Consider the following 56169-nt stretch of genomic DNA (forward strand, 5'->3'; position numbering starts at 1 on the left):
CGCCTCGTCGGCCAGGTTGGCGGCCATGATCTGGCTGACGATCTGCGCCTTCACCGTCTCGTTGTGACATTCCACCAGCGTCTCGACCCGCCGCGTCATGTTGCGGCCCATCCAGTCGGCCGAGGAAAAGAACACCCGCGCCTTACCCGACGGCAGGCCGTGGCCGTTGCCGAAACACACGATCCGCGAATGTTCCAGATAGCGCCCGATGATCGACTTGACGCGAATATTGTCCGACAGCCCCTTGATCCCGGGTCTGATTCCGCAGATCCCGCGAATCACCAGGCTGATCTTCACGCCCGCCGCGCTGGCCGCATACAGCGCCTCGATCACGTCCTTTTCGATCAGGGAATTCATCTTGGCCCAGATCGCGGCCGGCCGTCCCTGACGGGCATATTCCGCCTCGCGCGCGATCAGCGACAGCAGCCGGTCCTTCAGGTCGATGGGCGAGATCGCCAGGTTCTCCAGACCCTCGGGCTGAACATATCCCGACAGATAGTTGAAAACCTTGGTCGCGTCGCGCCCCAGTGCCGGATCGCAGGTGAACAGCGACAGATCGGTATAGATGCGGGCGGTGATCGGATGATAATTGCCGGTGCCGTAATGGGTATAGGTGACCAGGTTGTCGCCCTCGCGCCGGACGACGGTGCTGATCTTGGCGTGGGTCTTGTAGTTCACGAACCCATAGACGACATGCGCGCCGGCGCGTTCCAGCCGCCGCGACTGGCGGATATTGGCGGCCTCGTCGAACCGCGCCTTCAGTTCGACCAGCGCGGTCACCGATTTGCCGGATTCGGCGGCCTCGCACAGCGCCTCGACGATGGGGCTGTCGCGGCTGGTGCGATACAGCGTCTGCTTGATCGCCAGAACGTCGGGATCGCGCGCGGCCTGCGCCAGAAACCGCACCACCATGTCGAACGTCTCATAGGGGTGATGCAGCAGCATGTCCTTTTGCCGGATCGCCGCGAACATGTCGCCGTCGTGATCCTGCACCCGTTCGGGGACGCGCGGGGTGAAGACCGGCCACAGCAGGTCGCGGCGGCTGTCCAGCACCAGTTCGCGCAGATCGGCCATGCCCAGCAACCCCTCGACCTCGATCACCTCGTCGGGGATGACGCCCAGCTCCTCCATGATCAGCCGGCGCAGATTGTCGGGCGCGCCGGCCGTGATCTTCAGCCGGATCACGCTGCCGCGGCGGCGACGCTTCAACGCGGTCTCGAATTCGCGGACCAGATCCTCGGCCTCTTCCTCGACCTCCAGATCGCTGTCGCGCAGCACCCGGAACGCGCAATGCCCGATATCGCGATAGCCGGGGAACAGGCTGGACAGATGCATCAGCAACAGATCCTCAAGCCGCAGGAAACGCTGGCCGCCGGGCAGCGGCACGAAACGCTGCAACTGCGCCGGGATCGGCAGCAGCGCCTGCATCCGCCGCCCCTTGCCCTCGGGCGCCAGTTCCAGCGCCAGCGAAAAGCCGGTATTGGGGATGAAGGGGAACGGATGCGCCGGGTCGATGGCCAGGGGCGACAGCACCGGCAGGACCTTGTTCTCGAAATGGCGGTGCAGGAAATCCTCTTCCGCGCGGGTCAGGCGCGAGCGGGACAGGATCACGATGCCCTGCTGTTCCATCTCGCGGCGCAGGCGGGTCCAGACGCCCTGCTGCGCGGCCATCAGCCGGCGCGCATCGGCGTTGATCAGGCCAAGCTGTTCGGCCGCCGTCAGCCCGTCATCCGAGATGCTGTTATGCCCCTCGCGCACCAGTTCGCGCAGGCCGGCCACGCGGACGGTATAGAACTCGTCCAGATTGGCGGCGCTGATCGACACGAAGCGCAGCCGTTCCAGCAGCGGCACACGGGCGTTGCGCGCCTCGTCCAGCACCCGCCAGTTGAAGGACAGCCAGCTGAGTTCGCGGTTGAAGAACCGCGCCGGCCCCGTCGGCGGACCGTCCGGCAATTCGCGCGGGGGCGGAAACGGGGTGCGAAGGAAATCGGCCTGTGTCATGCAAGTCCGGCTGCTGCGGAACCAGGCCGGATCATGCGTCGGGACGCGGCAGCTTGTCCAGCAGATCGGCGGCGATGCGGCGGGTGACGGGGCCTTGCCGTGCCATCGCCGCGCGGTCGATCGCGGCCACCAGCCGGCGCGCCTGACCCAGATCGCGGTCCATCCGGATCACCAGCCAGTCGATCAGCCCGGCGGGCACGATCAGCTGGCGATCCGCGAACAGCTTGACCAGCACCGCGGCCATCAGCGCCTCGTCGGGCGGTCCCAGCCGGACCTGCGGCATCGCATCCATGCGCGAGCGCAGATCGGGCAGCACCAGCCCCCAGTCGCGCGGCGCGGTGCGCGCGGTCAGCAGCAGCAGGCAATCGCGCGCCCCGCACAGATTCCACAGATGGAACAGCGCCTGTTCGGCCAGCGCCGCGCGGCCGGCGCGGTCGGCATCCTCGACCACCAGCGCGCCGCTCTCGGCGGCCAGCAGATCGGCGGCCTCGGGGCGCAGCGCGGCGGCCGTGATGCGGCGCGCGCCATTCTCGGCCGCCCAGAAGGCGGCCATGTGGGTCTTGCCCGACCCCTCGGGGCCGATCAGCAGCATCCGCCCCTGCGGCCAGTCCTGCGGCGCGTCCAGCACGGCCAGCGCGTCGGCATTGGCGGGGGCGGGCAGGAAATCGACCCGCGCATGGGCCGGCGGCGTGGTCAGGTCCAGGGTCAGCTGGCGCGACAACCGGCCCTAATCCTTCCGGCGTTGCAGGTCTTCCTGCATCGTCTGGATCTCGGCCCGGCCGCGGCTTTCATCGGCCTGCAACCGCGCCTGCAGCAATTCGCGCGCGACGGTTCCGCGCGGCGCCAGTTCGACCAGGATCGGCGGTCCCGCCTCGGCCGGCGGCGTGCGCCCGGTATACAGCGCGCTTTGGCGATAGCGTTCGATGGCGAACCGCGCCAGCACCCCCAGCGCCGCCGCCATCGGCACCGCCGCGACCAGCCCGACAAAGCCGAACAGCGCCCCGAACACCGACAGCGCCAGCAACAGCCAGACCGGATGCAGCCCGACATGACCGCCGACGATCTTGGGTTGCAAGTAATTTCCCTCGACCACCTGGCCCAGGGCGAAGATGGCCACCACCGCGCCGATCCACAGCGGCTCGCCCCAGAAACTGAACAGCGCGACGCCGATGGCCGTGATGCCGCCGATCAGAACCCCGACATAGGGGATGAACGACAGCGCCGCCGCGCTGATGCCGATGAAAAAGCCAAAGGGCAGCCCGACCAGCATCAGCGCGATCGAATACCACGTCCCCAGGATCAGGATCACCAGCCCCTGCCCGCGCACGAAACCCGACAGCGCCGCGTCGATCTCGGCCGCCAGCCGGCGCAGCACCGGCGCGTGTTCGCGCGGCAGCAGCCGGTCGATCTCGGCCACCATCCGGTCCCAGTCCAGCAGCAGGTAGAACGCCACCACCGGCACGATCACCAGAATGGCCACCGCGCTGATGACGCCGCCCAGCGAACTCATGATCGTCTGAGCCACGTTGCTCCACTGATCGCCCATGGCCTTGCCCAGATCGGTCATGGCGGTGCTGAACGTGCCGCCTTCGGGCAGCAGGTCGGGAAAACGCGCGACGACAAAGCTGCGGGCCTGTTCGAACATCTCGGGCGCGGTGGCGATCAGCGCCGTGGCCTGCCGAATCAGCAAGGGCACGATCAGCAGGATCACCGCGGCAAGGATCAGAACGCAGCCGAAGGTGATGACCACCACCGCCATGGTCCGCGACAGTCCCGCCCGTTCAAGCCGGTCGGCAACCGGGTCCAGCAGATAGGCGACGCCCGCGCCCAGGATGAAGGGCAGGATCGCCTGCCCCAGCAGCCACATCGTGACCAGCAGCAGCGCCGAGGCGGCGCCCCACCAGATCACTTGCTTGCGCACCGACATGTGCATCCTGTTGGCCCCGCCCGAATTGTCGTGCCTATGTGGCCGGTCGGGGGCTGCGATGCAAGTCCGCAGCACCCGCAGGCCGCAACCGGTCAACGCGCAAGCCCGGCGCGCACGGCCCCAGATCTTGCCCCCTTCGCGCCGCTGCCCTACAGGTGGCGCGACCCGAACCGAAGGACCACGCCCCATGCGTCTGTCGCGCTATTTCCTGCCTGTCCTGAAAGAGGACCCCAAAGAAGCCCAGATCGTCAGCCACCGGCTGATGCTGCGGGCGGGGATGATCAAGCAGCAAACCGCCGGCATCTATTCCTGGCTGCCGCTGGGCTACCGGGTGCTGCGCCGGATCGAACGGATCGTGCACGAGGAACAGCAGCGCGCCGGCCACATCCCCCTGCTGATGCCGACGCTGCAACCGGCCGATCTGTGGCGCGAGTCGGGCCGTTACGACGATTACGGAGAGGAGATGCTGCGCATCACCGACCGGCACAAGCGCGACCTGCTGTTCGGCCCCACCAACGAAGAGATGATCACCGACATCTTCCGCGCGCATGTGAACAGCTACAAGGATCTGCCGCTGACGCTGTATCACATCCAGTGGAAGTTCCGCGACGAGATCCGGCCCCGTTTCGGCGTCATGCGCGGGCGCGAGTTCCTGATGAAGGACGGCTATACGTTCGATCTGACGCGCGAGGATGCGCTGCACGCCTATAACCGCCATCTGGTCAGCTATCTGCGGACCTATGAACGGATGGGGTTGCAGGCCGTCCCGATGCGTGCCGACAGCGGGCCCATCGGCGGCGACGACACGCATGAATTCCTGGTGCTGGCCGAGACCGGCGAATCCGAGGTGTTCTATGACAGCCAGATCACCGACCTGACCTTCGGCGACCGGCAGATCGACTATGACAGCCACGAGGAATGTCAGGCGGTGATGGACGAATTCACCAGCCGCTATGCCCGCACCGACGAGACGCACGATCCGGCGCTGTTCGACCAGATCCCGCAGGATCGGCGCCGCATCGCGCGCGGGATCGAGGTCGGGCAGATCTTCTATTTCGGCACCAAATATTCCGAACCGATGGGCGCGACCGTGGTCGGCCCCGACGGGGCGCGCGTGCCGGTGCATATGGGCAGCCACGGCATCGGCGTCTCGCGCCTGGTGGGTGCCATCATCGAGGCCAGCCACGACGATCGCGGCATCATCTGGCCCGAAGGCGTGACCCCGTTCCACGTCGCGATCGTCAATCTCAAGCAGGGCGACGGCTCGACCGACAGCGCCTGCGAAGCGATCTATGACCAGCTGCGCGCATCCGGGCTGGACCCGCTTTACGACGACCGCGACGAACGCGCCGGGGCCAAATTCGCCACCGCCGACCTGATCGGCCTTCCGTGGCGGATCACCGTGGGCCCGCGCGGTCTGGCCAACAACCGGGTCGAACTGACCAGCCGCCGCACCGGCGAAAGCGAGGAACTGTCGCCCCGGGACGCCGTGGCGCGGATCGCCGAGATCTATCGGCCGGTGCTGGCGGCGGGGCTGCCGACGCCATGATCGGGGCGCTGCGACTGGTCACGGCGCTGGCCTGCGCCGCGGTTCTGTCGCAGTTTCCCGCATTTTCCGATCAGTATGTGCAGCGTCTGGGCGGACAGGTCGATGCGCTGGCCCGCGTCGCCGCCGATTTCGACGCCAGCGCGCGGCGCGCGGGGCTGACACGGTCGCAGGCGCTGGCCGACCTGACCGGCAGCGATTTCCGCGACGCCCATCAGGCCGACATGCGCCGCAGCCTTGCCCGGCTGGATCACGCCCGCGCCGATCTTGCCATGCTGCGGATCGCCGGTCCGCTGGAACGGCTGCTGCTGCCGCACCGGATGCGCGACCCCGACACGATTGCCGCGACCTGGGGCGATTTCCGCCCGGCGCTGCCGCTGGGCGTGGCCGGGCTGGGGGCGGCGGCCATCGGTTTCGCGCTGGGCTGGCTGCTGACCGGGGTTGCCGGCGCGTTGTTGCGCCGCCGCCGTCGCGACACGCTGGGCTGGCGCTGAGACCCGATTTCGGGCCAAGCTGCCTCAAAAGCCGTGCAAAACGGTTCGTGATGAGACTTTTCTTTTTGGATCAGCCCTTCTAACCTCGCGCCCAGGACTCTGTTCCAACTGGGAGACAAACAATGAAAAAGCTTCTTCTGGCCACCGCGGCCGGAGCACTGATCGCCGGCGCCGCCGGGGCCGAGGACATCAAGATGGGCATGTCGCTGGGCTTCACCGGGCCGCTGGAATCCATGGCGCCCGCAATGCGCGACGGCGCGCAGCTGGCAATGAAGGAAGTCAGCGATTCGGGCCTGCTGCTGGACGGCTCGACCGTCACCCCGGTCGAAGGCGATTCGACCTGCGCCGACGCGGCGGCGGCCACCGCCACCGTCGAACGCCTGATCACCGCCGAAGGCGTGAAGGGCATCGTCGGCGGGATGTGTTCGGGCGAAACCATCGCGACGCTGGAAAACGTCGCCAAGCCGAACGGCGTGGTGATGATCTCGCCCTCGGCGACGTCGCCGGCGCTGTCCACCATCGACGATAACGGCCTGTTCTTCCGCACCTCGCCGTCCGATGCGCGGCAGGGCGAGGTGATGGCCAACATCATCATGGAAAAGGGCATCGACACCGTCGCCGTCACCTATACCAACAACGATTACGGCAAGGGGCTGGCCGACAGCTTCCAGGCCGCGTTCGAGGAAAAGGGCGGCACCGTCACGGTCAGCAGCGCCCATGACGACGGCAAGGCCGACTACTCGGCCGAGGTTGCGGCGCTGGCATCAGCCGGCGGCGACGCGCTGGTGGTCGCGGGCTATGTCGATCAGGGCGGTTCGGGCGTGGTGCGCGCCGCGCTGGACACGGGCGCGTTTGACACGTTCGTCTTCCCCGACGGCATGATCGGCAACGCGCTGGTCGAGAATTTCGGCAGCGAGATCGACGGCAGCTTCGGCCAGAACCCCGCCGCCGAGGGCGAGGGGCGCGACAAGTATATCGAGATGGCCAAGGAAGCCGGCTTCGACGGATCGAACGTGTTCTCGGCCGAATCCTACGACGCCGCCGCGCTGATGCTGCTGGCGATGGCCGCCGCAGGCAGCAGCGATCCGGGCGTCTACAAGGACAAGATCATGGATATCGCCAACGAACCCGGCGAAAAGATCATGCCCGGCGAACTGGCCAAGGCGATCGAGATCCTCAATGACGGCGGCGAGGTCGATTATGTCGGCGCCACGTCCGTCGAATTCATCGAACCCGGCGAATCCGCCGGCGTCTATCGCGAGGTCTCGTTCAACAACGGCGAAATGGAGATTGTCGGCTATCGCTGACCTTCCCTGATCGGACAGGCCCGGTCCCGCGTGCGCGCGACCGGGCCTTTTCGCAATGACAAGAGCCGCGCGGGCGGCCACACTTTACCACGCCAAACTTCACCGCAATCGTGAAGACAGGGAAACAAGAATGATCAGGGTCGAGGACCTTCACCGCCATTTCGGCGGGTTCCGGGCCGTAGATGGTGCCAGCCTCACCATCGGCGAAGGCTCGATTACCGGGCTGATCGGGCCGAACGGCGCCGGCAAATCCACATTGTTCAACGTCATCGCGGGCGTGCTGCCACCGACATCGGGCAAGGTCTATATGGACGGCGAGGACATCACCGGCCTGCCGCCGCACCAGCTGTTTCGTCGCGGGCTGCTGCGCACCTTCCAGCTGGCGCATGAATTCGCCTCGATGACGGTGCGCGAGAACCTGATGATGGTCCCGGGTGGCCAGACCGGCGAGACGATCTGGAAGACCTGGTTCCAGCGCGGCCAGATCCGGCGCGAAGAGGATCAGCTGGGCAAGCGCGCCGACGAGGTGCTGGAGTTTCTGACCATCCGCCATCTGGCGCATGAAAAGGCCGGCAATTTGTCGGGCGGCCAGAAAAAGCTGCTGGAACTGGGCCGGACGATGATGGTCGACGCCAAGGTGGTGTTCCTGGACGAGGTCGGTGCGGGCGTGAACCGCACCCTGCTGGGCACGATCGGCGACGCCATCGTGCGGCTGAACAAGGAACGCGGCTATACGTTCTGCGTGATCGAACACGACATGGATTTCATCGGCAAGCTGTGCGACCCGGTGATCGTCATGGCCGAGGGCCGGGTGCTGGCCGAGGGCAGCGCCGCCGACATCATGCAGAACGAAGAGGTGATCGAGGCCTATCTGGGCACCGGCCTGAAGAACAAGGACATGGTGGGCGCATGAGCGATGCGGACAAGGCTTTGGGCACCCGGGGCAATCGCGACGCATCGGTCGTCAACCCCCGGCCCGCCGGCACGTTCGACGGCAGCCGCAGATCCGGCGCAGTCGGCCCCGGCCGGCCCGACGATCCGTTCCTGATCGGGGAAAACATGTCCGGCGGCTATGGTCGCGGCCCTGACATCCTGCACAACTGCACCATCGCCGTCGAAAAGGGCGAGATCGCGGTGATCGTCGGCCCCAACGGCGCCGGCAAATCGACCGCCATGAAGGCGATCTTCGGGATGCTGGAGCTGCGCGAAGGCTCGGTCCGGCTGGACGGGCGCGACATCACCGCGCTGAACCCCCAGGACCGCGTCAAGGCCGGGATGGGTTTCGTGCCGCAGGTCAACAACATATTTCCGTCAATGAGTTGCGAAGAAAACCTTGAGATGGGCGCGTTCATCCGCGACGACGATTTCACGGACACCATGACGCAGGTCTTCGACCTGTTTCCCATCCTCAAGGAAAAGCGCCGGCAGGCGGCGGGCGAATTTTCGGGCGGTCAGCGCCAGCAGCTTGCCGTGGGCCGGGCGCTGATGACGCGGCCCAGCCTGCTGATGCTGGACGAGCCGACCGCGGGCGTCAGCCCCATCGTCATGGATGAGCTGTTCGACCGCATCATCGCCATCGCCCGCGGCGGGCTGCCGATCCTGATGGTCGAACAGAACGCCAAACAGGCCATGGCCATCGCCGACAAGGCCTATGTGCTGGTCCAGGGGGCCAACGCGCATACCGGATCGGGAAAGGAGCTGATGGAAAACGACGAGGTGCGCCGCACCTTCCTGGGGGGCTGAGCCATGGACATCCTGAACGCCCTCGTGGCCTTTCTGAACTTCGTCTTCATCCCGGCCGCCGCCTATGGCGCGCAGCTGGCGCTGGGCGCGCTGGGGGTGACGCTGATCTACGGCATCCTGCGCTTTTCCAACTTCGCCCATGGCGACACGATGGCCTTCGGCACCGCCGTCACCATCCTGACGACATGGGGCCTGCAATCCATGGGCGTCACGCTGGGGCCGCTGCCCACCGCGCTGCTGGCCCTGCCGATCGGGATCGCCGGCACCGCGATCATCGTGCTGCTGACCGATCGCGCCGTCTATCGCTTCTATCGGATCAAGAAGGCGCCGCCGATCATCCTGGTGATGGCCTCGGTCGGCGTCATGTTCCTGATGAACGGGCTGACGCGGCTGCTGATCGGCGTCGATGAACAGCGTTTCGCCGATGGCGCGCGCTTCGTCATCGACGTGCGCAGCTTTCGCGAGATGACCGGGCTTCAGGAGGGGCTGGCGCTGAAGACGACGCAGGTGCTGACCATCGTGGTCGCGGTGCTGGTCGTGTGGGCGCTGTTCTGGTTCCTGAACCGGACCAAGTCCGGCAAGGCGATGCGCGCCTATTCCGACAACGAGGATCTGGCCCTGCTGTCGGGCATCGACCCCGAAAAGGTCGTGCGCCTGACCTGGATCATCGCCGCGGGTCTGGCGACCATCGCGGGCGTGCTTTACGGGCTGGACAAGGCGTTCAAGCCCTTCAACTATTTCCAGATCCTGCTGCCGATCTTCGCCGCCGCCATCGTCGGCGGTCTGGGCAATCCGCTGGGGGCCATCGCCGGCGGCTTCGTCGTCGCCTTCTCCGAGGTCGCGGTGACCTATCCGTGGCTGAAGGTGGCGGGCTATCTGTTCCCCGCATGGCAGCCCGACGGGCTGCTGCAATTGCTGGGGACGGAATACAAGTTCGCCGTCAGCTTCGTCATTCTGATCGTCGTGCTGCTGTTCAAGCCAACCGGCCTGTTCGGCGGCAGGTCCGTGTAAGGGAGGTCCGGTCATGTCAACCAACCGTCAGGCCGCATCCACCAGCAAATGGCGCGCGCCGCTGATTTTCGCGGTGCTTGCCGTGCTGTTCATCCTTGAGGGCACGGTGCGCAATGCCATGTTCTCGGGCAGCTGGAACACCTCGCTGGGCATCCTGAACATGGGCCTGATTTCGGCCATCACGGCGCTGGGCGTCAACATGCAATGGGGCTATGCCGGGCTGTTCAACGTCGGCGTGGTCGGCTTTCTGGCGCTGGGCGGTCTTGCGCCGGTGCTGGTCTCGACCCAGCCGGTCGCGGGGGCGTGGCAGGCGGGCGGGGCGCGGGTGCTGTTCGCGCTGGCCGTCGGGCTGGGCACGCTGGCGCTGGCCATCCAGGCGTGGAAGCGTTTGCGCAGCGGGCGCGGCCTTGCGGTGCTGGCGATCCTGATCGCGGGGTTCGTCATCTATCGCTGGCTGTTCGATCCCGCGGTGCAGGCGATCGAATCGAACAGTCCCGCGCGTCACGGCAATATCGGCGGTCTGGGCCTGCCCGTCCTGCTGTCCTGGGTCGTGGGCGGGGTCTTTGCCGCTGCCGCCGCCTGGGGCGTGGGCAAGGTCGCGCTGGGGCTGCGGTCCGACTATCTGGCCATCGCGACGCTGGGCATCGGCGAAATCATCGTCGCCGTCCTGAAGAACGAGGACTGGCTGGCGCGCGGGGTCAAGAACGTCACCGCCATTCCCCGCCCCGTCCCCTACGAGATCGAGCTGCAGCAGAACCCCGACTTTCAAAGCTTTGCCAACAGCCTGTCGATGAGCACGGCCGAAGCCTCGGGCGTGTGGGTCAAGATCTGTTACATGTCGCTGTTTCTGGTCGTGCTGCTGGCGATCATCCTGCTGGCGGAACTTGCGCTGAAATCGCCCTGGGGCCGGATGATGCGCGCGATCCGCGACAACGAGGTCGCGGCCGAGGCGATGGGCAAGGACGTCACCGCGCGGCATTTGCAGGTGTTCATCCTCGGATCGGCGGTGATCGGCGTCGCGGGCGCGATGATGATCACGCAGGACGGGCTGATGGCGCCGGTGGGCTATCAGCCGCTGCGCTATACCTTCCTGATCTGGGTGATGGTCGTCGTCGGCGGTTCGGGCAACAACTGGGGCGCGGTGCTGGGCGCGGTGCTGATCTGGTTCTTGTGGATCAAGGCCGAGGTCTGGGGTCCGGCGCTGATCGCGCTGCTGACATCGCCGCTGCCCGATGGCGGGCTGAAGGCGCATCTGATGGACAGCGCCGCGCATATGCGCTTCATCGCGATGGGCCTGGTGCTGCTGCTGGTGCTGCGCTTCGCGCCGCGCGGTCTGGTGCCCGAGGAATAGGCGCGGACCCCGCCCGCAACTGAAAACGGCGCGGCTGGCCCGCGCCGTTTTCATTTCCCCTGCCCGCGCCTCGCAGGCGCAGTTGCCTCAGGCGCAGTCGTCGCCCAGAACCACGCTCCACCACAACCGGCCATCGGCGCCGCGCACGACGCCGGTGCCCAGTTCGGTGCTGGACTGGCCCATCAATTCGACCCGGTGCGGCTCGGACCGCAGCCAGGCAGCGACGACGCCTTCGGGTGTGCCGCCCGCCGCAACTAGCTGCGCCACGCCGCAGGTCGGATAGCCGACTGCCCGCGCCCGGTCCACCACGTTCGACCCGTTCGATCCGGCCACCGTCGCGCGACCCATCGCGGCCACGTCGCAGGCATGGGATTGCGCGATCCGGATCAGGTCGTCATTTGCCGCCAGCAGCACCTTGCCATTGGCTGCGCGCGCCGCATTGACCGCCTCGCCCATGCGTTCCTGCAATGCGGCATCGCCGGTGCAGATGGCGGCCAGCGCCTCTTCGGCGGGATCGGCGGGGGCGTCCACGCCGGTCAGCGGAATGACCGGCGCGTCGAACCCGGCCCCCTGCTGACAGGCCGCCAGCAGGGCTGCGGACAGGAACGCGACGGACAGGGTTTTGACGGTCATGGCAACCTCGGCTCAGCTTCTTGTAAAGACGGACGTTTTCCAACGCGCCGCGCCGCCCTGCGGTTCCGCCACACGGCAGCCCTCTTGCGCCGCTGCACAAGCGACCTTAAAGCGCATCCATGACCCAGCACCAGCGCCTTCTGATCATCGATTTCGGCTCTCAGGTGACGCAGCTGATCGCGCGCCGCCTGCGCGAACTGAACGTCTATTGCGAGATCCGGCCGTTCAACGCCATCACCGATGACGATCTGCGCGCCGACCCGCCGCAGGCGATCATCCTGTCGGGCGGCCCGGCCAGCGTCACCGACAAGGACGGCCCGCGCGCCCCGCAGGCGGTGTTCGAACTGGGCGTTCCCGTCTTCGGCATCTGCTATGGCCAGCAGGTGATGATGGACCAGCTTGGCGGCTCGGTCGAGGCCGGGCACCACGCCGAATACGGCCGCGCCTTCATCGCGCCTGCCCCCGGCCACAGGCGGGACGGCATCTTCGCCGGCCTGTTCCAGGACGGGCGCGAGGAAGTCTGGATGAGCCATGGCGACCGCGTCACCGAAATGGCCTCGGGATTCGAGGTGATCGGCACCTCGCCCCACGCGCCGATGGCGATGATCGCGGACGAATCGCGCCATTTCTATGGCGTACAGTTCCACCCCGAGGTGCATCACACCCCCAACGGCCGCAAGATGCTGGAAAACTTCGTCCAGCTGGCGGGGTTCACCGGCGACTGGACGATGGCCAGCTACAAGGACGAGGCGATCCGCAAGATCCGCGAACAGGTCGGCGACCGGCGGGTGATCTGCGGCCTGTCGGGCGGGGTCGATTCCTCGGTCGCGGCGGTGCTGATCCACGAGGCGATCGGCGACCAGTTGACCTGCGTCTTCGTCGATCACGGCCTTTTGCGGCTGGATGAGGCCGATCAGGTCGTGACGATGTTCCGCGACCACTACAACATCCCGCTGATCCACGCCGACGAGGCCGATCTGTTCCTCGACGCGCTGGACGGCGTCAGCGACCCCGAGGTCAAGCGCAAGACCATCGGCCGCCTGTTCATCGACATCTTTCAGCGCGAGGCCGGCAAGATCGACGGGGCCGAATTCCTGGCCCAGGGCACGCTGTATCCCGACGTCATCGAAAGCGTCAGCTTTTCCGGCGGCCCCTCGGTCACGATCAAGTCGCACCACAACGTCGGCGGCCTGCCCGAAAAGATGGGCCTGAAACTGGTCGAACCCCTGCGCGAGCTGTTCAAGGACGAGGTGCGCGCCCTTGGCCGCGAACTGGGCCTGCCCGAAAGCTTCATCGGCCGCCACCCCTTTCCCGGCCCCGGCCTTGCGATCCGCTGCCCCGGCACGATCACCCGCGACAAGCTGAAGATCCTGCGCAAGGCCGATGCGGTCTTCATCGACCAGATCCGCAAGCACGATTTGTATGACGACATCTGGCAGGCTTTCGTGGCGATCCTGCCCGTCCGCACGGTGGGCGTGATGGGCGACGGGCGCACCTATGACTATGCCTGCGCGCTGCGCGCCGTCACCAGCGTCGATGGCATGACCGCGGATTTTTATCCGTTCAGCCACGATTTCCTGGGCGAAACCGCGACCCGCATCATCAACGAGGTCAAGGGCATCAACCGCGTCACCTATGACATCACCTCCAAACCGCCGGGCACGATCGAATGGGAATGACAGGCTGACCGGATCGCGCAACGCCCGCTGCGCCGGACGCAGATGACCCGGCTGATCCTTGTGCTGGGCGATCAGCTGTCGCGCGACATCGCCGCCCTGCGCGCGGCCCGCGACGGCGACGTGATCGTCATGGCCGAGGCGATGGACGAGGCCAGCTATGTCCGCCACCACCCCAAGAAGATCGCCTTCCTCTTTGCCGCGATGCGCAAATTCGCGGCCGGCCTGCAAGATGACGGGTTCCGCGTCGCCTATACCCGGCTGGACGATCCCGACAACACGCAAAGCATCGGCGGCGAATTGCTGCGCCGCACCGCCGAATTCGACGCGGATTCGGTGATCGCGACCGAGCCGGGCGAATGGCGGCTGATCGACATCCTCGCCTCGCTGCCCATTCGGGTGCATCAGCTTGCCGACGACCGCTTTTTCGCCAGCCATGCCGACTTCGACGCCTGGGCGAAGGGCCGCAAGGAATTGCGGATGGAATGGTTCTATCGCCACATGCGCCGCAAGACCGGGTTGCTGATGGACGGCGACCGGCCCGCGGGCGGGCGGTGGAACTTTGACCGCGACAACCGCAAGCCGGCCGAACCCGATCTGTTCCGCACGCCCCCGCCGCGATTCCAGCCTGACGACATCACGGCCGAGGTTCTGGATCTGGTCGCGGCGCGCTTTGCCGACAATTTCGGCGATCTGCGCCCCTTCGACTATGCCACCGACCGCGACGGCGCGCTGCATGCGCTGCGCCATTTCATCGACCACGCGCTGGATGAATTCGGGCCCACGCAGGATGCGATGCTGCTGGACGATCCGTATCTGAACCACTCGGTCCTGTCGCCTTATATCAACGCCGGGCTGCTGTCCCCGCACGAGGTCTGCGCGGCGGCGGCGGCGGCCCATGCCGAAGGTAAGGTGCGGCTGAACTCGGCCGAGGGTTTCATCCGCCAGATCCTTGGCTGGCGCGAATTCATGCGCGGCATCTATTTCCGCGAAGGCCCCGACTATACGCGCCGCAACGCGCTGGACCACCGGCGCGACCTGCCGTGGATGTATTGGGGCGGCAAGACGCGGATGAACTGCATGACGGCCGCCATCGGCCAGACGCAGCGGCTGGCCTATGCCCACCACATCCAGCGGCTGATGATCACCGGCAATTTCGCGCTGCTGGCCGGGATCGACCCGGCGCAGGTGCATGACTGGTATCTGTCGGTCTATCTGGACGCCTATGAATGGGTCGAGGCGCCCAACACCATCGGGATGAGCCAGTTTGCCGATGGCGGCATCGTCGGCAGCAAACCCTATGTCAGTTCCGGCAACTATATCAACCGGATGTCCGATTACTGCGCGGGCTGCGCCTATTCCGTCAGCGCAAGAACCGGCAAGACCGCCTGCCCGTTCAACCTGCTTTACTGGGATTTCATGGCCCGCCACCGCGCCCGGTTCGAGGGAAATCCCCGCATCGGCCGCATCTATGGCAACTGGGACCGGATGGACGACGCCCAACGCCGCGCCATCCGCGCCGATGCCGCGGATTTCCTGGACCGGATGGCGGACGGCCAGATCGTCTGACTTGACGCGCCCCCGCGCCCCGCGGGATAGAGGTGCCTGCAAAGGGGGGGGCGCACATGATCCGCATCGGCATCGGCGGCTGGAATTTCGCGCCGTGGCGCGGCGTCTTCTATCCCGACGACCTGCCCCAGCGCCGCGAACTGGAATATGCCAGCCGGGCGCTGACCTCGATCGAGATCAACGCCACCTATTACGGCAGCCAGAAGCCCGCCAGCTTCCGCAAATGGCACGACCAGACGCCGGACGATTTCATCTTCGCGCTGAAAGGCCCGCGCTATGCCACCAATCGCCGCGTCCTGGCCGAGGCGGGCGACAGCGTGCAGCGTTTCCTGACCTCGGGGATCACCGAACTCGGCACCAGGCTGGGACCGCTGAACTGGCAACTGCCCGAGACCAAAAGATTCGATGCCGAGGATTTCGGCGCGTTCCTGTCGCTGCTGCCCGACAGCCATGACGGGATTCCCCTGCGCCACGCCATCGAGGCCCGCCATGACAGCTTTGCCGACGACAAGGCCGCCGCGCTGTGCCGCGACCGCAACATCGCGCTGGTCCGCGCCGGCGACAGCAAGTTTCCCGACATCGACGCGAGAACCGCCGATTTCGCCTATCTGCGGCTGATGGGCACGACCGACATTCCCTCCGGCTATTCCGACGCCGATCTGGACCGATGGGCGGCCACGGCGCGCGCGATCGCGCAGGATCGCGACCTGTATCTCTATGTCATCTCGGGCGAGAAACGCCGCAACCCCGCCGCCGCAATGGCGCTGATCGACCGGCTGAAAGACGCGGGCTAAGCCGCGCCTGCGTGCACACCTGCGACCGGCCCCGCCGCGCCCGGATTTCTTCTTTGCCCAAATACCCCCGGCGCCACGCTCGCCCCGCCGCCCAACGTCGCCTGCCCCGCGCCCCCGCCCGCGCGATACCCTCTTTTCGCGCGCATCGCGCCCCTGTATAGCCGCGCCATGACCAAGCTGTCCCTGATCCGCAATTTCTCGATCGTGGCCCATATCGACCACGGCAAATCCACGCTGGCCGACCGGCTGATCCAGCTGACCGGCACCGTCGCCGAACGCGACATGAAGGCGCAGATGCTGGACGCCATGGATATCGAGCGTGAGCGCGGCATCACCATCAAGGCCAACACCGTCCGCATCTCCTATCCGGCGCAGGACGGGCAGACCTATGTGCTGAACCTGATCGACACGCCGGGCCATGTCGATTTCGCCTATGAGGTCAGCCGGTCGATGCGCGCGGTCGAAGGATCGCTGCTGGTCGTGGACGCCACGCAAGGGGTCGAGGCGCAGACGCTGGCCAATGTCTATCAGGCCATCGACGCGGATCACGAGATCGTGCCGGTCCTGAACAAGATCGACCTGCCCGCCGCCGAACCCGACCGCGTCAAGGAACAGATCGAGGACGTGATCGGCATCGACGCCAGCCAGGCCATCCCGATCAGCGCCAAGACCGGCCTCGGCATCCCCGACGTGCTGGAAGCCATCGTCACCCGCCTGCCCGCCCCCAAGGGCGACGCCGATGCGCCGCTCAAGGCGATGCTGGTCGACAGCTGGTATGACCCCTATCTGGGCGTGGTCGTCATGATCCGGGTCATGGACGGCGTGATCCGGCGCGGCGATCAGGTCAAGATGATGCAGACCGACGCCAGCTACCGCCTCGACAAGCTGGCCGTGCTGACCCCGCAGATGGTGGACATCGCCGAGTTGGGCCCGGGCGAGATCGGCGTCTTCACCGCCTCGATCAAGCAGGTCCGCGACACCCGCGTGGGCGACACCATCACCCACGAAAGAAAACCCGCCGACCGCGCGCTTCCGGGCTTCAAGCCCGCGCAGCCGGTGGTCTTCTGCGGCCTCTTCCCGGTCGACGCCAACGATTTCGAGGCGCTGCGCGACGCGATCGAGAAACTGGCCCTGAACGACGCCTCCTTCAGCTACGAGATGGAGACCTCGGCCGCCCTCGGCTTCGGTTTCCGCTGCGGCTTTCTGGGGCTCTTGCATCTCGAGGTCATCCGCGACCGGCTGGAACGCGAATACGATCTGGACCTGATCACCACCGCGCCAAGCGTCGTCTTCCGCCTGCACATGCGCGACGGCGAGGTGCGCGAGTTGCACAACCCCGCCGACATGCCCGACCTGACCCTTGTCGATCACATCGAGGAGCCGCGCATCAAGGCCACGATCATGGTCCCCGACGAATATCTGGGCGACGTGCTGAAACTGTGCCAGGATCGCCGCGGCATCCAGCTGGACCTGACCTATGCCGGCAGCCGCGCGATGGTCGTCTATGACCTGCCGCTGGCCGAGGTGGTCTTCGATTTCTACGACCGGCTGAAATCCGTGACCAAGGGCTATGCCAGCTTCGATTACCAGATCAGCGAATACCGAGAGGATTTTCTGGTCAAGATGTCGATCCTGGTCAATGACGAACCCGTGGACGCGCTGTCGATCATGGTCCACCGCGACCGCGCCGAATCCCGCGGCCGCGTCATGGTCGAAAAGCTCAAGGAACTGATCCCGCGCCACATGTTCAAGATCCCGATCCAGGCCGCCATCGGCAGCCGCGTGATCGCGCGCGAGACCCTGTCGGCGATGCGCAAGGACGTGACCGCCAAATGCTACGGCGGCGACGCGACGCGCAAAAAGAAGCTGCTGGAAAAGCAGAAAGCCGGCAAGAAGAAGATGCGCCAGTTCGGCAAGGTGGAAATCCCCCAGACGGCGTTCATTCAGGCGTTGAAGATGGATGGGTGAGCGTCAATCCGTTCTAGATATCTCTGCGAGAATTTCATGAACAGATTTTGGCTGCAGCGCCCAACGATATGCTGGGTGAACCTCCCATTTGTATCCGAAGTCAACGAACTGGCTCTGCAGGAGCCGATTTTAATCGAACTGCGTCCAACGAATTTTTCCATCTGGCCCTTCATCGCGCGCGATTATAAAATCTATCTTGTAAAGAAACTCAGCGAGAGCTTTAGGTGTAACAGACTTCCTAGAAGTAAAGTGAAAGTTATGATTCTGACAAACATTAGAAAGCTTTTTAATAAGCTCGTCGTTAGTGTAAAGGGCTCTGTTGCACAAATCGCGTGAGGGATTCATCTCGTGAATCCAGCGTGGTAGCTTGACTGCATGAGCAGACCGACACCCCCGATCTACAAGACCAGGAACTGGCCCGCCTATAACCAAGCGCTCAAGCGCCGCGGCTCTCTGACGATCTGGTTCGACCCCGCCATGACGTGGAAGGCCGCGCCGACTGGCAAGCGCGGGCGACAAGCGGACTACAGCGACGCAGCCATCCAGACCTGCCTCACGATGAAAGTGCTGTTCGGGATGGCGCTCAGGCAGACGACGGGCTTCGTCGAGAGCCTGCTGCGGTTGATCGGCCTGGACTGGGCGGTGCCCGACTTCAGCACGCTGTCGCGGCGCCAGAAGACCCTGAAGGTCAACATCCCCTACCGCGGATCGGCCGGTCCGCTGCACCTGCTGGTCGACAGCACCGGGATCAAGGTCGAGGGTGAAGGCGAGTGGAACGCCCGCAAACATGGCGGCACGAAGCGCAGGGTCTGGCGCAAGATCCACATCGGGATCGACGAGAAATCACTGGAAATCCGGGCGGCCGAGTTCACCACCAGCGACGTCGGTGACGCGCCCATGCTGCCCGAACTTCTGGACCAGATACCACCCGACCAGGAGATCGCCAGCGTCACGGCAGATGGTGCTTTCGACACCCGCAAGTGCCACGACGCCATCGCCGCGCGCGGTGCCGCGGCGATCATCCCGCCTCGCAAGAACGCCAAGCCCTGGAAGCCCGACACAGCCGGGGCTGTCGCCCGCAACGAGATCCTGCGCACATCGAAGCGCGTCGGGCGGACAATCTGGCGACGATGGAGCGGCTATCACCGCCGAAGCCGCGCAGAAACCAAGATGCACTGCGTCAAGCTGCTGGGTCAGCGCCTATCCGCACGCGAGTTCGACCGTCAGGTCGCGGAGTTCCAGGTGCGCGTCGCCGTGCTCAACGGCTTCACCGCGCTCGGCACGCCCATCACAGAGGTCGCAGGATAAATCTGTCCGGGGAAAGGGGAAGTCCGATCAGCAGCCGATTTGTGCAACAGAGCCTATCATCGTCGTCATGAGCGTCTTAGCTGACGAGGAGAACGCGTCGTTAATTTTTGGGGATTCTCCCGCTTCAAGAACCTCATATGACTTTCCAGCAATCAATTTTAAAATTAATTTTCTGTACCCATCAATCTTTTCGATAAAACTAACGCTGCTTGGGTCTTTAATGACTAAATCGTTCGGCTTGATTTCAATCGATAAAATACCCTCATCTTTATCTTCTAGGTGAGACATTCGCAGCAGCGCGCTCTTTCCAATACCTTTATGGCCAACTAGAATTCTAAGAGGAAGATCGGCGCGGATATTGTCGTAAGTCTCGTTCTTAAAGAAGTACGCTTTCAGTCGTCGGGGGTCATCGTCTTCAGCAGTGTCCGTACCGAAAAGCTGGCGGATCTGTGCATCGTCGAAGTTCATGGGGCGCCTCGTTTTTCTTTGATTGGTGACATTCCGTCGAAGGTTGTCAAGACTTTGACGAATAGATAGGAAAGGCGCGCTATGTGCTCGCACGCGTTGCTCCCGAACACTAGGAACCGGGTTTGCTTGTGCGAATGCACCCTACTCCTTCCCAGCGACCCGCTCGACCAAGCATGCCTGACTGGGTCGTGCCAGCGCTACCGGATGTGTACCGTTCGTTCGGTTTAATGCCGAAGGCTGTCGACTTCGGCACCGGTACTTCGCGTGTTTGACTCTGAAGACGGTCCACCGGACCGTTCTAGGGCCGCGGCTCGCACCGGAACCGCCGCCGGCGCTTCGCGCGGTCAGCGTCGACCGGGCGGCACCTGCGCGCGCCGAACCCTGCTCAGCGCCAACTCTTGCCCTTGGACGCAGCCGGCATCCACATCGCCAGCCACGCCTCGATCCACGCGCGCTGCCATTCCTGCATCATCTGCGTCTGCGCCTTGCTGATCTCGGCCATCATCTGGCCTCGGGCCGCGCCGGTGATGCTGTTGGCGGCCGACAGCCACGCGCTCATCCAGAGGTTCTTCATTGCCGCCTCCTTGCGTCGTGAACCTCGTCACGGATCAATGCGGCCGCGCGCCATCGGTTCCGCATCGCCTGCCGTTCTCAATCCGGCCAGAACGGCACGATCAGCCGGCAATAACTGCCCACCGCCATGCCGACCGAGATCGAGCCGTCGCGCGGGCCGGCGCCGAAATGCGACAGGCCGGCACCGTCGGCCTTGCGCGTCTCGTCCAGCGTGAAGACGATGCCCTGCCCCGCCCCGCGCGGCTTGGGCGAGGCGCGCCACAGGCGGGTGTCGCCTGCCAGCCCCAGAACGCGGCGCGCGTAATCGCCCGCCGCGCACCAGTAATCGGTATCCAGCCTTCCGGCGCGGTAATCGACCACGATATCGGCAGGCCCCGACCCGTGCGCCGTCATCCCGTTCCGCGCCAGAAACGCCGACGCCTGCGCCGGGAGCAGCATCAGAACCACCAGGATCATCGCGCGCATCGGAACCTCCTTCGTTCGGACTGATGTGGGGACAGGCCGGCCACGCTCAAGCCCGGCGCGTCGAAAAACGTAAACGCTGCCGCGCAACGGCCGCAAGCGGTGTACGCGCTGTGCACAGGCTGTGCAGCCAAGGTGCATGTCCGGTGCAGCGAAGAACCCGGCAAATGCTGGCGTTTGCCGATGCGGCGTGTCCCTGCGTTGCGCCCTGCCGCGATGCAACGGCCGCCGTCGTTGCGGGCATCTTGACCTGGATCAATGCGGGCCGCGCGCGGTTGCCGCAGATCAGGCCGCAACGCATTTTGCCCGGAGCCATGCCATGCAGCGATTGTTCTTGCTTCTTCTGTCGATATCCGTGGGCACGATGGCCGGAATCGGCGTGATCGTCGTTCTGGTTCTGGGATATGTCAGCCTGATCCCGATCCTCGTGGCCGCGGGTATCGGCGCGGCTCTGGGCATCCCCGCCGCGTGGGTGATCGCCCGCAGGATCACCGCCCACGAAGACTGACCGAAGCGACTTTCGCGCGCATTTTCAGCCGCTTGCGCAACGAAAAAGGCGACCCCGAAGGATCGCCTGAATGGTGCGTGCGGAGGCCGGATCACATGCCGGCCTGCGCCTCCATGCTTTCGGTCTGCACGACCTCGCCGGCCGTTTGCAGATCGCGGCCGGCGCCCTCGACCGTTTCGCAGGCCGCCAGCGCCATCATCGCCAGAACGGCGCCTGCGGCAAGAAATTTGCGGGTCATCTCTGTCTCCTCACAATGGATTTCAGCACGAAAACGCCCGCAACCCGCGCTGGTTCCCGCCACGGCTTCCCCCGCCCGGATCATTCCCGATCGGCAGGCAGCGTGTCGCCCAGATAGCGCATCATGTTACCCCCCATCACCTTCGCGATCTGCCGATCCTCCATCCCCGCATCCATCAACGCCTGCGTCAGCGCCACCAGATGCGCCGCATCGAAGGGCGCATCGACCGAACCGTCGTAGTCGGAGCCCAGCGACACGTGATCCTCGCCCACCAGCGCGACCGCCGCCATGATCGAGGCGGCGATGTCGGCAGGCGTCGCCCCGCAGACCACGTCCGACCAGAACCCGATGCCGATGACGCCGCCCTTGGCCGCAATGGCCTGCATCAACTCGTCGTCCAGATTGCGCGGGCTGGGACAGTGGCCGTGGATGCCGGTGTGGGACAGGATCGGGCGGGTGCCGCGGATCGCCAGCACGTCGCGGACCATCTGCGGGCTGGCATGGGCCAGATCGATCACCATGCCCTTTTCCATCATTGCGGCCACGACCCGACGCCCGAATTCCGTCAGGCCCGATCCCGGCCCGCCCTGCCCGTGCAGGCTGCCGCCCAGTTCGTTGTCGAAGAAATGCGTCAGCCCCATCAGCCGGAAACCCGCGTCGAACAGCTTGTCCAGATTGGCCAGATCCCCCTCCAGCGGGTGCGCCCCCTCGCTGCCCAGAACAGCGCCAAGGATGTCCTGCCCGGCGGTACGATCCGCCAGCAGCGTCGCCAGATCGTCGCGCGTGCGGATCAGCCGCAGCCGGTCGGGCGCGCGCGCGGACATGTCGCGCAACGCCTGCGCCTGCACCAGCGCACGTTCCTTCAACGAGAACCAGCTGCGGATCGGCCGCAACTGGCCGATGAACAGCGGCGTGATGTTGTCGGCCGCCTCGGCGCTGTTCTCGTCATAGTTCTGGCCGCGCGGGCTTTTCGTGACCGTGGTGAAGACCTGAAGGGCGACATTCCCCTCCAGCAGGCGGGGAATGTCGGTGTGACCGCGATTGCCGCGTGCCAGCAGATCGCGATCCCACAGCAGCGGATCGGCGTGCCAGTCGCCGATCACCAGCGTGTCGTGCCGCGCACGCGCCTCGGCGCTGACCGGCCAGCCGTCTTCCGGCATGCGCAGCGGGTTCAGGCTGCGTTCGACAAAGCCCGGCGCGAGGATGAAGAACGCCGCAATCGCCACGACGACCAGCACCGCGACTGCCAGCAGAACCCGTCTGAACATCACATTCCCCCGTTTCCGCCGGCGCAGCGCCGATTGCCGCCCTGGGACCGAGCCGCCCTCAGCCTTCCAGCGCTTCCAGTTCGTCGATCAGGCTCTCGATCATCGACAGCCCCTTGTCCCAGAACGCCGGGTCGCTTGCGTCAAGGCCGAACGGCGCAAGCAATTCGCTGTGATGCTTCGATCCGCCCGCCGCCAGCATGTCGAAGTATTTCGACTGGAAATCGGGCAATCCGTCCTCGTATGCCGCGTAAAGCGCGTTCACCAGCCCGTCCCCGAACGCATAGGCATAGACGTAGAAGGGCGAGTGGACGAAATGCGGGACATAGGTCCAGAACGTCTCGTATCCGGGCATGAACTCGAACACGGGGCCAAGGCTTTCGGCCTGTACGCTCATCCACAGCGCGTTGATGTCGTCGGGCGTCAGTTCGCCCTCGGCCCGCGCGGCGTGCAGCTTGCATTCGAAATCGTAGAAGGCGATCTGGCGGACCACGGTGTTGATCATGTCCTCGACCTTGCCGGCCAGCAGCGCCTTGCGTTGGGCGGGATCGGCGGTCCGGGCCAGCAACGCGCGGAAGGTCAGCATCTCGCCGAAGACGCTGGCGGTTTCGGCCAGGGTCAGGGGCGTCGCGGCCAGCAATTCGCCCTGATCGGCGGCCAGCCGCTGATGGACGCCGTGGCCCAGCTCGTGCGCCAGCGTCATCACGTCGCGCGGCTTGCCCAGATAGTTCAGCAGGACATAGGGATGCACCGTCGTCACGGTCGGATGCGCGAATGCCCCCGGCGCCTTGCCCGGCGTGGCCGCCGCGTCGATCCAGCCGCGATCGAAGAACGGCTCGGCCAGTTCGGCCAGTTTCGGATCGAACCCGGCATAGGCGTCCAGCACGGTCGCGCGCGCCTCGTCCCAGCCGATGGTTCGCGGCGCGTCGGTGGGCAACGGCGCGTTGCGATCCCAGATCTGCAGCTTGTCCAGCCCCAGCCACCGCGCCTTCAGCGCGTAATAGCGGTGGGACAGGCGCGGATAGGCGGCGGTGACGGCGTTGCGCAGCGCCTCGACCACCTCGGGTTCGACATGGTTGGACAGGTGCCGGCCATATTGCGGGGTGGGCATCTTGCGCCACTTATCCTCGATGGCCTTTTCCTTGGTCAGCGTGTTGTGGATGCGCGCGAACAGCTTGACGTTGTCGCCGAACACGCGGGCCAGCGCGCGGGCCGCAGCCTCGCGCCTGTCGCGGTCGTGTTCGGTCAGCAGGTTCAGCGTCTCTTCCAGGCTCAGCGTCGCGCCGTCCACCTCAAAGCTCAACGCGGCGGTGGTTTCGTCGAACAGCCGGTTCCACGCGGCGGCCCCGACCACCGAATTGTCGTGCAGGAACTGTTCCAGCTCGTCCGACAGCTGATGGGGGCGCATGGCGCGCATCCGGTCGAACACCGGCTTGTAGCGGGCAGGCCCGTCCGGGGCGGTGAACACCGCCTCATAGGTCGGGTCGGGGATGCGGTTGAATTCAAGGCTGAAAAAGACCAGCGGCGTGGTGATGTCGGTGATCTTTCCCTGAAGATCGCCCAGCATCTTGGCGCGCACCGGATCGACCGTGTTCTGATAGTAACGCAGACCGGCATAGGACATGATCCGGCCGGCGACGATGTCGATCTGTTCCCATGCCCGAACGCAGTCCAGCATCGCGGCAGGCGTCAGATCGGCAAGCTTGCCCCGGTATTGCGCCGCGAAATCGGTCACCAGCGTTTCCAGCCGCGCCATGTCGGCCGTCAGTTCGGGCGCGTCGGGCGCGGGATACAGGTCGGTCAGGTCCCAGACGGGAAGATCGCCGAACGGCGTGGCCTTGCCCTGCCCGGCGGCGTCGAAGATCGGTTGTCCTGCCATGGTCGAGATCCTTTTTCAGCTTTGCCAAGATGTGGACCGCCAAGGGGCGAACCGCAAGCCTTGCGCCAACTGCACGAAAGCGGCGTTCAACCCGGCCGCGTCAGGCTGCCCGCGGGTCGGCGGCGGCGGGTGCGGCCACGCAGTCGCGCCTCGCGCCACATCGCATAGCCGCCGGCGCCGGCGATGATCCCCGCCCCGGCCAGCGTCCAGCCATCGGGCCGTTCGCCGAAGACCAGCACCCCCAGGATGATCGCAAAGACCAGCCGGGAATAGCGGAAGGGCGCGATGGCCCCGATCTCTCCGATCCGGGTGGCGATCACCATCGTCATGTAGCCCAGCAACCCGAACGCCAGCGACACGGCCATCATCCCGGCCTCGGCCGGGCCGGGCACGACCATGGGCTGGCCGCCGATCACGACCAGCACCGCGCCCGCCACGGCCATCGCGCCAAAGGCCGATGCGGTCAGCAGCCCCGATCCGATCTGCACCGGCAACCGGCGCGTGACCAGATCGCGCACCGCCAGCGCCACCACCGCGATCAGCGCCAGGATCGAGCCGGGCTGGAATGCGTCGGTGCCCGGACGCACGATCAGGATCACGCCCGCAAAGCCCACCGCAATCGAGGTCCAGCGACGCCAGCCGACCGGCTCGCCCAGAACCACCGCCGCCCCCAGGGTCATCAGCAGCGGCAGCGCCTGAAGGATCGCCGATGCGATGCTGAGATCGCCGATTGACAGCGCGGTCAGGAAACAGATGGCGCAGACGCCCTCGGCCAGGTTGCGCAGCACGACGCCCGGATGGATCAGGTCGCGCCAGCGCAGCCCGCCCGGACTGCGCGCGACCCATGCGCCGAAGATCGCCATGCCGCCAAGGCCCAGCACGACCAGAAGCTGCCCGATCGAGATGCCCCGCGACAAAAGCTTCAGCAGCGCGTCCTCGCAGGCGAAGGCGGCCATGCCCAGGGTCATCAGCGCGGCGGCGCGCGCGTTCGGGGTCATGCCCGCGCCTCTGGCCGCGCACCCGCAAGCCGCCCGTCCGCGTCGAACATCGCCCCCTCCTGCACGTTGATGCCGCATCTTGCGGCGGCGCCAACCCGAGACCATGATGCAGCGCCGATGTCAAACGAGGTGAATCGATGATCTTTCGCGTTCCCGACATGAGCTGCGGTCACTGCAAGACCGCCATCGAAACCGCCCTGCGACAGGCCGGCGGCCGCGCCAGCGTCGATCTGGGCGCAAAGACCGTCGCGGTCGAGGGGCTGGAGGCGGCGCAGGCCAAAGCCGCGATTCGCGACGCCGGATACCAGGTGGCCGAGGACGGATAGGCCGCGTCTGCAACCGCAAGATGTTGATAAGCCGGGGCTTCGCGGCGATCACGCCCGCCTCTCGTCCCGGTGATTGAGCGGCGTTGACGATTTTGCTATATCTTGTGTGTATCAGGGGCGTTCGAGACCGGGCCAACCGGCACCCCCTGTGCCTGAGGATAGGACCAGGAAACCGAGGAGACAGTCCATGCTGAACCGCATCGCAATTGCGGCCGCCGCCGTGATGATCACCGCACCGCTGGCCGTGGCAGGCCCCATCGACAGCGCCTGCATCAGTTCCGAACGCGCGCGGGGCAATTCGCCGCTGTGCGGCTGCATCCAGCAGGTCGCCAACCAGACCCTGTCGCGTTCCGATCAGCGGCGCGCCGCCGCGTTCTTCCGCGACCCGCATCAGGCGCAGGTCGTGCGCATGTCGAAAAGCAACGCCGACAACGCGTTCTGGGCGCGCTACAAGCAGTTCGCCGGCGCGGCCGAGGCTTACTGCCGGTAACGTCTTGCGCATCGCGGTCCTGACAGGCGCGGGCATTTCCGCCGAAAGCGGACTTGACACGTTCCGCGCCACCGACGGGCTGTGGGAACGGCACCGGATCGAGGATGTGGCGACGCCGCAGGCGTTCGCGCGCGATCCGGCGCTGGTCCATGCGTTCTACAATGCCCGCCGCGCCCGCGCCGCCGCCGCGCAGCCGAACCCGGCCCATCACGCGCTGGTCGATCTGGCGCGGCGTCACGACCTGACGCTGATCACCCAGAATGTGGATGATCTGCACGAACGCGCAAGCCAGCCCGATGTGATCCACATGCATGGCCGCCTGTCGCGGGCGCTGTGCGCCGACTGCGGCCATCGCTGGAACGCGCCTGCGGTGATGTCGGCCGACGATGCCTGTCCGCGCTGCACCGCACACGCCGCGCGCCCCGGCATCGTCTGGTTCGGAGAGATGCCCTATCACATGGAACGGATCTGGGACGCGCTGGAGCGGGCAGACCTATTCGCGGCCATCGGGACGTCGGGCAATGTCTATCCGGCGGCGGGATTTGCCCAGCACGCCGGACGGGCGGGCGCCGAATGTATCGAGCTGAACCTTGAGGACAGCGCCAATGCGCGCGATTTCGACCGCCGTATCCAAGGCCCGGCCTCGGTGACCGTGCCCGAATGGGTGGCATCCCTGTCCGGCTGACGGCCGGATCGTCCTTGCGCGAATCCGGCTTGTGGGTTAACCCCGCCTTGCCTCGGTTCCGGGTTCTGCCCGGTGAAAAGGGAATGCGGTGAAACTCCGCAACTGCCCCCGCAACTGTCAGCGGCGAGCGAGGCCGGAAAATGCCACTGTCCGCACCTGCGGATGGGAAGGTCCGGCCAAGCCACGACCCGCGAAGTCAGGAGACCTGCCGAAGCGATCACCCTGAGGGCATGCGGGGGGCATGCGCGAAACGGATCTTCCGTCGTGGTGGTAGTCGTCGTCCGGCAGGCAGGCGCCTTCCGGGAAACTGCATCCCGCCCGTCAAGGGCCCACGGAAGGAACCCGCCCGTGAAACCTTTCGCCCTTCTGTCCGCGACCGTCGCCGCGACCGCGCTGCACGCCGCCGGCCCCGCAACGGCACAGGAAACCTATGTCCTGCCGGAAATCACCCTCAGCGCCAGTCGCGAAGCGACCCGGCTCAGCCGGTCGGGCAGTTCGGTGTCGGTGATCACCGAAGACGCGTTGCAGAACCGCGCCGGCGCCCCGATTTCGGACCTGATCGCCAGCTTGCCGGGCGTCGCCTTTTCCCGTTCGGGACCGTTGGGCACGACGGCATCGTTGCAGGTGCGCGGCGCGCCGGGGGAATATGTTCCGGTCCTGATCGACGGCATCGAGGTGTCGGACCCCGCAGCCGGGCAGCCCTATTTCGACTTCGGGTCCCTGACCTCGGCCGGGTTCGGCCGGATCGAGCTGCTGCGCGGGACGCAATCGGCGCTGTATGGCTCGCGCGCCGTCGCGGGCCTGCTGACCATCGACAGCCTGCGCCCGACCGAGGAAGGCCTGCGGCAAAGCTTTACCATCGAGGCCGGGTCGTATCAGACCTATGCGGCCAGCTATGGCGCGGCGCTGCGCCGTGGCGGCACCGATCTGTCGTTCACCGCCAGCCGCATCACCAGCCAGGGCTATTCCGCCCGCGACGAGAATGACGGCAATTTCGAGGCCGACAGCTTCAACGCATCGCGCCTGACCTTCTATGCGGCGCAGGAATTGCAGACCGGCGCACGCATCGGCGTGAACGGCTTCTGGGAAAAAAGCCGGGCCGAGTTCGACGAGTTCGGCGGCGACCTGACCGGCACCCCCGGCGACGAATACACCACCAAGAAATCCCATGGCCTGCGCGCCTTTGCCGAAATCGCCACCGGCGCGGTCGATAACACGTTGGCGCTGACCCGTTATCGCATCGATCGTCGCAGCTGGTCCGACGGGTTCGAGACGCCGTTCATCGGCACCCGCACGAAACTGTCATGGCAGGGCGCGACCGATCTGGGCGCGTCGGGTGCGCGCGCGATCTTTGGCGCCGATACCGAACGCGAGGAAGCCGACGGGCTGGGCGACAACCGGATCGACGGCGCGTTCGCCGAACTGTCAGTGCCCGTCACCGCTGACATCGATGTCAGCGCGGCGCTGCGCCACGACGATCATTCGCGGTTCGGCGGCGTCACCTCGGGTCGCCTGTCGGCGGTCTGGCGCGTGCGCGAGGATGTGCTGCTGCGCACAGCCATCGGCACCGGGTTCCGCGCGCCGTCCCTTTACGAGTTGTATGGCCCCTACGGCGATGCCGATCTGGACCGCGAGGAAAGCCGCACGGCAGAAATCGGGATCGAAAAGCAATGGGGCGCGGACAGCCATCTGCGCGCGACTGCGTTCTGGCTGGACGCGGAAAGCCTGATCGGCTTTGATAGCCTGGCCACCGCGTGCGGCCAAGCCTTCGGCTGCTATGCGCAGGTCGACGGCACGTCGCGCCGCCGCGGGGTCGAGGTGGACGGCAGATGGGCGCTTGGCACCGCGACGGCGCTGCGGACCGCCTATACTTACACCGACAATGCCGAAACCACCGAATGGGCCGAGGCGCCGCGCCATGTTCTGAACCTGGGCGCCGAGACCGAGTTCGCGACCGGCACGACGGCCGGATTGTCGCTGCGGGGTCAGGCACATCGCCCGCGCGAGCTTGGCAGCTTTGTCACCGTCGATCTGAATGTCAGCCATCCACTGTCCGACCGTGCCGAGGCGTATCTGCGGGTCGAGAACCTGCTGGATCGGCAATATCAGCTCAGCCCCGGCTATGGCACGTCCGACCGGGCCTTCTATGCCGGGCTTCGTGCCTCGTTCTAGGCGCGCGTTCGGGTGGCTGACGGCGATGCTGATGATCGCCGTCGCCGGCCCGTCCGTGGCCGCGCCGCAGCGCGTGGTGTCGATGAATCTGTGCACCGACCAGATCGCGATGGTGCTGGCGGCGCCGGGTCAGCTGATCTCGGTCAGCGATCTGGCGCGCGATCCGCGCATGTCGGCGATGGCAGACGAGGCGCGGGATTATCCCATCAATCACGGCCGTGCCGAGGAAATCTATCTGCTGCGGCCCGATCTGGTGATCGCGGGGCAGTTCGCCTCGGGGCCGACGGTTGCCATGCTGCGCCGTCTGGGCATCCGGGTCGAGGTGCTGCCGCCGGCCGACAGCTTCGACGCGATCCGGGACGAGATCCGCCGCATCGGCGCGCTGCTGAACCGCGACCGGGCCGCCGCCGATCTGCTGGCGCGTTTCGATGCGGGGCTTGCCGCACTTCGGCCCGCCGGTGATCGCGGGCGCGCGGCGCTGTATTACGCCAACGGCTTCACCTCGGGGCGCGACACGCTGGCCGGCGCGATCCTTGAGGCGGCGGGTTATCGCAACATCGCGACCGATTACGGCATCGCCAACACCACCGCGCTGCCGCTGGAACTGCTGGTCATGGCCCGCCCGCACCGGCTGATCACCGGCGCAAGATGGCCGGGGCAGTCGCGCAGCGAGGCGATCCTGGATCACCCGGCGCTGGACCGGATCGCGCCCCACACGGCCGAAATCACCGACCGCGACTGGGTCTGCGGCACGCCGTTCGTGCTGCGCGCCATCGAGGCGCTGCAATGAAGCCGCTGTTTGCCGCGCTGGCGGTGCTGGTCGCCCTGCTGTTCACCGCCTCGCTGCTGACCGGGCCGGCCGGTATCGGCGCGGTGGACGGGCTGCGCGCGCTGATCCTGGGCGCGGACGGGCCGGTGCCCATCGTCATGCGCGAGATCCGTCTGCCGCGCGCGGTGCTGGGGCTGGCGGTGGGCGCGGGGCTGGGCCTGACCGGGGCGGCGATGCAGGGTTATCTGCGCAATCCGCTGGCCGAACCGGGACTGATCGGCGTGTCCGGCATGGCCGCTTTGGGCGCCGTCATCGCCATCCAGACCGGGCTGTCGGTGGCCGCGGCGCTGGCCCTGCCGGTCGCGGCGCTGGCCGGCGCGGCCATCGGGGTGGCGCTGCTGGTCGCACTGGCAGGGCCGCGCGGCGGGTCGGTGACGCTGATCCTGGCCGGCATCGCCATCTCGGCTTTGGCCGGGGCGGGCACGGCCTTGGTGCTGAACCTGTCGCCCAACCCATATGCGGCCAACGAGATCGTGTTCTGGCTGATGGGATCGGTGGCGGACCGGTCGATGCTGCATGTCTGGCTGGCGCTGCCGCCGATGGCGGCTGGCGCGGCGCTGATCGTCACGACAGGTCGCGCGCTGGACGCGCTGACCCTGGGCGAGGCGGCGGCGGCCGCGATGGGCGTCTCGCCCGCCGGCCTGCGCTTGCGGCTGATCGCGGGTGTGGCGCTGGTCGTCGGGCCGGCGACGGCGGTTGCGGGGGCCATCGGCTTTGTCGGGCTGGTGGTGCCGCATCTGCTGCGCCCGTGGGTCGGGGCGCGACCGTCCGTGCTGCTGCCCGCCTCGGCCCTGGGCGGTGCGGCGCTGCTGCTGGCCGCCGACATCGCGGTGCGGCTGATCCTGCCGCAGCGCGATCTGAAGCTGGGGGTGCTGACGGCGCTGGTGGGCGCGCCGCTGTTTCTGCATCTGATCTGGAAAACGCGCAGCGGGGGGCGGGTCTGATGCTGGTGCTGCGCGGCCTGTCCGTCACCCGCCGCAACCGCCCGGTGCTGCACGGGGTAAACCTGACCCTGGGCGCGGGCGAGGTCGTCGGCCTGATCGGCCCGAACGGGGCCGGCAAGTCGACGTTGATGGAGGCCGCACTGGGCCTGATCCCGTTCGACGGCACCTCGAACCTGGCGGCGATGGATGCGGCCCACCGCGCCCGCGCCGCCGCCTATCTGCCGCAATCGCGCGAGATCGCATGGCCGGTCAGCGTCGAGGATCTGGTCGCGCTTGGCCGCATCCCCTGGCCCGGCGGGGGGCGCGGCGCGGGCGACCGGGCAGCCATCGACGCGGCCCTGACGCGGATGGGTTTGCAGGATTTCCGCAAGCGCACCGCCCTGCGCCTGTCGGGCGGCGAACAGACCCGCGCGCTGATCGCCCGCGCGCTGGCGCAGGAAACGCCGCTGCTGATCGCGGACGAACCCATCGCGGGGCTCGATCCGGCGCAGCAACTGTCCTGCCTGCGGCTGTTCCGCGCGCTGGCCGCCGAAGGACACGGGCTGCTGGTGTCGATCCACGATCTGGGGCTGGCGGCGCGGTTCTGCACCCGGCTTGTGCTGCTGGACAAGGGGCATGTGCTGGCCGACGGCCATCCCGATCAGGTGTTGCGCGACGACCTGCTGCGCCGCGCCTTCGGGATCGGCGCGCGGCGGATCGACACGCCAGACGGCCCGGCGATCCTGCCGGTGTGACACGCGACCGGTTGGCCGACCGGCGCGGTTGCCGGCCTAAGACGCAAACCAGCCGCCGCGTGTCGATGTGTCAGCCAAGCGTGGCCAGAACCTCATCGGTCAGCGCCGTCACCTCGTCGCGCGCCGGACCTGTGCGGATGCGTTCGACCGCGCCCAGCCCCAGCCCCAATGTCTCGGCATAGACGACGCGGTTGGCGATCTGCGTGCTTGCGACCACCGCGCCCAGATCGGCCGCGCTGGCCGCGACCTCGACCGACAGGCGGGTGTTCGGACGCACCCGGTTCAGCACGACCAGCACCGGCGCCTTTTCGCGCCGCGCCAGATCCAGCACGCCCTCGGTCGCCCACAGATCGACATGGCTGGTGGCGACCGGCACCAGCACCAGATCGGCCACGCGCAGGGCGGGCCGCAGGTCGCTGTCGATCTTGGGCGGCGTATCGACGATCACGAAATCGAACCGTTTCTTCAGCTTTTCGGATTCGTAGCTGGCCCCCCAGGCCGACGAGGTCGAGAAATCCATCGCCTCATCCTCGCCCTGCGTTCCCATGCGTTCGATGAACCAGCGCCCCATGCTGCCCTGCGGATCGGTATCGACCAGCGCCACGGAATGGCCGCGTTCGTGCAGCGCCACGGCCAGGTTCACCGCCAGCGTGGTCTTGCCCGAGCCGCCCTTCTGCTGCGCCACCGTGATGATCCTGCCTGCCATGCCCGACGCCCCTTCACCGTGAGTTTACCGGACGTTAGCGTCGGCGCGGCGCGATTGCACGGAGTAATTGCGCGCCCCGCGTCAGTCGCCGAACACCGATTGCAGCTCGTACATCACCGGCTCGAAGCTTTTGCACATCGAATGAATCTCGCGGTTGCGGCGGCGCATCTCGTCCGAGCGCAGCATCGCCTGATAATCCTTGCGGTCGCGCCACTGCGAATAGGTCGCGATCCGCGTCTGCGCGTCGTTCAGATGGATCGCGCCCGACACGAAGCCCTCGCGTTTGCGGATCACCTGATCCCACGCATCGGTCAGCAGTTCCAGCACGTCATGCGCGCTGCCGGGCGTGACCTCGAACGTGCAGATGACGGTCTGGCCGTCGAAATCGGAACGGATATCGGGCATGGCTGTTCTCCCTCTGGCAAGCCTTCGGGTCAGCCTAGGCCGATTCCCGGCGCTGACAAGCCGCGCGTGCCGGGGCATTGCCCAGCCCCCGATCCCGGTGCATGGTCTGCGCGTTGCAGCGAAGGAGCCCTGGCATGATTGCGGTATTCGACGGCCATAACGATTTCATCCAGCGCGTGGTGGCGGCCGGCGCCGACGGCCCGCGTCTGTGGCTGGAAGGCGACGGCACCGGCCACATGGACCTGCCGCGGATGCGCGCGGGCGGCGTGGTGGGCGGGTTCTTCGCGATCTGGATCCCCTCGCCCGCCGGTCCGAACGACGCCGAGGCGGTGGCGCTGATGCAGAACCCGCCCTTTCGCATGCCGCTGCCCGACCCGATCCCGCACGACACCGCCCTGCCCCATGCCTTCCGGCAGGCGGCGGCGCTGAAGGCGCTGGAACGCACCGGCACGCTGGACATCGCGACCGACGCGGCCGGGCTGCGCCGCAGCATCGATTCCGGCCGCATCGCCGCGATCATGCACATGGAGGGGGCCGAGCCGATTCGCGACATGGACGCGCTGCATCTGTGGCACGCGATGGGGTTGCGCTCGCTTGGGCCGGTCTGGTCGCGGCCCACCGTCTATGCCGAGGGCGTGCCGTTCGCCTTTCCCGAAAGCCCCGATATCGGCGGCGGGCTGACGGACGCCGGGCGCGATCTGGTCCGCGAATGCAACGCGCTGCGGATCATGCTGGACCTGTCGCATCTGAACGAGGCGGGCTTCAACGACGTCGCCGCCCTGTCGGACGCGCCGCTGGTCGCCAGCCACAGCTGCGCGCATGCGATCTGCCCCAGCACGCGCAACCTGACCGACCGGCAATTGCGAGTGATCGCCGACAGCGGCGGGCTGGTGGGGCTGAACTATGCCTCAAGCTTTCTGCGCGAGGATGGCAAGCGGCTGCCGCTGGAAGGGTTCGACACGATGCTGCGCCATCTGGACCATCTGCTGTCGATCCTGGGCGAGAATGGCGTGGCCCTGGGGTCGGATTTCGACGGCGCGCTGATGCCGCGCGACCTGCAAGACGCCTCGGCCGTGCCGCGCCTGTTGCAGGCGATGCGGGATCACGGATACGACGACGCGCTGATCCGCAAGATCGCCTGCGACAACTGGATCGGGGTGCTGGAACGGACTTGGGGGGCGTGACCCAACCGACGACGGGCGGGATTTCCTGGTGGAGCCGAGGGGAATCGAACCCCTGACCTCATCATTGCGAACGATGCGCTCTACCAACTGAGCTACGGCCCCACGGGTCGGGTCTTTGAACCGGCGCGATGGGGATGTCAAGCGCTTTGCAATGGCCGGCCCCTCGCGCTGCCGCCCGATCCCAAAGCGCCGGTCCGAAAAGATGGAACCATGCGGCCGCCGGTCCGGTTGATCCCCGATTCCAACCGTCTGCAGGAGCGTTCCATGTCCGCCACGACCCGATCCCGGCTTGTCGTCAACGGTGAGGCGCAGATTTTCTCGGGCGATCCGCGACGGACGCTGCTGGATTTCCTGCGGCTGGATCTGCGCCTTCCGGGCACGAAGAAGGGCTGCGATCACGGGCAATGCGGGGCCTGCACGGTCATCGTCAACGGCAGGCGGATCAATTCCTGTCTCAGCCTTGCCGCGATGCATGACGGCGACGAGATCACCACGATCGAGGGGCTGGGCACGCCCGACGCGCTGTCGCCGCTGCAACGCGCCTTCATCGGTCACGACGGTTTTCAATGCGGCTATTGCACGCCGGGGCAGATCTGTTCGGCCACGGCGATGCTGGAGGAGGTGAAAGCCGGCTGGCCAAGCGTCGTGGCCGACATCTCCGGCGACAACCCCGACATCACCGATGAGGATTTGTCCGAACGGATGAGCGGCAATCTGTGCCGCTGCGGCGCCTATTCCAACATCATCGCGGCCATCCGCGAGGCGATGGGCGCCAAGGGGGCCGCGGAATGAGGGAATTCACCTATAGCCGCGCCGGCGATCTGGGCGAGGCGGTCGGCGCCCGGGCGCGGCTGATCGCGGGCGGGACGAACCTGCTTGACCTGATGAAGCTTGAGGTCGAGACGCCCGAGGCGCTGCTGGACATCAACAGGCTTGATCTGGCGAGGATCGAACCGCATGAAGGCGGGTTGCGGATCGGGGCGCTGGTGACGAATTCGGACTGCGCTGCGGACGCGCGGGTGCGCCGCGACTGGCCGCTGCTGTCGCGCGCGATCCTGTCGGGGGCCAGCCCGCAACTGCGCAACAAGGCCACGACCGGGGGCAATCTGTGTCAGCGCACGCGCTGCCCCTATTTCGCGCGGCTGTCCGCGCGCTGCAACAAACGTGAACCCGGCAGCGGGTGCGATGCCATCGGGGGCGTCAACCGCAATCACGCCATCCTTGGCACCTCGGATGCCTGCATCGCGACCTATCCGGGCGACATGGCGGTGGCGCTGACGGCGCTGGACGCCACGGTGGAACTGGACGGGCCGGACGGCGCGCGGCAGGTGCCGGTGCAGGAGTTTCACCTGCTGCCCGGCGACGACGCTGCCACCGACAACGTGATGCGGCCGGGCGAGATCATCACCTCGGTGACCCTGCCCGCCCCGCGCCCCGGCCGCCAGATCTATCGCAAGGTGCGCGAGCGGTCGTCCTATGCCTTTGCGCTGGTTTCGGTAGCGGCGGTCGTGTCGGTGGATCGCGGCCTGATCGCGGATGCGCAGCTTGCCTTTGGCGGGCTGGCGCACAAGCCCTGGCGCGATCCCAATGTCGAACAATCGCTGATCGGCCAGCCGCCGGAACCCGCGACGTTCCGGCGCGCGGCCGATGTTCTGCTGCGCGAGGCGAAAGGGTTCGGGGGCAACGATTTCAAGATCCCGCTTGCCCGCCGCACCCTGGCGGCCGTTCTGAACGAAGCAACGAGGGCTTGAACCGATGGCCGTAACCTTTGACTCTCCCGACACGCGCAACCTGCTGGACCAGACCCGCCAAGGGATCATCGGCAAGCCGCTGGATCGTCCCGAAGGCGCGCTGAAAGTGTCGGGGCGCGCGACCTATGCCGCCGAATACGATCTGCCGGATTGCGTCGAAGGCGTGCTGGTGCCGGCCACGATCAGCCAGGGCCGCGTCGCGAATATCCATATGGACGAGGTTCGCGCCATGCCGGGCGTGCTGGGCGTCTATGCCGATGCGGCCATGCTGCGCCGTCCCGCGCAGGGCGGGGCCGGCAAGGCGCCGGTGCAGGATGTCAGCCGGATCGACTATCCGGGCCAGCCCGTCGCGCTGGTCGTGGCCGAGACGTTCGAGCAGGCCACGGCCGCCGCCAAGGCGCTGCGCATCGACTATGACGAAACCGGCGACGGCGCGGGGTTCGATCCCGAAACAGCCGAGGTTGAGCCGCCGAAAAAGCCGGTCGATCTGGGCGATCTGGACCGTGCCATGGGAACCGCGTCCCACAGCGTCGATCGGACCTATCGCACGCAGGGACACGCCAGCGCCGCGATGGAGCCGCATGCCGCCATCGCCCATTGGCAGGACGGCGCGCTGACCCTGTATGGCAGCTTTCAGATGGTCGCCTATAACGTGCCGGAACTGGCCGACTCGCTTGGCGTCGATCCGGACAAGGTGCGCATCGTGTCGCCCTATGTCGGCGGCGGTTTCGGCTCGAAGCTGGGGGTCTCGCATGAGGCTGTGGCGGCGGCGATTGCGGCGCGCGATCTGGGGCGCCCGGTCCGCGTGGTGCTGACCCGACAGCAGATCTTCGACAGCGTGATCCGGCGCTCGGAAACCTGTCAGCGCCTGCGACTGGCCTGCGACGACAGCGGCCGGCTGACCGGCATCGGGCACGAGGCGCGGGTGTCGAACCTGCCCGATGAGGATTTTGCCGAACCCGTCACCCAGTCCACCAAGTTCCTCTATCGCGGCGACAACCGCCGCATCTCGGTCCAGGTCGTCCGGCTTGCGCGGCTGACCGCCGGGTCGGTCCGCGCCCCCGGCGAAGGGGTCGGCATGCAGGTGCTGGAGGCCGCGATGGACGAGCTGGCCGAACAGGTGGGGCTGGACCCGGTCGAGCTGCGCAAACGCAACCTGCCCGAAACGCCGCCCGGCCGTGACAAGCGTTATTCCTCGCGGATGCTGGTGCAGTCGCTGGATGCCGGGGCGCGGGCCTTTGGCTGGGACCGGCGCAAACCGCGCCCCTGCCAGACGCGAGAGGGCGAATGGTGGATCGGCATGGGCATGGCCTCGGCCGCGCGGGTGAATTTGCTGTCACCGGCCAAGGCCCGCGTACGCATGCTGCCCGACGGACGGGTCGAGGTCGAAAGCGACCAGACCGATATCGGCACCGGCAGCTATGCGATCCTGGGCCAGATCGCCGGCGAGATGCTGGGCGCGCCCATCGACCGGGTCACCGTGACGCTTGGCGACAGCGCGCTGCCGCCCGGCGGCGGCTCGGGCGGCAGTTTCGGCGCCGCATCGACCGGATCGGCCGTGCTCCGCGCCTGCGAGGCGATCCGCGACACGCTGGCCGAGCGTCTGGGCGTCGCGGCGGACGATCTGGTGTTGCAGGACGGTTTCGCGCGCGGCGACAACCGCAACGTCGCGCTGTCCGATCTTCTGGCGAGCGACACGCTGGAGGAGATCGGCGAGATCGCACCGGGTCAGGCCGGCAAGGATTTCAGCCAGGCCAGCTATGGCGCGTTCTTCTGCGAGGTTGCGGTGAACGCCTTCACCGCGGAAACCCGCATCCGGCGCATGACCGGCGCGTTCGGGTTCGGACGGGTGCTGAACGCCAAGACCGCGCGGTCGCAATGTCTTGGCGGCATGGTGTGGGGCATCGGCAGCGCGCTGAGCGAGGGGCTGGAATTCGATCTGCGCGATGGAAAGCTGATGAACCACGATCTTGCCGGCTATCACGTGCCGGTCCATCGCGACGTGCCCGACATCGAGGTGCTGCTGATGGAAGAACGTGATCCCGCCGCCAACCCCTTGCAGGCCAAGGGTGTCGGAGAGCTGGGCATTTCCGGCGCGGCCGGCGCAATTGCCAATGCGATCTACAACGCCTGCGGCGTGCGCGCGCGCCACTTTCCGATCACACCGGATGTGCTGCTGAACCGGATGCCCGACCCATTCTAGTCGCCGTTCTGGCGTTCGCGATGAAAGACATACAGGCCGGACCCCAGAATGATCGCGGTGCCCAGCCAGGTCAGCGCGTCGGGCAGGTCGCCGAAGACCAGATAGCCGACGGCGGTCGCGCCGACGATCTCAAGATACTGGAACGGCGCAAGGATTCCCGCCTCGGCCTTGCTGAAGGCCAGCGCGATCAGGACGAAGGTGGCCGCAGACAGCGCACCCGCCAGAACCAGTGCGGGCATCGCCCAGCCCGGCGCCGCGGCCAGCGACGCGGTCTCGCGCCCGAACAGGATCGCCGCCGCGACCTGCACGCCCAGAAGCAGGAGCGCCGCGCAGACCGACGCCCCGATCTGCACCGACAGGGCCGAGCGTGTGCGGGTCGCACGGCGCAGCACGATCATGTTCAGCGCAAAGGCCAGCGCGGCGACCAGCGGCCACAGGCTGACCGCGCCGAAGATCGCGAAATTCGGCCGGATCACCACCATCGCCCCCATCAGGCCCACCCCCACCGCGATCAGCCGGCGCCGTCCCGGCACCTCGCCCAGAAGCGGGCCGGCCAGCAGGGTCAGCAGCAACGGTTCGATGAAGAAGATCGAGATGGCAGTGGCGATGGGCATCCGCTGGAACGCGCTGATCAGGCAGAACATCGCGACCGAAACCAGCGCCCCCGACAGCAGCGCCGGCCATGACAGCACCGCGCCCTGCAGGCGGCGGCGGAACAGCAGGGCGATGGGCAGCAGGAACAGCGCCTGCATGACCGTCCGCCAGACGGTGACGTCGAAGGGCGGCGCAAAACCCGTCAGCAGCTTTGCAATCGCGTCGCCCATCGGAAACAGCAACGTCGCCAGCACCATGGCCAGCATCCCCTGCCGGGTGTCGTGACTGATCTGAAGCTGGTCGCGAAGCTGGCTCATGCCCCGTGTTCTGCATGGGGGGCAACCGCAATGCAAGCGACCTTGCGTCAGCGCGCCGGGACGGGGCGCAGACGGTGGCGTCGGACTGCCCGTGACGAACATTGGCGGGGGTTGCAGCCCGGTGCGGCCGACGCCCCTATTCGGTCTGCGATTCGATGCCGGTTGCAGCCGTGCTGGCCTGCGCGATGGACACCATCTGCGCCAGCTCCGGGTCCGCGTTCAGATCGGCCAGCGCGAAATTGGCGGTCAGGCTGTCGGGCGACAACACGATATTCTTGACCACCTGCGGGCCGGGCGCGGCGGGGCCGAAGGTCTGGCCGTTCACCGCGAAATAGACCGCGCCCGAATTGCCGGTCCGCAGTTTCGGCGCATCCTCCAGCTTGGGCAGGGTGAACCTTTCGCCCGCGTCCATGATCTTTTCCAGCAGGACCGTTCCGTCGGCCGAGGTGACCCGGACCCAAGCAGGACGCGCCGCCAGCAGTTCCAGTTCCGGCGCATCCGCCGCCAGCGTCCGCACCCCGCCCTGCGGGTCGGTTCCGGGCAGCTGCGGCCCGTATTGCATCGCGCTGCGCATCCCGCCCGCCGCATCGCCTGCGCCTGTCGTCGCACCTTCTGCCCCCTCGGCTGCGGCGAACGTGCCGTCATCGGGCAGCGACAGGCCGGGGTCGATGGCGGCGATGGGTCCGTCGCGCGCGCTTAACACCGGCGCCTCGAGGATCTGGGGACGATACAGCCGGTCCAGCGATTCGGGCTGCGGCAGGTTCTGGGCCAGGTCGGTCGTGCCGGTCAGGTCCAGCGCAGGTTCGGACATGCCCGCGCCGTCGACCGGGTCCAGCGCCGTCACCACGCCCGGCGTCCCTTCGCCCGGCGTCAGCGTGACACGCTGCACCTCTTGCAGGACCGACCAGCCGCCATAGGCCAGCCCGCAGACCACCGCCGCCAGCACCAGGATCGACCCGATCGCGCGCGGCTCCACATCGGACCAGAAGCTTTCCTTTTGCGGCAGGAACAGCGCATGGGGATTGGCCAGCGCCTCGGCCGGATCGGACGGGCGGCGGGCAGGATTGGGCCCCGACGCCGACGCCGCCATGCCATGGGTGGGCTGAAACCCGGATTCGGCGCAAAAGCGGCGGAAGGTCCAGTCCGGGTCCATGCCAAGATAGCGGGCATAGGACCTGACATAGCCCGAGATGAAACTGGGGGTGTCGAAGGCGGTGACATCGCAATTCTCGATCGCGGCGACATAGGAGGCGCGGATCCGCAATTCGCGCTGCACGTCCAGCAGCGATTTGCCCATGGTCGCGCGTTCGCCCCGCATGATGTCGCCAAGGCGCGTGTCGTCGTCGAGGAAATGATGCACTTCCTCCAACCGCGAAGTCTCCTCTGCCGGGTGCTCAGCCCGCAGCCTGCTCATGTCGTTTGCCTCATCTGCCCGCTGATGGATCATCCGAATCGGACGATACCTTGGTATGATTAAGCCAAGCTTATCACGCAGGCGAGAGCAGTTCACGCCTCGATTTGATCACGCACTCAATTCGGCGCGATTCAAGGCGCAATGCGACCAAAGCGCATCCATCGCCCGCACCAGATGGTCGATCTGGCCGGGATCGTGCACGGGCGAGGGCGTGAAGCGCAGCCGTTCGGTACCGCGCGGCACGGTCGGGAAGTTGATCGGCTGCACATAGATGCCGTAATCGCGCAGCAGCATGTCCGACAGTTGCTTGCAGTGCACCGGGTGGCCGACATGGACCGGCACGATATGGCTGCCATGGTCGATGATCGGCATCCCCAGGGATTTCAGCCGCATCTTCAGGATCCGCGCATGCAGTTGCTGCGTGTCGCGCAGTTGCTGACCCTCGGCGCCCTTCAGCAGCCGGATCGAGGCCGCAGCCCCCGCCGCCACGGCAGGCGGCAGCGAGGTGGTGAAGATGAAGCCGGGCGCATAGGACCGGATGGCGTCGCACATCCGCGCGCTTGCCGCGATATAGCCGCCGAAGACGCCGAACGCCTTGCCAAGCGTGCCGTTGAAGATGTCGATCCGCCCCGTCAGCCCGTCACGTTCGGCCACGCCGCCGCCGCGCGGCCCGTACATGCCGACCGCATGAACCTCGTCCAGATAGGTCAGCGCGCCGAATTCCTGCGCAAGATCGCAGATCGCCTGGATCGGGCCGAAATCGCCGTCCATCGAATAGATCGATTCGAACGCGATCAGCTTGGGCGCGGCCGGATCGTCGGCCTGCAGCAATTCGCGCAGATGCGCCACGTCGTTGTGCCGGAAGATCCGTTTCGCGCCGCCATTGCGCTTGATCCCCTCGATCATCGAGGCGTGGTTCAGCGCATCGGAATAGATGATCAGCCCCGGAAACAGCTTGGGCAGGGTCGAAAGCGTCGCGTCATTGGCGATATAGGCCGACGAAAAGACCAGCGCGGATTCCTTGCCGTGCAGGTCTGCAAGCTCGGCCTCCAGCCGTTTGTGATAGACGGTGGTGCCGCTGATGTTGCGGGTCCCGCCCGACCCCGCACCCGCCGCGTCCAGCGCCTCGTGCATCGCCGACAGAACGGCGGGATGCTGTCCCATGCCCAGATAGTCGTTGCCGCACCAGACGGTGATGTCCTGTTGCGCGCCGTCGGGGCGGTTCCAGACGGCTTGCGGAAAGCGGCCTTTCGCACGCTCGATATCGATGAAGGTGCGGTAACGGCCTTCCTCGTGAAGCCGGTCGATTGCCTGATCCAGGGCGTCATCATAATTCATCGCGGGCGTTCCCTTGCGAAGTGGGCTGGGTGCGATCATTGTCCGATCACTCGCGGCAGATCGTTGATACATGTCAAATCCGGAAAATGACAGGTCAATTTTGTCGCACCGCTGCCCGGCCGCGGGCAGAAAACCAACACAATCAGTCGGAAAGGATGAGGTGATGACGCAATCGGCAGATCTGGATCGGGTGCTGGAACGGCTGGACGAGGGGCGCGACGCGGCGCTGGACCGGCTGCTGCAATTTCTGCGCATCCCGTCGATCTCGACCGATCCGGCCCATCGCGCCGACGTGCGCGCGGCGGCCGAATGGCTGCGCGACGAATTGACCGGGCTGGGATTTTCGGCGCAGATCCACGACACGCCGGGCCATCCGATGGTCGTCGCCCGGTCGGAACCCGGCTCGACCCGGCCGCTGCTGTTCTATGGACATTACGACGTGCAGCCGGTCGATCCGTTGAACCTGTGGGACCGCCCGCCCTTCGATCCGACCATCGAATCCACCCCGGACGGGGACGTGATCCGCGGCCGCGGCGCCGCCGACGACAAGGGCCAACTGATGACCTTCATCGAGGCGTTCCGGGCCTGGAAGCACGTGCGCGGGTCCCTGCCCCCGGACCTGATCCTGCTGTTCGAGGGCGAGGAGGAATCGGGGTCGCCCTCGCTGCAACCGTTCCTGCGCCAGCATGCGGACGATCTGCGCGCCTCGCTGGCGATGATCTGCGACACCTCGATGTATTCGGACGGCCGGCCCGCCATCACCACGCAGCTGCGCGGGCTGGTGGGCGAAGAGGTGGTGATCCGGGGCGCGGACCGCGACCTGCATTCGGGCAGTTTCGGCGGGCTGGCCGCAAACCCGATCATGGTGCTGGCCAAGGCGCTGGCGGCGCTGAAGGACGGGACGGGCCGGGTGACGCTGCCGGGTTTCTATGACGGCGTGCAGGATTTGTCGGAAACGCTGGCGCGCGACTGGGACGCGCTGGATTTCGATGCCGGCGATTTTCTGGGACGGGTCGGCCTGAAGACCCCCATCGGCGAGGCGGGCCGGACGCCGCTGGAAATGGTCTGGAACCGGCCGACGGCCGAGATCAACGGCATCGCGGGCGGCTATGCCGGTGACGGGTTCAAGACCGTGCTGCCGGCCGAGGCGCGGGCCAAGGTCAGCTTCCGCCTGACCGGCCAGCAGGACCCCGAGCGGGTCCGGGCGGCCTTTCGCGACCATGTCCGCAGCTTCGTTCCCGACGATTGCACGGTCAAGTTTCACGAACATGGCGGCAGCCCGGCCAGCGTCATGGACACCTCGGACCCGGCCTTCGCCGCCGCCAGACAGGCACTGACCGAGGAGTGGGGACGCGAGGCGGCCTATATCGGCGCGGGCGGGTCGATCCCCATCGCGGGCGATTTCAAGACCATCCTGGGCATGGATTCGATGCTGATCGGGTTCGGCCGCGACGACGACCGCATCCATTCGCCCAACGAGAAATACGACGTTGAAAGCTTCGTGAAGGGCGCGCGATCCTGGGCGCGCATCCTGAACGCGCTGCGCTGATCTCGGGACGGCACGAAGAAAGGGGGGCGCTGCCCCCCTCGGACCTGCGGTCCTCACCCCCCGAGGTATTTTGAAAGAGGGCGAGGGCCGGTTAACGGCATCTTAGGAAATTGCCGTCATTCTGCACGGGCGGTACAGGCGGAGGCGCCGTTGACCGCAAGAGAGCGAGGCGCCCCGGTTCCCTGCGTGATCCCCCCGCCGGAACCGGGGCGACCTTCCTGCCCCCTCGCGCTCTTTCCCAAATACCTTGGGGTGAGGGGCGGCACGCCCCGAGGGGCAAAGCCCCTCAGCTTTCGGCGCTGCAATAGCTTTGGCTGCTGGTCCAGGCGGCGATGTCGGCCCGCTTCTTGGCGCTGCGCAGCGGGGCCCAGTCCCGCGCGATGCCGCGCCAGGCGCCGCTGCCGTCATGGACCACCGCATTGTCGCGCCCGACCTGCCGGGACATGATCCGCACCGCGCAAGCCATGTTGTCGGCCCCGTTGGTCATGGTGCCGCTGCAGCCATAGCTGCGCCACGTCGCCGGCGCGATCTGCATCAGGCCAAGCCATTTTCCGCCGCCGCCGCTGGCCTTCGGGTTATAGGTGCTTTCGTGCTTGGCCACCGCCGACAGAAGCCCGGCCCAGAAGGCCTTGCGGCCCGTGGGCGCCAGTTCCGCGTATCTGGGACAGAAACTGTCGATGTCGCGCGGCACGCGCGACATGATGGTGACGCCCTCGCGATCCAGCGCGGCAAGCGTCGCCCGTGTCCATGCGTCCGATCCGGTGCGGTCGCCCCACCGCATCGGCGGTTTCGCCGCCAGTTGCATCTGCTGCGCCTCGGCGTCCTTGCGGGTTTCGGTGTGCGGGGTCGTCGTCGACTGACAGGCGGCCACCAAGGCCAGGGCAGCAAGCGGAACAAGCGCGGCGCGCATGCGATCCTCATCGGTGATTGCGTTATTCCTGCCTTAGCGGCGTGACGGCAGGCGGCAAGCCTGCCATGGCTGCGTCGGCAAGATCGTGCCGCCCGCCCAAGGCGCATGGTCGGGAAACCGCCGAAACAGGCCTTCTTGCGGAAAATGCCTCGCAACTTGCCGGCTTTGTCATCGTCGCCGCGCAAGGCGTGATGATTCGGCGCGAGGGCAAAGCATTTCCCGAATCGCGATTGCCTGCGTTGCCGGGCCGTGACATCGCCCGCGCCCTGCCCTAAAAGCGCCGCCAGACCGTTTGACCGCACGCGAGGCCGCCATGCTTGACCACCTGACATTCACGTCGCCCGAACCCAGGATCATCGCCGGGGCGAAGGGCGATTGGGAACTGGTCATCGGGCTGGAGGTGCATGCCCAGATCGCCAGCGCGGCGAAGCTGTTTTCGGGCGCATCGACCGAATTCGGGGCCGAGCCGAACAGCAACGTGGCCTTCGTGGACGCCGCCATGCCCGGCATGCTGCCGGTCATCAACGAATTCTGCGTGGCGCAGGCGGTCCGCACCGGGCTGGGCCTGAAGGCCGACATCAACCTGCGCAGCGCGTTCGACCGCAAGAACTATTTCTATCCCGACCTGCCGCAGGGCTATCAGATCAGCCAGCTTTACCATCCCATCGTCGGCGAGGGCGAGGTGATCGTGGATATGGGTCCGGGCGTCGCGCGGCGCGTGCGGATCGAACGCATCCACATGGAACAGGATGCCGGCAAGTCCATCCACGACATGGACCCCGACATGTCCTTCGTGGACCTGAACCGCACCGGCGTCGCGCTGATGGAGATCGTCAGCCGCCCCGACATGCGCGGCCCCGACGAAGCCGCCGCCTATGTCGCCAAGCTGCGCCAGATCATGCGCTATCTGGGCACCTGCGACGGCAACATGCAGAACGGCAATCTGCGCGCCGACGTGAACGTGTCGGTCTGTCCGCCGGGCGCCTATGAGAGATATCGCGAAACCGGGTATTTCAGCCATCTGGGCACGCGCTGCGAAATCAAGAACATGAACTCGCTGCGTTTCATCCAGGCTGCCATCGAATACGAGGCGCGCCGCCAGATCGCCATTCTGGAAGACGGCGGGACCGTGGTGCAGGAAACCCGGCTTTACGATCCCGACCGCGGCGAAACGCGGTCGATGCGGTCCAAGGAAGAGGCGCATGACTATCGCTATTTCCCCGACCCCGACCTGCTGCCGCTGGAGATCGAGCAGGACTGGGTCGATGCGATCGCGCAAACCATGCCGGAACTGCCCGATGAGAAGAAGGCGCGGTTCGTCCGGGACATGGGGCTGTCGGAATACGATGCGGGCGTGCTGACCGCCGATGTCGAGAATGCCGATTATTTCGAATCCGTCGCGCAGGGCCGCGATGGCAAGATGGCGGCGAACTGGGTGATCAACGAATTGTTCGGCCGGCTGAACAAGGAGGGGCTGGGGGTCGCAACCTCGCCCGTCTCGGCCGCGCAGCTTGGCGGGCTGATCGACCTGATCGCGCGCGGCGACATCTCGGGCAAGATCGCCAAGGATCTGTTCGAGATCGTCTGGTCCGAAGGCGGCGACCCGGCGCAGATCGTCGAGGCGCGCGGCATGAAACAGGTCACCGACCCGGGCGCCATCGAGGCGGCGGTCGATAAGATCATCGCGGCCAATCCCGCGCAGGTCGAAAAGGCCAGGCAGAACCCCAAGCTTGCCGGCTGGTTCGTCGGCCAGGTGCTGAAGGCGACGGGCGGCAAGGCCAACCCGGCGACCGTCAATCAGCTGGTGGCGCAGAAACTGAACCTGTAGGCGGCGGACCCGAGCTGGATCGGTGCCCCCACGGCGCGCGCCGATCCGCCCGGCGCGGGCCGCGCGCGATCCGGTGCAGCCGCCGCCGCGTCAGTGCCGCGTGGGACCGGCATCGCCGGACAGCTGACATTCGACGCTGCGGGCCAGTTCGGACAGGGTGAAGGGCTTGGCCAGGAACAGCGAGTTCGGGATCGGCGCATGACCCTCGGCAAAGATGTCCTCGGTATAGCCCGACATGAAGATGACGCGCGTGCCCGGCCTGTCCTTCAGCGCGAGGCGGACCCAGGTGGGACCGTCCATCCCCGGCATGACGACATCGGTCACGAAGATGTCGATGCGGTCCTTCTGATCGGCCACCACGGACAGGGCCTGTTCGGCACTGTCGGCCTCGAGAACCTCATAGCCTTTCAGGCGCAGGGCGCGGGCGGCGAAGGCCCGCACCGGCGCCTCATCCTCGACCAGCAGCACGGTGGCGTCGCGGCGCGCGGCTTCAGGCGCGGCAAGAGCGACCGGGGCCGGCGCGGCCGTTGCCGGCATCCCCGCGTGCACGGGGAAATAGAGCGAGAAACACGTGCCCTTGCCCACATCGCTGTCGCAGAAGATATAGCCGCCGGTCTGCTTGACGATGCCATAGGCGGTGGACAGGCCCAGCCCGGTCCCCTCGCCCGTGCGCTTGGTGGTGAAGAACGGCTCGAAGATCTTGGCCTGATGATCGGCAGAAATACCGCAGCCCTCGTCGCGGACCCGGATCCGGACATAGGTGCCGCGCGGCACCGACACGCGGTCGCGTTCCAGCAGGTCGGAAAGCTGTACGGTGGCGGTGTCGATGACGATATCGCCGCCGTCGGGCATGGCATCGCGGGCATTGACGACAAGGTTCATGATCACCTGCTCCAGCTGGCGTTTGTCGGCGCGGATCGGCCGTAATTCGCGGTCGTGGCGGATCGTCAGGCCGACACGCTCGCCCACCAGACGGTTCAGCAGATGCGTCAGGTCGGCCAGCGTTTCGCGCAGATCCAGCGTTTCCAGTTTCAGCGTCTGCTTGCGCGAGAACGCCAGCAACTGGCCGACCAGCGCGGCGGCGCGGTTCGCGTTCTGGCTGATCTGGTCGAGATCGGCGTAATCCGGGTGGCCCTTGTCGTGACGCAGCATCAGCAGATCGCAATGGCCGCTGATCGCCGTCAGCAGATTGTTGAAATCATGCGCCACCCCGCCGGCAAGCTGGCCGATCGCCTGCATCTTCTGGCTTTGGACGAATTGCTCTTCCAGCGTCTTCAGCGCGCTTGCGTCATGCAGCACCGCGATCAGCCCCGAAGGATCTGTGGGATCCGCCGACAGCGCGACCTGAACGTGTCGGTCGCCGTCGCCGTCGCCGGCCCGGGAGGCGCGCAGGCGCAGAACCTCGGGGCGGCCGGTGGCGCGTCCGGCGCAGACATCGTCGATCCAGTCGCCGACCGAACGACCGGGGCCGTCCAGCAGGCTGCCCAGATGGGACTGGCGCCCCTCGCCGGGCAGGCGCGATCCGAACAGCCGCCGGGCGGCGGCGTTGGCCCGGCGGATACGACCGTCGCCGGACAGCCGCAGCAACGCGACGGGCAGCGCCTCGAAATCGTCGCGCGCCTCGTCCTCATCGGGCAGCGGGGCGAGTGCCAGCGCATCGGGCCGGTCGCCGGGGCGGTGGCATGACCAGATCTGCAAGGGGGCGTCGGCGGCACGGCTGACCGCGATGACATCGCCGCAGGACAGTTCCAGCTCCGCGTTGCCACTGCGCAGGGCGCGGCGCGACAGGTCCTGAAGATCGGTTTCGGCATCGGCGCGCAGCCGCGACACCAGGGCCAGGATATTCTGGCCGACGATATCGCTGAAATCGGTTCTTGAGGCACCGTTCTGAAACAGCACCGCCCCGTCCGCGTCGCAGATCCAGATCGGTTCGGGCGCCGCCGCCACCTCGGCCCGGATCGCCTTCAGCGCCCGTCGCCCGGCGATCTGGCGCATCCCGTGGGACACCGACAGCGCACCGCCAAGCAGATACCAGGCGACCGCAACGGTCGCGAACACGATGGCCGCCCGACCCGCGCTGCCGCCCGGCGCCAGCAGCAAGAACAGCCCGCCAAGCGCCATCGGCAGCATCAGAAGCGGCAGGGCCGACAGCGCGCTGCGGGGAATGCCGATCTGATCGTCCCATCTTGTCATGCGAATCGCCTTTCTGCGACCTGTTCGGACATTCTCTAGCGCGCGAGCGTTTAAGATTGGGTTAATCCGCCTGCGACGCGCCATCAGCCCGTCCGGCGAAACAGGGCCAGAAAGAACCCGTCGCCGCCCTGCATCGGCGTCCACAGACGGCGCATGACGGGGGTGAAACCGGGGTGCCGGGCCAGGAACGCATCGGCTTGCGCGTCGTTTTCGGCCCGCAGCAGCGAACAGGTCATATAGGCCAGATGCCCGCCCGGCGCGACCAGACCCGCGACCCGGTCCAGGATCGCGGATTGCGTGCGGATCAGTTCGTCCAGCGCGGCGGGCGTCAGGCGCCATTTGGCATCCGGACTGCGCCGCCACGTGCCCGATCCCGAACAGGGCACATCGGCCACGACCAGATCGAAAGGTCCGCGCGGATCGTCGGTCAGCCGCACCGACAGCCCGGCCCGTTCGGCGCGGGGCGGCAGATCGCGCATCCGCGCCGGATCGGCGTCGTGGGCCACCAGATCCAGACCGCTTTGCCGCCCGCCGATCGCCAGCGTCTTGCCGCCGCCCCCGGCGCAGAAATCCAGCACCCTGTCGCCGGCCTGCACGGGCAGCGCGTCGCACGCCAGTTGCGGGGACAGGTCCTGCAATTCCACCAGCCCGCCGCGATAGGCGGCACTTTGCGCGACGCCGCGTTCGCCCGAGGTGACCTTCAGCGCCGTCGGCAGATCGGGATGCGGGGTGACGGAAATGCCGTCCACGGCAAGGGCATCGACCGCAGCCGCGGATTGGCCGCGCGCGGGATTGACCCGCAGCCAGACCGGTGCACGATGGCCCATCGCCCGCGCGATGCTGGCCGCGTCAGCGCCAAGCGAGGCGTGCCATTGCGGCAGCAGCCAGTCGGGCAGGTCCGCGATATGGGCAATGTCTGCGCTGGCCGGCATCTGCGTCTCGGCAGGGTCCAGCGGTGGCGGCGCGTGCCCATGACCGGTGAAGAACGCATCAGGCTGCTGACCCGTCTCGCGCAGATAGCCGATCATCAGCCCGCGCCCGTTTTGCGCGCCGCCAAGCGCGGCAAGGGTGTTGCGCCGGCGCAGCGCCTCATAGACCAGATCGCGGACTGCGGCCCGGTCGCCCGACCCGGCAAAGCGGCTGGCCCGCGACCAGCGCAGCAGGGCCTGTTCCGCCGGCCGCCCGGCCAGCACATCATCCAATATCCCGATGGCGGCGGCGATGCGTGCAGGCGGCGTCATGGTGCGGCGGCGCAGCGTTGCGCCCTGCCCCGGACCGGGCATGGCCGCGCGTGTCGAAAATCGTGCAACGTCACGTCATTCGCCCGGCTGACGGGTTTCGAACAGCCGCCTTTCGATGGCGTCCAGCCGCGCCAGAACCTCGTCGCGATAGGCGCCGGTGACCTCGTTCTCCTCGGTCTGGTGCGCCTCTTGCATGGAATTGACGATCAGACCCACGACAAGGTTCATCACCGCGAAGGTGGTGACCAGGATGAACGGCACAAAGAACAGCCACGCATTCGGATACACCTCCATCACCGGGCGGACGATGCCCATGGACCAGCTTTCCAGCGTCATGATCTGGAACAGCGAATAGGCCGATTCGCCAAGCGTGCCGAACCATTCGGGGAAGGTGCGCGAAAACAGCTTCGTGGCGATCACGGCGGCGATGTAGAAGATGATCCCCATCAGCAGGAACACGCTGGCCATGCCCGGCAACGCGGCCAGAAACCCCTCGACCACGCGGCGCAGGCGGGGCGTGACCGACACGATCCGCAACAGCCGCAGGATGCGCAGCGCGCGCAGAACCGACAGCCCCTGCGCCGCCGGCACCAGCGCGATGCCGACCACCACGAAGTCGAAGATGTTCCAGCCGTCGCGGAAAAAGCGCAGCCCGCGCGCGACCAGCTTGGCGCCGATCTCGACCACGAAGACCGACAGGCACAGCGCGTCCAGAAACAGGATCAGAGGCCCGAACCGCGCCATGACGGTGGCCGAGGTCTCAAGCCCCAGGATCAGGGCGTTGAACAGGATCACGCCGGTGATGACGGCCTGAACCGACCGCCGGTGGATCAGCACATCAAGCCGTTCGCGCAGGCCGGGGGCCGGCTTAGCTGTGGACGCGGGTATAGGTGCCATTGCCTTCCAGGATCGTGCGGAAGCCGCCCGGTTCGTCCAGCGAGAAGACGATGATCGGCAGCCTGTTGTCGCGCGCCAGCGCGATGGCCGAGGCATCCATCACGCCAAGATGCTTTTGCAGCACCTCGTCATAGGTGACGTCGCCATAGCGTTTGGCATCGGGGAATTTCTTGGGGTCCTTGTCATAGACGCCATCGACCTTGGTGCCCTTGAAGATCGCCTCGCAGTTCATCTCGTTGGCGCGCAGCGTGGCGGCCGTGTCGGTGGTGAAATAGGGATTGCCGGTGCCGGCCGCGAAGATCACGATGCGGCCCTTTTCCAGATGCCGGATCGCGCGGCGGCGGATATAGGGTTCGCACACCTCGTCCATGCGGATGGCGCTGATGACGCGGCAATGCAGGCCCTTGGCCTCCAGCGCGGACTGCATGGCCAGCGCGTTCATCACCGTGGCCAGCATGCCCATGTAATCGGCGGTGGTGCGCTCCATTCCTTGCGCGCTGCCCTGCAAGCCGCGAAAGATGTTGCCGCCGCCGATGACCATGCTGACCTGCACGCCCATCTTGGCCACCGATTCGACCTCGTCGGCGATCCGGCTGACGGTGGGCGGGTGCAGGCCGAAGCCCTGGTCGCCCATCAGCGCCTCGCCCGAGATCTTCAGCATTACCCTTCCGTACTGGGTGGGCGCGGCGGGCGTTCGATCGGTCATGTCCTGTCCTTTTCTGGGCGGTGCGCCGCTTTCATCGCGGCGCAAAATGTCGCAAAAGGCGGGCAGGTTCAACCTGCCGGAATGCCCATGTCCGACCCCGCCCCGTCACCGCCCGATCTGTCACGAATCGATGCCACGCGCCACCTGCTGATCGCCGGCCCCACGGCCAGCGGCAAATCCGCGCTGGCGCTGGCGGTGGCGCGGGCGCAGGGCGGGCTGATCGTGAACGCCGACGCCTTGCAGGTCTGGTCGTGCTGGCGCGTGCTGACCGCCCGCCCCTCGCCCCGGGATGAGGCTGCGGCGCCGCATGCCCTTTACGGTCATGTGACGCCCAACCGCGACTATTCCGTGGGCGACTGGCTGCGCGAGGTCGGCGCCCTGCGGGGTCAGCGGCTGATCGTCGTGGGTGGCACAGGGCTGTATCTGACGGCGCTGACGCAGGGTCTGGCGCCGGTGCCGCCGACGCCCAGGGCGATCCGGGTGCAGGCCGATGCCCGCATGGCCGCACCGGACGGGCTTGCGCGCATGGTGGCACAGCTTGACGCCCGCACGCGCGACCGGATCGACATCCGCAACCCCGCCCGCGTCCAGCGCGCGTGGGAGGTTCTGCGCGCCACCGGGCGCGGGCTGGCCGACTGGCAGGCCGAGACGCCGCCGCCGCTGATCGCGCCGCAGGACAGCCAGCGGGTCCTGATCACCGCCGACAGGGACTGGCTGGCCGACCGGATCGCGCGCCGGTTCCGCGCCATGATCGCCGCCGGCGCGCTGGACGAGGCGCGGGCGATGCTGCCCCGGTGGGACCCCGCGCGACAATGGGCGCGCGCCATCGGGGCGCCCGAACTGATCGCGCATCTGCGCGGCCAGATCGACCTGGCCACCGCGACCGAACGCGCGATCATCGCGACGCGGCAATACGCCAAGATGCAGCGAAGCTGGTTCCGCAACCGGATGCGCGACTGGCAGCCCTGGCCGGCGCAGGGGGATTGACCGAGGGGCGGGACGCGACTGCGAACAGCCCGGCGGCGATCAATCCTGCGGCCTGTCGCGCGGCGCACGCCCGCGAAAGCCGGTGGCGACCACGTATTTCTCGGACGAATCGCTGCGGCTTGCCGGTGGCTTGACGTTCGCGACTTTCTGGAAATTCTGCTTCAGCAAGGTCTGCATTTCGCTTTCGGCGCCGCCCGCCAGCACCTTGGCGATAAAGGTTCCGCCCGGTTCCAGAACGTCCAGCGCAAGCTGCGCCGCCGCCTCGACGAGCGCGACGATGCGCAGGTGATCGGTGCTTTTGTGCCCCGACGAGGCGGCGGCCATGTCCGACATCACCACGTCCGCAGACCCGCCCAGCCACGCCTTGACCCGGTCGTCGGCGCCCTCGTCCAGAAAGTCCAGCTGATGGATCTCGGCCCCGGCGATCGCATCGACCTCTTGCAGATCGACGCCGACGACGCGGCCGACCGGCTTGCCCGATTTGTCGCCCAGGGCGTTGACGCGATCCACCGCCACCTGGCACCAGCCGCCCGGCGCGCAGCCCAGATCGACGACCCGCGCGCCGGGCACCAGAAAGCCGTATTTGTCGTCCAGTTCCAGGATCTTGAAGGCGGCGCGTCCGCGATACCCCTCGCGCCGGGCGCGGACCACGTAGGGGTCGTTCAGTTGCCGTTCAAGCCACAGCTTGCTGCTGAGCTTGCGGCCCTTGGCGGTCTTGACCCGCACCTTCAGGTCGCGCTGTCCGCGCCCGCTGGACTTGCCCGCGCGGCTGGCCGGCTTCTTGGTCATGTCACGCCACTCCCTTCACGCCGTCGGGCGTCAGCACGCCGTCGCGGACCATCTGCGCATACAGCAACCCCTCGCGCAGGCCGCGATCGGCCACCGACAGCCGCGTTGTCGGCCACACCCGCATCAAGGTCTGCAGGATCGCCACGCCCGACATGATCAGCGCGTGCCGCTCTCGGCCGATGCGGGGGTCGCGGCGCCGCCCCTCGGGGCCAAGCGCCAGATAGGAATGGATCACCCGGTCGATCTGTTCGGTCGTCATCTCAAGCCCGTCGACCTTGGTGCGGTCATAGCGGCGCAGGCCCAGATGGCTGGCCGCGACCGTCGTGACCGTTCCCGACGTGCCGATGATCTGGAACCCGCCCTCGGGCGAGCCGTCGGCATAGGGGGCGAAATCGGCCAGCAATTCCTCGAAATACCAGCTCATCAGCGCGAACCGGCCCTGATCGTCCTCGACATCGGCGAACTGGTCGCGCAGCGTCGCCACGCCCAGGGGCACGCTGATCCAGTCCACCACCCGCGCGCCGCCGGGCTGCGGATTGGCGAACCCGTCCGACAGCCGCATGATCGCGCGCGGCCGTTCCAACGGTTCGACATCCTCAAGATCGATCCAGACAAGCTCGGTCGAGCCGCCGCCGATATCGACGACCAGCAGCGTCTTGGTCGTGTGGCTGACCAGCGGCGCGCAGGAAATCACGGCCAGCCGCGCCTCTTCCTCTGTGCCGATGATCTCGACGGGAAGGCCGGTCTCGCGCCGGATGGTGCGCAGGAAATCGCGGCTGTTGCGCGCGCGGCGGCAGGCCTCGGTCGCGACCAGCCGCAGATTGCCGACGCGATGCAGGTCCAGCTTGCGCCGACAGACCTGCAATGCGTGGACGGTGCGCGCCATCGAACTGCGGGACAGCCGCCCCGAAGCCTCCAGCCCATGCCCAAGCTGCACCGGCTTGGAAAAGCTGTCTATGACCTGGAACTGATTGCCGCGCGGTCGGGCAATCAGCATCCGGCAAGAATTCGTGCCGAGATCGAGAGCAGCATAGAGTGCCCCCTCCTCGACTTGGCGGGTGACCGACGGCTCGACCGTGATTTTCGGGAACGCGTCCGCACCCGCAGGACGCCTGGGCGCCATGACGATACGCCCTCCGATAACAAGTTGCTGGAAAGGTAACGTGCCACCCCGCCCCGTTCAAGGGGCGACCGCGCGCGTGGGTGGCCGCGGGACGTGCCCAGGGCGACATGTGCACCGGGCCGCATGTCGCAAACGCCGCGTTCCATGGTCGCAATCGGTGCGCGCGGGGGTGCGATCCGTGGCAGAACGGCAGCGACAGGAAAGGCGTGGACGATGACGGAACTGACCCTTGTCCTTTGGCGCGACATCCCGGCACAGGTGATCCTGGGCAAGGGCCGCGCCGCGCGGCGGGTGCCCCTGTCCACGCGTTTCGAGCAATCCATCGACCGCGCGGCGATGAAGGCGGGGCTGGCCGGCACCGACGATTATCTGGCCCAGTGGCGGCGCCAGCCCGCCACGGCCGACGACCCCGCAGCCCTGGCCGCGCGGATCGAGGCGGAATACGACACCGACCGGCTTCGCGCGCTGATCGCGAATGGCGGCCGCGACCCCGAATGAAGGACGACAGAACATGGCCCTGATGCAGTTCCGGTCCGCGCCGCGCGCGAATGCCCCGCTGGCCGCGTTCCTGCGCGACGCCTCGATCGAGGTGATGCCGCGCACGGCCGCGTCGATCCCGGATCTGACCGCGATCCTGCCCGCCGGCGCACTGGTGTTCGTGGCCCATATCGACGGCACCGACCCGGCCCGGATGCAGGAAACCGTCGCCCGGCTGGCGCGCGACGGGTTCCGCCCCGTCCCCCACATCCCCGCGCGCCTCGTGCCCGACCGCGCCACGCTGGCCGAATGGGTCTCGGCCTATCGCGCCGGCGGGGCCTGCGGCGCCTTGTTGCTGGGCGGCGGCGTGGCAACGCCAAGGGGCGCGTTCCGCGATTCGATGCAACTGCTGGACACCGGCCTGTTAGGGGATATGCCCCGGCTGTTCATCGCCGGACACCCCGAGGGCAATCGCGACATCGACCCGGACGGCGGCGAAGCCGAGGTGATGCGCGCCCTGCGCTGGAAGGCAGACTTTGCGGCCAGAACGGATGCGCGGATGCAGATCGTCACGCAGTTCGCGTTCGAGGCGCAACCGCTGATCGACTGGGCCAGACGGCTGCGCGCCCTGGGCATCGACATGCCCGTCCGCATCGGCGTGGCCGGACCCGCCCGCCTGCAGACGATGCTGAAATTCGCCATCATGTGCGGCGTCGGGCCGTCGCTGCGGGTGCTGCAACGACGCGCTCGCGACGTGACCCGGCTGCTGACCCCGTTCGAGCCGACGGATCTGGTGGGCGCGCTGGCCGCGGCAAAGGCGACCGATCCGGCCTTTCCGATTGCCGCCGCCCATATCTTCCCGCTTGGCGGCATCACCGAAGCGACCGACTGGCTCGCCCGCCAGCGCGGCGACTGAAGGACCGACGATGACCCGCACCGTGCTGGAATCCGCCTCGAAGACCGTCATCATCGGGTTCGACGAACCGTTCTGCGTCATCGGCGAACGAATCAACCCGACCGGCCGCAAGAAGCTGGCGGCCGAGCTGGAGGCCGGCGATTTCGCGACAGTGCGCAGGGACGCGCTGGAACAGGTGGCCTGCGGGGCGATGGTTCTGGATGTGAATGCGGGCGTCGTCTATAACAGCAACCCCGATCCCAACATCACCGAGCCGCCGCTGATGCGGCAGATGATCCAGCTGGTGCAGGATCTGGTCGATGTGCCGCTGTGCATCGACAGCTCGGTCCCCGGCGCGCTGAAGGCGGGGCTGGAATCGGCCAGCGGACGCCCGCTTGTGAACAGCGTGACGGGCGAGGAAGAGCGGCTGGAGACCGTGCTGCCGCTGATCGCGAAATACAACGTGCCGGTGGTGGCGATCAGCAATGACGACACCGGCATCAGCGAAGACCCCGATATCCGCTTTGCCGTCGCCCGCAAGATCGTCCGGCGCGCGGCCGATTTCGGCATCCCGGCCCATGACATCGTGGTCGATCCGCTGGTCATGCCTGTGGGCGCGATGGCGACCGCCGGGCGTCAGGTCTTTGCCCTGGTCCGCCGCCTGCGCGAGGAGTTGGGCGTGAACACCACCTGCGGCGCCAGCAATATCAGCTTTGGCCTGCCCAACCGCCACGGCATCAACGCGGCGTTCCTGCCGATGGCC

General features: G+C 67.0%; 54 protein-coding genes, 1 tRNA gene and 1 riboswitch (2 of these 56 running past the window's edge). Of the genes, 31 read left to right on the forward strand and 24 right to left on the reverse strand.

Annotation, left to right across the window (positions count from 1 at the left end):
• The 3 genes in view from JHW45_RS09055 to JHW45_RS09065 are tightly spaced (at most 31 nt apart) and all read right to left on the reverse strand, a layout consistent with a single transcriptional unit that may run on beyond the window.
• On the reverse strand, positions 1-2001 hold the 5' portion of the coding sequence (locus JHW45_RS09055) for an RNA degradosome polyphosphate kinase (protein ID WP_272857381.1). 165 nt of this gene lie to the left of the window's left edge; 2001 of the gene's 2166 nt are visible here — the first part of the coding sequence; its start codon is at positions 1999-2001; the stop codon falls past the left edge of the window.
• A gap of 31 nt (positions 2002-2032) precedes the next feature.
• Positions 2033-2722 carry a P-loop NTPase family protein gene (locus JHW45_RS09060; protein WP_272857382.1) on the reverse strand — a complete coding sequence of 230 codons (690 nt, stop codon included), beginning with the start codon at positions 2720-2722 and terminating at the stop codon, positions 2033-2035.
• A 6-nt stretch (positions 2723-2728) separates the two neighbouring features.
• Positions 2729-3928 carry an AI-2E family transporter gene (locus tag JHW45_RS09065; RefSeq protein WP_272857383.1) on the reverse strand — a complete coding sequence of 400 codons (1200 nt, stop codon included), beginning with the start codon at positions 3926-3928 and terminating at the stop codon, positions 2729-2731.
• A 187-nt stretch (positions 3929-4115) separates the two neighbouring features.
• Here JHW45_RS09065 and proS point away from each other — a divergent pair, with 187 nt between their 5' ends.
• The 7 genes from proS to JHW45_RS09100 all read left to right on the forward strand — a co-directional run bounded on the left by proS (position 4116) and on the right by JHW45_RS09100 (position 11380).
• Positions 4116-5477 (forward strand): proline--tRNA ligase, encoded by a 1362-nt coding sequence (proS, locus tag JHW45_RS09070; RefSeq protein WP_272857384.1) that lies wholly within the window; start codon positions 4116-4118, stop codon positions 5475-5477.
• Positions 5474-5968: a DUF2937 family protein gene (locus tag JHW45_RS09075; RefSeq protein WP_272857385.1), complete on the forward strand. Its 495-nt coding sequence runs from the start codon at positions 5474-5476 to the stop codon at positions 5966-5968. Before proS ends, JHW45_RS09075 begins: the two co-directional genes overlap by 4 nt.
• Before the next feature lie 122 nt (positions 5969-6090).
• The gene (locus tag JHW45_RS09080; RefSeq protein WP_272857386.1) at positions 6091-7275 is read left to right on the forward strand and encodes an ABC transporter substrate-binding protein; all 1185 of its coding nucleotides are present in this window, start codon (positions 6091-6093) and stop codon (positions 7273-7275) included.
• Between the two features lie 130 nt (positions 7276-7405).
• A complete protein-coding gene (locus tag JHW45_RS09085; protein WP_272857387.1) occupies positions 7406-8188 on the forward strand; it encodes an ABC transporter ATP-binding protein in 783 nt (260 codons plus the stop codon).
• Positions 8185-9018, forward strand: a complete 834-nt coding sequence (locus tag JHW45_RS09090; RefSeq protein WP_272857388.1) for an ABC transporter ATP-binding protein — start codon at positions 8185-8187, stop codon at positions 9016-9018. The genes JHW45_RS09085 and JHW45_RS09090 overlap by 4 nt, the downstream gene beginning before the upstream one ends.
• A gap of 3 nt (positions 9019-9021) precedes the next feature.
• Complete coding sequence (locus tag JHW45_RS09095; RefSeq protein WP_272857389.1) at positions 9022-10029, forward strand: branched-chain amino acid ABC transporter permease; 1008 nt, start codon at positions 9022-9024, stop codon at positions 10027-10029.
• 13 nt (positions 10030-10042) lie between these two features.
• Positions 10043-11380 (forward strand): branched-chain amino acid ABC transporter permease, encoded by a 1338-nt coding sequence (locus JHW45_RS09100; protein ID WP_272857390.1) that lies wholly within the window; start codon positions 10043-10045, stop codon positions 11378-11380.
• Positions 11381-11467: 87 nt separating this feature from the next.
• Here JHW45_RS09100 and JHW45_RS09105 read toward each other — a convergent pair whose 3' ends face one another.
• Positions 11468-12013, reverse strand: coding sequence for a CAP domain-containing protein (locus tag JHW45_RS09105; protein WP_272857391.1), 546 nt, complete (start codon positions 12011-12013; stop codon positions 11468-11470).
• A 119-nt stretch (positions 12014-12132) separates the two neighbouring features.
• On the opposite strand from JHW45_RS09105, the gene guaA reads away from it, so the two are divergent.
• The 5 genes from guaA to JHW45_RS09130 all read left to right on the forward strand — a co-directional run bounded on the left by guaA (position 12133) and on the right by JHW45_RS09130 (position 19328).
• Complete coding sequence (gene guaA / locus JHW45_RS09110) at positions 12133-13692, forward strand: glutamine-hydrolyzing GMP synthase (protein WP_272857392.1); 1560 nt, start codon at positions 12133-12135, stop codon at positions 13690-13692.
• 42 nt (positions 13693-13734) lie between these two features.
• Positions 13735-15258, forward strand: coding sequence for a cryptochrome/photolyase family protein (locus JHW45_RS09115; protein ID WP_272857393.1), 1524 nt, complete (start codon positions 13735-13737; stop codon positions 15256-15258).
• Positions 15259-15314: 56 nt separating this feature from the next.
• Positions 15315-16052 carry a DUF72 domain-containing protein gene (locus JHW45_RS09120; RefSeq protein WP_272857394.1) on the forward strand — a complete coding sequence of 246 codons (738 nt, stop codon included), beginning with the start codon at positions 15315-15317 and terminating at the stop codon, positions 16050-16052.
• 168 nt (positions 16053-16220) lie between these two features.
• On the forward strand, positions 16221-18020 hold the full coding sequence (gene lepA, locus JHW45_RS09125) for a translation elongation factor 4 (protein WP_272857395.1): 1800 nt from the start codon (positions 16221-16223) through the stop codon (positions 18018-18020).
• 375 nt (positions 18021-18395) lie between these two features.
• Positions 18396-19328: an IS5 family transposase gene (locus tag JHW45_RS09130; protein ID WP_119136892.1), complete on the forward strand. Its 933-nt coding sequence runs from the start codon at positions 18396-18398 to the stop codon at positions 19326-19328.
• A 27-nt stretch (positions 19329-19355) separates the two neighbouring features.
• Here the strand turns inward: JHW45_RS09130 and JHW45_RS09135 are convergent, their stop codons facing one another.
• The 3 genes from JHW45_RS09135 to JHW45_RS09145 all read right to left on the reverse strand — a co-directional run bounded on the left by JHW45_RS09135 (position 19356) and on the right by JHW45_RS09145 (position 20834).
• Positions 19356-19796 (reverse strand): hypothetical protein, encoded by a 441-nt coding sequence (locus JHW45_RS09135; protein ID WP_272857396.1) that lies wholly within the window; start codon positions 19794-19796, stop codon positions 19356-19358.
• 385 nt (positions 19797-20181) lie between these two features.
• Entirely contained in the window at positions 20182-20370 is a 189-nt protein-coding gene (locus JHW45_RS09140; protein ID WP_272857397.1) for a hypothetical protein, read from the reverse strand.
• 77 nt (positions 20371-20447) lie between these two features.
• Positions 20448-20834, reverse strand: coding sequence for a hypothetical protein (locus JHW45_RS09145; RefSeq protein WP_272857398.1), 387 nt, complete (start codon positions 20832-20834; stop codon positions 20448-20450).
• 316 nt (positions 20835-21150) lie between these two features.
• On the opposite strand from JHW45_RS09145, the gene JHW45_RS09150 reads away from it, so the two are divergent.
• Positions 21151-21339, forward strand: a complete 189-nt coding sequence (locus tag JHW45_RS09150) for a hypothetical protein (protein ID WP_272857399.1) — start codon at positions 21151-21153, stop codon at positions 21337-21339.
• A 91-nt stretch (positions 21340-21430) separates the two neighbouring features.
• Here the strand turns inward: JHW45_RS09150 and JHW45_RS09155 are convergent, their stop codons facing one another.
• The 4 genes from JHW45_RS09155 to JHW45_RS09170 form a co-directional block, all read right to left on the reverse strand.
• Entirely contained in the window at positions 21431-21577 is a 147-nt protein-coding gene (locus tag JHW45_RS09155) for an entericidin A/B family lipoprotein (RefSeq protein ID WP_272857400.1), read from the reverse strand.
• An 80-nt stretch (positions 21578-21657) separates the two neighbouring features.
• Positions 21658-22845, reverse strand: coding sequence for a dipeptidase (locus tag JHW45_RS09160; protein ID WP_272857401.1), 1188 nt, complete (start codon positions 22843-22845; stop codon positions 21658-21660).
• Positions 22846-22903: 58 nt separating this feature from the next.
• A complete protein-coding gene (locus JHW45_RS09165) occupies positions 22904-24721 on the reverse strand; it encodes a M3 family oligoendopeptidase (RefSeq protein WP_272857402.1) in 1818 nt (605 codons plus the stop codon).
• An 86-nt stretch (positions 24722-24807) separates the two neighbouring features.
• Complete coding sequence (locus JHW45_RS09170; protein WP_272857403.1) at positions 24808-25719, reverse strand: DMT family transporter; 912 nt, start codon at positions 25717-25719, stop codon at positions 24808-24810.
• Between the two features lie 137 nt (positions 25720-25856).
• Between JHW45_RS09170 and JHW45_RS09175 the strand changes: the two genes are divergently transcribed.
• The 7 genes from JHW45_RS09175 (at position 25857) to JHW45_RS09205 (ending at position 31899) form a co-directional block, all read left to right on the forward strand.
• The gene (locus JHW45_RS09175) at positions 25857-26045 is read left to right on the forward strand and encodes a heavy-metal-associated domain-containing protein (protein ID WP_272857404.1); all 189 of its coding nucleotides are present in this window, start codon (positions 25857-25859) and stop codon (positions 26043-26045) included.
• Positions 26046-26232: 187 nt separating this feature from the next.
• Entirely contained in the window at positions 26233-26535 is a 303-nt protein-coding gene (locus JHW45_RS09180; RefSeq protein WP_272857405.1) for a hypothetical protein, read from the forward strand.
• Positions 26536-26539: 4 nt separating this feature from the next.
• A complete protein-coding gene (locus JHW45_RS09185; RefSeq protein WP_272857406.1) occupies positions 26540-27220 on the forward strand; it encodes an NAD-dependent deacylase in 681 nt (226 codons plus the stop codon).
• Positions 27221-27256: 36 nt separating this feature from the next.
• Positions 27257-27447, forward strand: a riboswitch (cobalamin riboswitch).
• 121 nt (positions 27448-27568) lie between these two features.
• On the forward strand, positions 27569-29392 hold the full coding sequence (locus JHW45_RS09190; protein ID WP_272857407.1) for a TonB-dependent receptor plug domain-containing protein: 1824 nt from the start codon (positions 27569-27571) through the stop codon (positions 29390-29392).
• A gap of 31 nt (positions 29393-29423) precedes the next feature.
• Positions 29424-30182, forward strand: coding sequence for an ABC transporter substrate-binding protein (locus JHW45_RS09195; RefSeq protein WP_272857408.1), 759 nt, complete (start codon positions 29424-29426; stop codon positions 30180-30182).
• Complete coding sequence (locus tag JHW45_RS09200) at positions 30179-31165, forward strand: FecCD family ABC transporter permease (RefSeq protein WP_272857409.1); 987 nt, start codon at positions 30179-30181, stop codon at positions 31163-31165. Before JHW45_RS09195 ends, JHW45_RS09200 begins: the two co-directional genes overlap by 4 nt.
• Positions 31165-31899: an ABC transporter ATP-binding protein gene (locus JHW45_RS09205; protein WP_272857410.1), complete on the forward strand. Its 735-nt coding sequence runs from the start codon at positions 31165-31167 to the stop codon at positions 31897-31899. The genes JHW45_RS09200 and JHW45_RS09205 overlap by 1 nt, the downstream gene beginning before the upstream one ends.
• A gap of 70 nt (positions 31900-31969) precedes the next feature.
• Here JHW45_RS09205 and parA read toward each other — a convergent pair whose 3' ends face one another.
• Both parA and JHW45_RS09215 read right to left on the reverse strand, forming a co-directional pair.
• Positions 31970-32605 (reverse strand): ParA family partition ATPase, encoded by a 636-nt coding sequence (parA, locus tag JHW45_RS09210; RefSeq protein ID WP_272857411.1) that lies wholly within the window; start codon positions 32603-32605, stop codon positions 31970-31972.
• Between the two features lie 81 nt (positions 32606-32686).
• The gene (locus JHW45_RS09215) at positions 32687-33010 is read right to left on the reverse strand and encodes a putative quinol monooxygenase (protein ID WP_272857412.1); all 324 of its coding nucleotides are present in this window, start codon (positions 33008-33010) and stop codon (positions 32687-32689) included.
• 134 nt (positions 33011-33144) lie between these two features.
• Here JHW45_RS09215 and JHW45_RS09220 point away from each other — a divergent pair, with 134 nt between their 5' ends.
• Entirely contained in the window at positions 33145-34194 is a 1050-nt protein-coding gene (locus tag JHW45_RS09220) for a dipeptidase (protein ID WP_272857413.1), read from the forward strand.
• A 26-nt stretch (positions 34195-34220) separates the two neighbouring features.
• Here the strand turns inward: JHW45_RS09220 and JHW45_RS09225 are convergent.
• A tRNA-Ala gene (locus tag JHW45_RS09225) sits at positions 34221-34296 on the reverse strand.
• Positions 34297-34458: 162 nt separating this feature from the next.
• Between JHW45_RS09225 and JHW45_RS09230 the strand changes: the two genes are divergently transcribed.
• Genes JHW45_RS09230 through JHW45_RS09240 form a run of 3 tightly spaced genes read left to right on the forward strand, consistent with a single transcriptional unit; the run spans position 34459 to position 38148 of the window.
• Positions 34459-34986 carry a 2Fe-2S iron-sulfur cluster-binding protein gene (locus JHW45_RS09230; protein ID WP_272857414.1) on the forward strand — a complete coding sequence of 176 codons (528 nt, stop codon included), beginning with the start codon at positions 34459-34461 and terminating at the stop codon, positions 34984-34986.
• A complete protein-coding gene (locus tag JHW45_RS09235) occupies positions 34983-35945 on the forward strand; it encodes an FAD binding domain-containing protein (protein WP_272857415.1) in 963 nt (320 codons plus the stop codon). Before JHW45_RS09230 ends, JHW45_RS09235 begins: the two co-directional genes overlap by 4 nt.
• Positions 35946-35949: 4 nt before the next feature.
• Positions 35950-38148: a xanthine dehydrogenase family protein molybdopterin-binding subunit gene (locus JHW45_RS09240; protein WP_272857416.1), complete on the forward strand. Its 2199-nt coding sequence runs from the start codon at positions 35950-35952 to the stop codon at positions 38146-38148.
• Here JHW45_RS09240 and JHW45_RS09245 read toward each other — a convergent pair.
• The 3 genes from JHW45_RS09245 to hemA form a co-directional block, all read right to left on the reverse strand.
• On the reverse strand, positions 38145-39059 hold the full coding sequence (locus JHW45_RS09245; protein WP_272857417.1) for a DMT family transporter: 915 nt from the start codon (positions 39057-39059) through the stop codon (positions 38145-38147). The two genes, JHW45_RS09240 and JHW45_RS09245, sit on opposite strands and share 4 nt — an antisense overlap.
• A 136-nt stretch (positions 39060-39195) precedes the next feature.
• Entirely contained in the window at positions 39196-40473 is a 1278-nt protein-coding gene (locus tag JHW45_RS09250; RefSeq protein WP_272857418.1) for a helix-turn-helix domain-containing protein, read from the reverse strand.
• A 108-nt stretch (positions 40474-40581) separates the two neighbouring features.
• Positions 40582-41811 (reverse strand): 5-aminolevulinate synthase, encoded by a 1230-nt coding sequence (gene hemA, locus JHW45_RS09255; RefSeq protein WP_272857419.1) that lies wholly within the window; start codon positions 41809-41811, stop codon positions 40582-40584.
• Between the two features lie 163 nt (positions 41812-41974).
• Between hemA and JHW45_RS09260 the strand changes: the two genes are divergently transcribed.
• Entirely contained in the window at positions 41975-43360 is a 1386-nt protein-coding gene (locus JHW45_RS09260; protein ID WP_272857420.1) for a M20/M25/M40 family metallo-hydrolase, read from the forward strand.
• Between the two features lie 286 nt (positions 43361-43646).
• Here the strand turns inward: JHW45_RS09260 and JHW45_RS09265 are convergent, their stop codons facing one another.
• Entirely contained in the window at positions 43647-44270 is a 624-nt protein-coding gene (locus JHW45_RS09265; RefSeq protein WP_272857421.1) for a lytic transglycosylase domain-containing protein, read from the reverse strand.
• A gap of 65 nt (positions 44271-44335) precedes the next feature.
• On the opposite strand from JHW45_RS09265, the gene JHW45_RS09270 reads away from it, so the two are divergent.
• Both JHW45_RS09270 and gatB read left to right on the forward strand, forming a co-directional pair.
• Entirely contained in the window at positions 44336-44545 is a 210-nt protein-coding gene (locus JHW45_RS09270; RefSeq protein WP_272857422.1) for a hypothetical protein, read from the forward strand.
• Positions 44546-44583: 38 nt separating this feature from the next.
• A complete protein-coding gene (gene gatB / locus JHW45_RS09275; RefSeq protein WP_272857423.1) occupies positions 44584-46098 on the forward strand; it encodes an Asp-tRNA(Asn)/Glu-tRNA(Gln) amidotransferase subunit GatB in 1515 nt (504 codons plus the stop codon).
• Positions 46099-46188: 90 nt separating this feature from the next.
• On the opposite strand, the gene JHW45_RS09280 is transcribed toward gatB, so the two are convergent.
• From JHW45_RS09280 to pyrH, 4 genes are all read right to left on the reverse strand, one after another.
• The gene (locus JHW45_RS09280; RefSeq protein ID WP_272857424.1) at positions 46189-48291 is read right to left on the reverse strand and encodes a hybrid sensor histidine kinase/response regulator; all 2103 of its coding nucleotides are present in this window, start codon (positions 48289-48291) and stop codon (positions 46189-46191) included.
• A gap of 83 nt (positions 48292-48374) precedes the next feature.
• On the reverse strand, positions 48375-49532 hold the full coding sequence (locus tag JHW45_RS09285; protein ID WP_272860586.1) for an RsmB/NOP family class I SAM-dependent RNA methyltransferase: 1158 nt from the start codon (positions 49530-49532) through the stop codon (positions 48375-48377).
• A gap of 75 nt (positions 49533-49607) precedes the next feature.
• Entirely contained in the window at positions 49608-50429 is an 822-nt protein-coding gene (locus JHW45_RS09290; RefSeq protein ID WP_272857425.1) for an ion transporter, read from the reverse strand.
• Complete coding sequence (gene pyrH, locus JHW45_RS09295) at positions 50401-51135, reverse strand: UMP kinase (RefSeq protein WP_272857426.1); 735 nt, start codon at positions 51133-51135, stop codon at positions 50401-50403. Before pyrH ends, JHW45_RS09290 begins: the two co-directional genes overlap by 29 nt.
• Before the next feature lie 87 nt (positions 51136-51222).
• Here pyrH and miaA point away from each other — a divergent pair, with 87 nt between their 5' ends.
• The gene (gene miaA / locus JHW45_RS09300) at positions 51223-52122 is read left to right on the forward strand and encodes a tRNA (adenosine(37)-N6)-dimethylallyltransferase MiaA (RefSeq protein WP_272857427.1); all 900 of its coding nucleotides are present in this window, start codon (positions 51223-51225) and stop codon (positions 52120-52122) included.
• Positions 52123-52161: 39 nt separating this feature from the next.
• Here the strand turns inward: miaA and JHW45_RS09305 are convergent, their stop codons facing one another.
• Both JHW45_RS09305 and JHW45_RS09310 read right to left on the reverse strand, forming a co-directional pair.
• Positions 52162-52911: an RlmE family RNA methyltransferase gene (locus tag JHW45_RS09305; protein ID WP_272857428.1), complete on the reverse strand. Its 750-nt coding sequence runs from the start codon at positions 52909-52911 to the stop codon at positions 52162-52164.
• A gap of 1 nt (position 52912) precedes the next feature.
• Positions 52913-54034, reverse strand: coding sequence for a Ppx/GppA phosphatase family protein (locus JHW45_RS09310; RefSeq protein WP_272857429.1), 1122 nt, complete (start codon positions 54032-54034; stop codon positions 52913-52915).
• A 213-nt stretch (positions 54035-54247) separates the two neighbouring features.
• On the opposite strand from JHW45_RS09310, the gene JHW45_RS09315 reads away from it, so the two are divergent.
• The 3 genes in view from JHW45_RS09315 to JHW45_RS09325 are tightly spaced (at most 13 nt apart) and all read left to right on the forward strand, a layout consistent with a single transcriptional unit that may run on beyond the window.
• Positions 54248-54532 carry a virulence factor gene (locus JHW45_RS09315; protein ID WP_272857430.1) on the forward strand — a complete coding sequence of 95 codons (285 nt, stop codon included), beginning with the start codon at positions 54248-54250 and terminating at the stop codon, positions 54530-54532.
• 13 nt (positions 54533-54545) lie between these two features.
• Positions 54546-55427, forward strand: coding sequence for a methylenetetrahydrofolate reductase (locus tag JHW45_RS09320; RefSeq protein ID WP_272857431.1), 882 nt, complete (start codon positions 54546-54548; stop codon positions 55425-55427).
• A 10-nt stretch (positions 55428-55437) separates the two neighbouring features.
• Positions 55438-56169, forward strand: partial view of a methyltetrahydrofolate cobalamin methyltransferase gene (locus JHW45_RS09325; protein WP_272857432.1) — the 5' portion only. Its footprint extends 231 nt past the window's final position; only the first 732 of its 963 coding nucleotides appear in the window; the start codon lies at positions 55438-55440; its stop codon lies off the right edge, out of view.

The sequence above is a fragment of the Paracoccus stylophorae genome, from assembly GCF_028553765.1.
Taxonomy (GTDB): Bacteria; Pseudomonadota; Alphaproteobacteria; order Rhodobacterales; family Rhodobacteraceae; genus Paracoccus; species Paracoccus stylophorae.

Coding starts and splice junctions, on each gene's coding strand:
- JHW45_RS09065 (WP_272857383.1), bottom strand. CDS start 3,928: ATGTCGGTGCGCAAGCAAGTGATCTGGTGGGGCGCCGCCTCGGCGCTG.
- proS (WP_272857384.1), top strand. CDS start 4,116: ATGCGTCTGTCGCGCTATTTCCTGCCTGTCCTGAAAGAGGACCCCAAA.
- JHW45_RS09075 (WP_272857385.1), top strand. CDS start 5,474: ATGATCGGGGCGCTGCGACTGGTCACGGCGCTGGCCTGCGCCGCGGTT.
- JHW45_RS09080 (WP_272857386.1), top strand. CDS start 6,091: ATGAAAAAGCTTCTTCTGGCCACCGCGGCCGGAGCACTGATCGCCGGC.
- JHW45_RS09085 (WP_272857387.1), top strand. CDS start 7,406: ATGATCAGGGTCGAGGACCTTCACCGCCATTTCGGCGGGTTCCGGGCC.
- JHW45_RS09090 (WP_272857388.1), top strand. CDS start 8,185: ATGAGCGATGCGGACAAGGCTTTGGGCACCCGGGGCAATCGCGACGCA.
- JHW45_RS09095 (WP_272857389.1), top strand. CDS start 9,022: ATGGACATCCTGAACGCCCTCGTGGCCTTTCTGAACTTCGTCTTCATC.
- JHW45_RS09100 (WP_272857390.1), top strand. CDS start 10,043: ATGTCAACCAACCGTCAGGCCGCATCCACCAGCAAATGGCGCGCGCCG.
- JHW45_RS09105 (WP_272857391.1), bottom strand. CDS start 12,013: ATGACCGTCAAAACCCTGTCCGTCGCGTTCCTGTCCGCAGCCCTGCTG.
- guaA (WP_272857392.1), top strand. CDS start 12,133: ATGACCCAGCACCAGCGCCTTCTGATCATCGATTTCGGCTCTCAGGTG.
- JHW45_RS09115 (WP_272857393.1), top strand. CDS start 13,735: ATGACCCGGCTGATCCTTGTGCTGGGCGATCAGCTGTCGCGCGACATC.
- JHW45_RS09120 (WP_272857394.1), top strand. CDS start 15,315: ATGATCCGCATCGGCATCGGCGGCTGGAATTTCGCGCCGTGGCGCGGC.
- lepA (WP_272857395.1), top strand. CDS start 16,221: ATGACCAAGCTGTCCCTGATCCGCAATTTCTCGATCGTGGCCCATATC.
- JHW45_RS09130 (WP_119136892.1), top strand. CDS start 18,396: ATGAGCAGACCGACACCCCCGATCTACAAGACCAGGAACTGGCCCGCC.
- JHW45_RS09135 (WP_272857396.1), bottom strand. CDS start 19,796: ATGAACTTCGACGATGCACAGATCCGCCAGCTTTTCGGTACGGACACT.
- JHW45_RS09140 (WP_272857397.1), bottom strand. CDS start 20,370: ATGAAGAACCTCTGGATGAGCGCGTGGCTGTCGGCCGCCAACAGCATC.
- JHW45_RS09145 (WP_272857398.1), bottom strand. CDS start 20,834: ATGCGCGCGATGATCCTGGTGGTTCTGATGCTGCTCCCGGCGCAGGCG.
- JHW45_RS09150 (WP_272857399.1), top strand. CDS start 21,151: ATGCAGCGATTGTTCTTGCTTCTTCTGTCGATATCCGTGGGCACGATG.
- JHW45_RS09155 (WP_272857400.1), bottom strand. CDS start 21,577: ATGACCCGCAAATTTCTTGCCGCAGGCGCCGTTCTGGCGATGATGGCG.
- JHW45_RS09160 (WP_272857401.1), bottom strand. CDS start 22,845: ATGTTCAGACGGGTTCTGCTGGCAGTCGCGGTGCTGGTCGTCGTGGCG.
- JHW45_RS09165 (WP_272857402.1), bottom strand. CDS start 24,721: ATGGCAGGACAACCGATCTTCGACGCCGCCGGGCAGGGCAAGGCCACG.
- JHW45_RS09170 (WP_272857403.1), bottom strand. CDS start 25,719: ATGACCCCGAACGCGCGCGCCGCCGCGCTGATGACCCTGGGCATGGCC.
- JHW45_RS09175 (WP_272857404.1), top strand. CDS start 25,857: ATGATCTTTCGCGTTCCCGACATGAGCTGCGGTCACTGCAAGACCGCC.
- JHW45_RS09180 (WP_272857405.1), top strand. CDS start 26,233: ATGCTGAACCGCATCGCAATTGCGGCCGCCGCCGTGATGATCACCGCA.
- JHW45_RS09195 (WP_272857408.1), top strand. CDS start 29,424: ATGATCGCCGTCGCCGGCCCGTCCGTGGCCGCGCCGCAGCGCGTGGTG.
- JHW45_RS09200 (WP_272857409.1), top strand. CDS start 30,179: ATGAAGCCGCTGTTTGCCGCGCTGGCGGTGCTGGTCGCCCTGCTGTTC.
- JHW45_RS09205 (WP_272857410.1), top strand. CDS start 31,165: ATGCTGGTGCTGCGCGGCCTGTCCGTCACCCGCCGCAACCGCCCGGTG.
- parA (WP_272857411.1), bottom strand. CDS start 32,605: ATGGCAGGCAGGATCATCACGGTGGCGCAGCAGAAGGGCGGCTCGGGC.
- JHW45_RS09215 (WP_272857412.1), bottom strand. CDS start 33,010: ATGCCCGATATCCGTTCCGATTTCGACGGCCAGACCGTCATCTGCACG.
- JHW45_RS09220 (WP_272857413.1), top strand. CDS start 33,145: ATGATTGCGGTATTCGACGGCCATAACGATTTCATCCAGCGCGTGGTG.
- JHW45_RS09230 (WP_272857414.1), top strand. CDS start 34,459: ATGTCCGCCACGACCCGATCCCGGCTTGTCGTCAACGGTGAGGCGCAG.
- JHW45_RS09235 (WP_272857415.1), top strand. CDS start 34,983: ATGAGGGAATTCACCTATAGCCGCGCCGGCGATCTGGGCGAGGCGGTC.
- JHW45_RS09240 (WP_272857416.1), top strand. CDS start 35,950: ATGGCCGTAACCTTTGACTCTCCCGACACGCGCAACCTGCTGGACCAG.
- JHW45_RS09245 (WP_272857417.1), bottom strand. CDS start 39,059: ATGAGCCAGCTTCGCGACCAGCTTCAGATCAGTCACGACACCCGGCAG.
- JHW45_RS09250 (WP_272857418.1), bottom strand. CDS start 40,473: ATGAGCAGGCTGCGGGCTGAGCACCCGGCAGAGGAGACTTCGCGGTTG.
- hemA (WP_272857419.1), bottom strand. CDS start 41,811: ATGAATTATGATGACGCCCTGGATCAGGCAATCGACCGGCTTCACGAG.
- JHW45_RS09260 (WP_272857420.1), top strand. CDS start 41,975: ATGACGCAATCGGCAGATCTGGATCGGGTGCTGGAACGGCTGGACGAG.
- JHW45_RS09265 (WP_272857421.1), bottom strand. CDS start 44,270: ATGCGCGCCGCGCTTGTTCCGCTTGCTGCCCTGGCCTTGGTGGCCGCC.
- JHW45_RS09270 (WP_272857422.1), top strand. CDS start 44,336: ATGGCTGCGTCGGCAAGATCGTGCCGCCCGCCCAAGGCGCATGGTCGG.
- gatB (WP_272857423.1), top strand. CDS start 44,584: ATGCTTGACCACCTGACATTCACGTCGCCCGAACCCAGGATCATCGCC.
- JHW45_RS09280 (WP_272857424.1), bottom strand. CDS start 48,291: ATGACAAGATGGGACGATCAGATCGGCATTCCCCGCAGCGCGCTGTCG.
- JHW45_RS09285 (WP_272860586.1), bottom strand. CDS start 49,532: ATGACGCCGCCTGCACGCATCGCCGCCGCCATCGGGATATTGGATGAT.
- JHW45_RS09290 (WP_272857425.1), bottom strand. CDS start 50,429: ATGGCACCTATACCCGCGTCCACAGCTAAGCCGGCCCCCGGCCTGCGC.
- pyrH (WP_272857426.1), bottom strand. CDS start 51,135: ATGACCGATCGAACGCCCGCCGCGCCCACCCAGTACGGAAGGGTAATG.
- miaA (WP_272857427.1), top strand. CDS start 51,223: ATGTCCGACCCCGCCCCGTCACCGCCCGATCTGTCACGAATCGATGCC.
- JHW45_RS09305 (WP_272857428.1), bottom strand. CDS start 52,911: ATGACCAAGAAGCCGGCCAGCCGCGCGGGCAAGTCCAGCGGGCGCGGA.
- JHW45_RS09310 (WP_272857429.1), bottom strand. CDS start 54,034: ATGGCGCCCAGGCGTCCTGCGGGTGCGGACGCGTTCCCGAAAATCACG.
- JHW45_RS09315 (WP_272857430.1), top strand. CDS start 54,248: ATGACGGAACTGACCCTTGTCCTTTGGCGCGACATCCCGGCACAGGTG.
- JHW45_RS09320 (WP_272857431.1), top strand. CDS start 54,546: ATGGCCCTGATGCAGTTCCGGTCCGCGCCGCGCGCGAATGCCCCGCTG.